This is a genomic window from Nocardiopsis sp. NPDC006139, from assembly GCF_040614155.1.
Taxonomy (GTDB): domain Bacteria; phylum Actinomycetota; class Actinomycetes; order Streptosporangiales; family Streptosporangiaceae; genus Nocardiopsis; species Nocardiopsis changdeensis.
The window spans coordinates 1-57,671 of record NZ_JBEXTT010000016.1 but is presented as its reverse complement, the minus strand read 5'-3'; the positions used below and the strand labels follow the sequence as shown (position 1 = coordinate 57,671).

The window sequence follows — 57,671 nt, the reverse complement described above, 5'->3', positions numbered from 1 at the left end:
CGCCGTCCAGACGCGGCCCCGCGGGCACCCATCCGGCCGTCACCAGGGCGCTGGGCAGCCCCGTCAGCACACCGGCGCCCAGCCCCCAGACGGCGGCGGACCGCAGCAGCGGCCGGTGCGCCCCGGGCTCCTCCAGGAGGCGCCGGTGCCCCGCCCAGACGCCCAGGACGATCGTGGGCATCGCCACCAGCAGCATCGTGATCGGCGTGTAGAGGGTCCACTCGTTGAACCGTTCGACGGACGCCGCGACGAAGGACGGCTCCACCAGGGACGGCGCGGCCACCGAGGAGTCCCCGCCGTCGACCGGGAGCGACAGCGCCCACACCGTGTGGACGGCCGCCGACGCGGCGGCGAGCACCCCGGCGGTCCACCACAGCGTCACGTCGCGCGCCCGCACCAGGCCGACGAACAGCAGCAGCGCCAGCCCGTACGCGCCCAGGATGTCCACCGGCAGCAGCAGGACGCCGTGCGCGGCCCCCAGCGCCAGCAGCACCCACCCGCGCCGCCGCAGCAGGATGCGCGCCTGCACCCAGCCCCCGCCGGAGGCCCGCACCCGGCGCGCGATCATCACCGCGCCGTAGCCGAACAGCAGGGCGAACAGCGGGATCGCGCGCCCCGACACCAGGGTGAGCTGGACGAACGTCACCACCTGGTCGGCCAGGGTGCGCACCGTCTCCGGGCCGGTGAGGAAGAAGCCGGCGTTCACCAGTGCGATGAACAGCAGCATGAACCCGCGGGCGAGGTCCGGGGCCAGTGAGCGCCGTGCCGGTCCGGGGCCGTCCGCCCGTGCGGACCCCGTCCGGTCCCGGGGGGTGTGCGAAGCCATCGGTGTCTCCTGTTCCGTGGTATCGGCCGTTTCCGCCGAGGCGCCGAGGCCTTCGAAACTACGGAGGGCGGGGTGCCGCGGTCGCTGGGGCGGTCCCGTCGATGGGGGGTGGGGCGGGCCCTACCGGACCGGGCTCCGCGGCCGGACGCCGCTCGGAGAGCGGGGGACGCGCCCCCGCCGTGTCCCGGCCCCGGCGGTTGACGCGCCCCGGGGCATGGCATACCGTGTCGCGCGTGCCACGTGTCCCCGACCACGAGCAGTGGGCCGGTCGGGTCGACGGGCGAGCACACGATCCGAGGGAGAGCCGACCATGAGCACCCAGCACGCCTGATCCGCGTTCCGGTGCGGCGTACAGCCGCGCCCTCCGGCGGCCTCCCCGTTCCCGCATCCCGACCCCGTCCGCGTTCCTCCGTGTCCGCGGACGCCGGCGTCGGCATGCCCCTCTTCCCTGAAACCGTGTCCGCGGCGCCCGCGCGCACGGACCTCTCGGGGCGGCCGCCCACCCGCATTCCCCCGTACCGAGAGGAGACCTTTTGCAGAACACACAGGACACCGACACCTCGCAGGCCGCCCGCGGCGGCGGCCCGGCCGCGACCGGCGGCCCCGGACCGCTGGCCCGGCCCGAGCCGTACGTGAGCGACTTCAACCGGCCCGTGGTCGCGGAGTTCCGTGCCAACGGCGGCCGCGTCGGCGGCATGTTCGAGGGCGGCGACCTGCTGCTGCTCACCACCGTCGGCGCGCGCAGCGGCCGCGAGACCACCAGCCCGCTCGGCTACGTCCGGGCGGACGGGCGGCTGTTCGTCATCGCCTCCGCCGGGGGCTCGGACCGGCACCCCGCCTGGTACCACAACCTGCTCGCCCACCCGATGGTCCGGGTCGAGCTGGGCACCGAGGAGTTCTCCGCGGTCGCCGTCCCCGCCGAGGGCGAGGACCGCGACCGCCTGTTCGCCGAGGCCGTTCGGGTGGCCCCCGGGTACGGCGACTACCAGGCCGGGACCGACCGGGTCCTGCCCGTGGTGGTGCTGGAACCGGCGGTCGCCGGGGACGGCCCGGGGGCGGAGGAGGCCGCGGCGAACCTCGCGGAGAAGCTGGTGCAGGTCCACCGCTGGCTGCGCGGGCACCTGCGCCGGATCCGCGAGGAGACCGACGCCTACCTCGCCGACCGCGACGGGCGCGCGGCCCGGGAGGGGGAGGTCCCCGCCCCCGGGCTCAGCCTCCAGCTGCGCCAGCACTGCCTGGCGTTCTGCGAGTCGCTGCGGTTCCACCACGACGGGGAGGAGCAGATGCTGTTCCCCTCCCTGGCGGAGCGGTACCCGCACCTGGCCGGCACCCTGGAGCGGCTGTCGGAGCAGCACCGCGAGGTCGACCGCATCCGCGAGGGCATCCAGGCGCTGCTGGCGGAGGTCGCCACCGCCGACCCGGCCGCGTTCCGCGCGGACCTGGAGAGGATGAGCCGGGAGCTGGAGGCCCACCTCGACGAGGAGGAGGCAGGGCTGCTGCCCCTGCTCGCGGAGGTCCCCCTGCCGGGCTGACGCCGGCGCGGTCGGCCGGAGACCGGCCCGGGACCGCGCCGACCTGCTCGGACACCGCCGACCCCGAAGGCCGCGACCGGCTCACGGGGTCGGCGGGCGCCGGGTAGGTAGTGGCCGCCGGGGCACTACGTAGCACCCCCCGACGTGTACGAAGTTACGTAGTGAACACGTATGGTCAGGGTCGCCCTCCGTGACGGATTCTTGATCCCGGGTGGCCACCCTTCCACATCCCCCGTCCCCCACCATCCCCCCGAAGGGTTCTCCGCATCATGCGCAAGAGCAAGATAGGCGCGGCCCTCGCGGCCGTCGCCCTGCTGCCTGTCATGTTCGCAGCACCGGCCCTCGCGGAGGAGGTCCCCGACTTCCTCGACACCTCCGACACCACCGAGCGGACCTACATCGTCGTCCTGGACGACTCCGCCACCCCGCAGGACGTCGCCGAACGCCACGGCGACGACCCGATCGGCGTCTACGAGCACGCGCTCACCGGCTACGCGGCCGAGATGACCGCGGCCGAGGCCGCCGAGCTCCTCCGGGACTCGGACGTGGCCTACGTCCAGGAGGACCAGCCGGTCCACACCTTCGAGCAGGACGTGCCCGACGGCATCGCCCGCACCTTCGCCCCCGACAACCCCGGCCTCGCGATCAACGGGCAGGACGACTACGTCCCGGACGTGGCCGTCGCCGTCCTGGACACCGGTGTCGACGGAGCCCACCCCGACCTCAACGTGGTGAACTCCGTCAACTGCACCAGCGGCACCTGCGTCTCCAACACCGCCTCCGACGGCAACGGGCACGGCACCCACGTCGCGGGCAGCATCGCGGCCATCGACAACGGCGAGGGCGTCGTCGGCATGGCGCCGGGCGCGGACATCTGGAACGTCCAGGTCCTCAACTCCAGCGGCAGCGGGAGCCTGGCCGGCATCACCGCCGGCGTGGACTACGTGGCGGCCAACGCGGGGGACATCGCCGTCGCCAACATGAGCCTGGGCTGCGAGGGCTGCACCGACCAGGCGCTCGGCCAGGCGATCACCTCGGCCGTGGACTCCGGGGTGGCGTTCGCGGTGGCCGCGGGCAACAGCTCGCGCGATGCGGCGAACTTCTTCCCCGCCAACCACCCCGACGTGCTCACCGTGTCCTCGATGGCGGACTCCGACGGCGCCCCCGGCGGCAACGGCGGAGCGCTCGGGTGCACCGGGGACGACGACGACACCCTGTCCTACTTCTCCAACTACGGCCAGGTCGTCGAGATCGCGGCCCCCGGGTCCTGCATTATCTCGACCGTCCCGGGCGGCGGGTACGGCAGCTCCAGCGGCACTTCCATGGCCTCCCCGCACGCCGCGGGCGGCCTGGCGCTGCTGGCCGTCGGCAACGCCAAGCCCACCGACCGCAACGGGGTCATGGCGATCTACGACACCCTGATCTCGGCCGGCAACCAGGACTGGGACGACACCTCCGGCGACGGCCACCACGAGCCGCTGCTGGACGTGGGCGACCCCGCCACCTTCCCGGCCGACGGCGGCACCACCCCGCCCGACGGGCCGGTCGCGTCGATCACCCACGCCTGCGACGACACCACCCTGACCTGCTCCTTCGACGGCTCCGGCTCCACCTCCAGCGGTGAGGTCACCGCCTGGGAGTGGGAGTTCGGCGACGGCGCGGGCGACAGCGGCACCACCGTGGAGCACACCTACGGCGCCGAGGGCGACTACACCGTGACCCTCACGGTCACCGACGACTCCGGGGCGACCGACAGCGCCACCGCGACCGTGTCGGTGGGGTCCCCCGGCGGAGGCGACGGGCCCACGGCCGACTTCGACGGCGGGTGCTACTCGTTCTGGTACCTCTGCGAGTTCGACGCCGGCTCCTCCACCGCGGGCGACGCCCCGATCGTGTCCTACGCGTGGGACTTCGGCGACGGGACCACCGGCAGCGGTGACTACACCTGGCACTTCTACCCCGGTCCCGGGACCTACACCGTCACGCTGACCGTCACGGACGCCGACGGGGCGACCTCGACGGCGACCAGGACGGTCCGCCTGTAACACCCGCCCCACGACCCATCCCCTGCGCGGCCCCTCCCCGATCCCCCGGGGAGGGGCCGCGCGCACGGGACGGGTCCGCGGGCGCGCGGGGGCGGGCGCACGGCCACCAGTGGCCAACGGGTTTGCCGGTGGGCGCGCCAGGCGCGACGATGTCCGGTACCGGAACAGGACAACGGAGGCACACCCCTCATGACGCCGCACCCCTCGCAGAGCCTCTGCGCGCGCACCGAACCCCTCACCTCCGAAGACCCGAGCGAGGTCGGCGGGTACCGGATCGAGGGAAGGGTGTCCGACGGCGGAGGCGGCGTGCTGTACGCGGCGCGCCGCGACGGCGGGGAGCCCGTGCTGCTCGGCCTGGCGCGCGGGCGGGAGGCAGGGGAGCCGCTCCCCGAGCCGGAGGCCGGGGGCGTGTGCGCGGTCGGGGCGATCGAGACCGGTGAGCACGACGGGCGGCCGTGGTCGGTGCTGCCCGACCAGCCGGGGCCGGACCTGCGCGGACACGTGGCTGCGCACGGGGCGCTGCCCGAATGGGGCGCGGTGGTGCTGGCGGCCGCGGTGGCCGAGGCGCTGGCGGTGCTGCACGGGGAGGGCACCGCGCACGGGCAGGTGGGGCCGGACGCGGTGGTGCTGACCGGCGCGGGGCCGCGCCTGCTCGACACGGGGCTGGGGCGCAGGGCCGACGCGCCGGAGGCGCCCGGGCTGCGGGGCGTCCCGGGCTGGGTGGCCCCGGAGGTGTACGAGGACGGGCGGTCGACGGCCGCCGCGGACGTGTTCGGGTGGGCGGCCCTGGTGGTGCTGGCGGCGACGGGACGGGAGCCGTTCGGCGAGTCGCCCGCCTCCCGGCTGGGCCGCCGGGCGGCGCTGGTGGAGATGGAGCGGCGCGCCCGGCAGGACGGCGTGGACCTGGAGGGGGTGCCGGCGGGCCTGCGGGAGGTGGTCGCGCGGGCGCTGTCGCCGGAACCGGGCGAACGGCCCTCGGCGGAGGACGTGCTGGCGGTGGCGCTGCTGCACCTGGACGGACGCGACGGGGGCCCGGCGGCGGAGCGGCTGCGCGCCGCGCTCCCGGGCGGTGCGGTCGGCGCGGCCGCCGCAGGCGTCCCGGGTGGCTCTGCCGCCTCCGAGGACACGGGCGACCCGGCCGCCTCTGAGGCCGCGGCGGCCGCGGCCGTCACGAGCGGCCCGGAGCCCTCCGCCGCCTCGGAGACCGAGGCCGTTCCCGGCGGCGCGTCCGCCCCGGGTGCCACAGCCGAGGCAGGGGCACCGACCCCGGCGGTCCCCGGCGCCCCGGAGGCCGCGGCCGCCTCTGACGCCTCGTCGGACTCCGCCGCGAACGCCCCGGAGACCTCGGCCGCCGCGGACGACCCCGATGTCACGGTCGTCACGGGCGATTCGATGGCGTCGGCCGCTGCCGACGCCGTGGCGGCGGCGGGCGCCTCCGCCGGCGGTGGAGCGTCCTCTCCGTCGGACACGGACGACCCGGTCGCCACCGCGGCCTCCGACGACGCGCCTGCCGCGGAAGCCGCTGCCGACGCCGGGCCGGTGAAGCCGGCGGGGACGCTGGGGTTCGGGATCTACACGGAGCCGGTCACCCTGGAGGGCTCGGCCGTCGCGCCTCTGGAGTCCGCCGGGGCCGGGGCGGGTTCCGGGATCTATGCGGAGTCGGCGACCCCGGAGGGCTCGGCCGTGGCGCCTCCCGAGTCCGCCGGGGCCGGGGCGGGATTCGGGATCTACACGGAGCCGGTGACGCCGGAAGGTTCGGCCGGGGCGCCCTCGGCCCCCGCCGCGCCCTCGGCCCCGGCGGTGCCGTCCGCCGCGCCGGGGACGGGTTTCGGCATCTACGCGGAGCCGGCGACCCCGGAGGGCTCGGCCGGGGCCCCCGGCGGGCCCGGGACCTCTAACGCCCCGGCCGACACGGCCCCGGCGTGGGGCGCGCCGCAGGGGGCGGCCGGGACGACCGCCACGATGGTGCGCGAGCCGGCCCCGGGCGGTCGCGCGGGGCTGCTGGTCAACGCGGCCGTGGTGGGCGCGGTGCTGCTGGGGGTGCTGGTGGTGATGCTGTTCCGGACCGGCGTGCTCTGATCCCGGTCCGGCGCGCGTACGCCGGGCGGCCGCCGCCTCCGGCGGCCCCCGGCACGGCGCGCCTCCTCCGCCGAGCGTCCGAGAGAGGTAGAGCCGTCGCCGTCCGCGGCGGCGTCCCGCCCCGCTCCGCGCTCCCGAGGAGGCCCCATGAGCGAGGAACCCCCCGCCGAACGGCGGCGTCCACCGGTCGCCGGGGCGCTCCGGACCGCGGCGGGGGTCCTCGGGTTCTGCGGCCGCGTCGTCCTGGCCGCGGCGGCCGCCACCCTGGCGCTGGCGTGCGTCCACTGGCTCGACGGGGGCCCCATGCCCGGCGCCCGGCTGGCCGCCCCCCTCGTCCCCGTCCTCCTGGTCGTCCTCGCCTGCCTGGGCCTGTCCGCCGCGAAGGTCCTCCTGGCCGCCGGCGCCACCCTGCTGATCTGCGTCGGCCTGATGATCACCCTCACCGTCGCCGAGCTGTACCCGCTGCTGCCCGTCATCGGCCGGATCGACACCGCCTCGCTGGCGCAGTGGGCGCTCGGCGACCGCCTGATCCTCTACGGGCTCCCCGTCCTGCTCACCGCGCTGCTGTTCGTCGCCGTCGAGACGAACCTCTCCGGGCTGATCCCCGTGGCCGGAGCCCCCGTCGCCCTGGTGGCGACCGGCGCCGCCGTGTTCGGCTCCGGGGCGGAGCCGGTGCCCGCCCTGTGGGACGAGATCGTCCGGGGCGGCGGGATGTACACCGGGTACGCCCTCTGGTCGGCGGCCCTGGTGGCGGTCACCCGGATCGCGATCCTCGTGGAGCGCCGCCGGGGCTAGCCCCCGAGGATGGTGCCGAGGTCGACCTCGGTGCCCAGGAACATCGAGCCGACGATGAGCAGCAGCAGCCCCGGCAGCAGGGTGACCGCGGTGATCATGGTGACGCGCGGGTTCAGCCGCTGCGCCTTGCGGCGCATGTACTGGGCGTCGGCGCGGCGCATGTCCTGGCTGATGTTCACGAGGGTGTCGCTGAGCGGGGCGCCCAGCTCCTCCGCCTGCTGGATGGCGGTCACGAACTTGCTCAGCGAGTCGTTGCGGTTGCGACGGCGCAGCATCTCGAACGCCTCCCGGCGGGAGATGCCCAGCTCCATCTGGCGCAGCGCCAGGGTGAACTCGTCGGCCAGCACCCCCGGCATCGACTCCGCCACCCGGCCCACCGCGGCGCGGAACGACAGCCCCGCGCTGACGGTCACCGCGAGCACGTCCAGGAAGTCCGGCAGCTGGGACTGCACCCGGTCGGCGCGCTCCTGCGCCTGCACGTACAGGTTGAGGTCGGTGAGCCCCGCGAACGCCAGCACGATGACCCCCAGCAGGGGGTTCCCCACGAGGAACATCAGTGTCCCCAGCGACCCGTACAGGGCGATCTCGCCGATCTTGCGCCGCAGGTACCGGTCCGGGGTCAGCCCGTCGGGCCTCCCCGCCGCCTCGATGCGCCGGGCGATGGAGCGCCGCCGCGTCTCGCCCAGCGACTCCAGCACCATCCCCGAGAACGGCCGCCCCAGCGCCTCGGTGATCCGGTGCAGGACGAACGTGCGCTCCTCCCGGGTGCGCGGCGGCGGCCCCGCCGGCTCGTCCACCCGGACCCGGGTCTGCGACATCATCAGGAACACCCCGTACGCGGCGGTCAGGACGACCAGTGCGGCGGCCGCCGACAGCGCGGCGGGGACGACCCAGGCCAGGTTCATCGGACGGACTCCTACAGGTCGAACTTGGTGATACGGGTGACCAGCGCGAAACCGGTGACGAACAGCGCCGCCACCACCAGCAGCACCCCGATGCCCGCCGGGGAGGTGGTCATGGTGCGCAGGATGCCCGGCTCGATGGCGTTGATCAGGAACAGCGCCCCCACCGACATGAACCCCAGCGCCCACACGGTGCTGGTGGTCTCGCTGAGGATGGTCTGCACCTCGCGCCGGGTCTCCTTGCGGTTCTCCAGGGTGGTGGAGATGTTCCGCAGCGCCGTCACCAGGGAACCGCCGGAGCGGGAGGCCACCAGCAGCGTCGACAGCAGCACCCCCAGCTCCCGGGACGGCATGCGTTCGCGCAGCTCGGCGACGGCCTCCTCGAAGGACGCCCCGAGCTTCATGGACTCGGTCATCCGCCGCAGCTCCTCGCCGGCCGGGCCGTCCAGCTCGTCGGCGGCGATCGCCACCGCCGTCGGCAGCGCCAGCCCCGCGGAGGTGGCGTTGCTCAGCACCCGCGCCAGGTCGGGGAGCTGGCCGGTGAACTCCTCGCGGCGCTTGGCCTCGGCCCGGTTCAGGTAGGAGAAGAACAGGAACGCCACCCCCGCGGCGGCCAGCAGGCCGAAGAACGGCGCCAACACCTGCCACACCACGAGCACCGCCAGCAGGGAGCCGCCGACCAGGGCGACCACGAACGTGGACACCCGCATGTCGGTCCCGGAGCGGGCGATCCGGCGGGCCAGCCGGGAACCCCACTGGGTCCGGTGCAGGGCGCGTTCCAGCCGGGCCATGGGGGTGGACGCCGCGTACTCGGCCTGGTCCAGGGCGCTGCGGGCGGCGATGAGCCGCCGCTGTTCGGCGCTGGCGATGAACTGCCACAGCGCCGCCAGCACGAGGCCCAGCACCAGCGCCAGACCGGCGAGGATCGCCGCCATCTGCCAGTTCACCGCGGCTCCTTTCGCGGGGCGGGGGCCACCCGGGGCGCGGGTGCCCTCACCACTCGTTCCGTTCCTCGGCGGGCACCACGCCGAACACGGCGGGCACGGTCTCGCCCATGTGGTAGATCCGCTCGGCGATGTGCCGGGGCAGCGGGGAGTGCCGGAACCGCCCCTCCACCGACCGGTTGGCCCCCAGCGGCATCGCCTCGAACCGCAGGACCGTCTCCAGCCGGAACTCCTCGCGGCGCTTGGACGACACCACGCTGATCTCGTTGACCCGCCGCGACCCGTCCGGCCAGCGGCCCAGGTGCACGATGGCGTCCACGGCGTTGTTGATCTGGTCGCGGATCGCCTCGTAGGGGATGCGGCCGTCGCCGATCGTCGCCAGCGTCTGGATACGGTGGATGGCGTCGTCGGCCGAGTTGGCGTGCACGGTCACCAGGGACCCGTCGTGGCCGGTGTTCATCGCCTGGAGCATGTCGATGGTCTCCTCGCCGCGGACCTCGCCGACGATGATCCGGTCCGGTCGCATCCGCAGCGCGTTGCGCACCAGGTCGCGGATGGCGACGGCGCCCCGGCCCTCGATGTTGGGCGGCCGCGACTCCAGCCGCACCACGTGCTCCTGCATGAGCTGGAGCTCGGCGGAGTCCTCGATGGTGACGATGCGCTCGGTGGGCGGCACGAACGCCGACAGGGCGTTGAGGAACGTGGTCTTGCCGGTGCCGGTACCGCCGGACACCACCAGGTTGAACCGGGAGCGCACCATCGCCGACAGCAGCACGCCGGTGGCCTGGTCCAGGCTGCCCATCCGCACGAGCTCGTCGATCGGGTACGGCTTGGGGAACCGCCGGATGGTGAGCACCGGCCCCGACAGCGACAGCGGCGGGATGATGACGTTGACCCGCTCGCCGGTGGGCAGGCGGGCGTCCACCATGGGCGACGACTCGTCCACCCGCCGGTTGACCAGGGAGACGATGCGGTCGATGGTCTGGTAGAGCTGCTCCTCGCCGTTGAACGCGGCGTCGACGCGCTGCATCCGCCCGCCGCGTTCGATGAACACGTTGTCCGGCCCGTTGACCATGATCTCGGTGATGCTCTCGTCGGCGAGCAGGGGTTCGAGGACACCCAGCCCCAACGCCTCGTCGACCACCCTGCGGATGAGGACCGAGCGCTCCCGGTCCGACAGCACCGGTCCCTCGCGGGTGAGGATGTGCCCGACGACCTTCTCCAGCCGCACCCGGCGCTGGGCCAGGGTGAGCCGGGTCAGGTCCTCCAGGTTGATCTCCTCCAGCAGGCGCCGCCGCCAGTGCGTGACGCTGCCGCGGTCGGTGCGCGCCTCCGCGGCGCGGTCCTCCTCCAGCCGGTCCTTCAGGCCCATCGCCGACTCCTTCCCCCGGTTCCCCCGGATCCCCCCGCCGCCGCGGCGCGCTTCCGCGCCCCCGCGGTCCGGTACGCCCCCGCGCGCGGGTCCTGCGTCTCACACATTCGGCATGTCCACCCGTCGTGTCACGGTGATCCCGAACCCGGCGGACGAGAACACCACCGGCAGCGGGTGGGACACCTCCACGTAGAAGCCCTCGTGGTCGTTGGCGCCCCCGGTGACGGTCGCGTCGTCGAGCCAGGACGGCAGGGACTCGCGCGCCGTGGCCTCGGCGCTCTCCAGGCCCTGGAGCCCGGCGACCCGGGCCCCGGCCCGGGCGGCCGACTCCAGCCGCTCGGCGGCCACGAACGCCAGGAACGCCTCGATGGCGATGACCGCGGTGAGCAGCAGCACCGGGAACGCCATGGCGAACTCCAGCATCGGCCCGCCCCGGTCGTCGCGGCGCTCCCGGCCGCGGTGCCGGGCACCCCGGCGGAGCCGGTCGCGGAGGCCGGGGCGGTCGGGGCGGCGGGCGCGGCGGGTGCTCAACTCGACCCCGCCCCCCGCGGGTCGGCCGGGTCGCCCACGCTCCCGCGCGGGGCGACCTCGGTGACGATCCGCGACTCGGCGCTGATGTCCCAGGGGCCGGACGCCCCCGGCAGGAAGATCGGCATGGCCAGGGTGACGCGCGCGTGGCGGACACCGTCGCGTTCGACGATCTCCACGGTCATCACGTCCTCTCCGTCCCAGGGGGCGCGGACCCGCTTGCGGGCCTCCTCGTCGATGCGGGCCATGTCGTCGGGGGTGACCGCCGCCTGCCGGGCCGCCTCGGCGGCCCCGTGCGAGGCGTACATGGAGGTGATGCCGAGCAGCAGCACCTGCCACACCAGGGCCAGCGCCAGCATGAGGAAGGGCACCACCGCGGCGAACTCCACGATCACCCCGCCCCGGTCCGGCGACCGGCCCCCGCGGTCAGCCACCGAGAACACCGTGCCCGCCCGGGTCGCGCGACGGGCCGCCCGGGACGCCGGACCGGCGCGGGTCGGCCGAGGCGTGCACGAACCCCGACACGTCCCGGGTGGACTGGCCGCCCTCCATCACCGTGCGCGCGGAGACCAGGCCGCCCGGCGGGGTGGGCGCCCCGCCCTTGCCGTTGCCCGGCTGGGCGGGCGGGCTCAGCAGGTCGAGTTCGGCGGCCAGCCGGGAGAACGCCTTGCGCAGACCCTCGTCCGTGACCCGGGTGGGGTCGCCGTTGTTCTCGCCCGGCTCCAGGCCCCGGTAGGAGGCCGGGACGGGCGTGCGCAGCACCCGGGTGCCCAGCAGGTGGCGCAGGAAGTCCGGCTGGATCTCGTTCTTGCGGCTGTGCCGGTTGACCAGCGCGTACACGTCCTGCTGGGAGCGGACCTGGAGGCGTTCCCACATGCCCATCAGCCGCTGGGCGCCGCGCAGGGAGGGCACGTCGGGGGTGACGGCGACGACGGCGCGGTCGGCGAGCTCCACGGCCATGGCGGTGGCCTCGTTCATGATCGTGCCGCAGTCCACCACCACCAGCTCGTAGCGGGAGCGCAGCGCGGTCAGCACCCGGCGGGCGACCCGGGCGGTGACGTCCTCGCCGCGTTCGCCGTGCTCGGGGGCGAGCAGGACGTGCGGGCCGCGCGGGTCCACGTACAGGGTCTCCGCCAGCATGCCCGGGGTGATCTCGTCGCCGGCCCCCACCAGGTCGCCGATGGAGCGGCGGTGGCGCAGGTTGAGGAACGCGGGCAGGTCGCCGGTCTGCAGGTCCAGGTCGACCAGGCACACGACCCGGCCGGCGGCGGCCGCCGTGAAGGCCAGGTGCACGGCGCAGGTGGTGGTGCCCACCCCTCCCTTGGCGCCGCTGACCGCCAGCACCCGCCCGCGCACACCCGAGGCGGGCAGGTCGAGGGAGGCGGACTCCAGGTGGCGGCGCAGGGTGCGCGACCAGTCGGCGGCCCGGGCGATCCGGTTCTCCAGCTCGGCGATGCCGGAGTCGGCGGCCAGCACGCCGCGGGCGCCCGCCTCCATGGCCCCGGTGAAGGTGTCGGCGTCCATGGCGGAGGACACCAGCAGGATCGCCAGCTGCGGGTGCCGGTGGGACAGGTCGCGGATGGCGTCGAACACCGGGGCCGGGCCCAGGTCCTGGTGGATGAGCACGACGTCGAGGTCGGGGAACTCGCCGGCGGCGTCGATCAGCGCCGCGCTGGTGGAGCGGACGGCGACCAGGTCGGCGGAGGTGAGCTCGTCGAAGCGCGCGGCCAGCACCATCTCCGTCTCGGAGGTGGGCATGCCCGCCAGGACGCGGAAGTTCATCGGTCGCCTCCGGGGGTGCGGCGGGTGTCCCCGCCGGTCTCGTTGCCCTCGTCGGGGGAACCCTGGCCGACGAGGTCGTCCATGTCCTGGCTGCAGAACTCGGACTCGCCGGGGGAGCCGCCCCCGGCCGCGCTGACCAGGGCCAGCCGCATCTTGGTGGAGAAGTCCTCGGCGTAGGCTAGGCGCAGGGCGGCCTGCGGGTCCAGCCGGAACGTGACCGGCACGACCCCGGCGACGCCGCCGGCCTCGGTCTCCTGGGTGCGCAGCTCGCCGATGTCGAGGACCTCGACCTCGGTGAGGATCCGGACGGCGCAGGCCTCGCCGTGGTCGCGGGGCTGGAAGGTGGCGTAGATGTCGACGAACGAGCCGCGCTGCACCTTGCCCGCCACCCCGGTCTCGGCGTCGACCATGATCGCGATCTCGCGCTCGCCGGTGGTGAGGGTGGGCTGCGGCTGCACCATGCCCCGTTGCAGGTAGACGCCCGCCTCCAGGTGGGAGGCGGCGACGAGCTCCTGGTCGGCGGGCGTCTCGATCTCGGAGAGGTCGGAGAGGAACACCTCGGGGTCGAAGTACATGGCCGGCACCTGCACGGTCTCCACGGAGTCCGGGCCCAGGGGCTGGTAGGCGTCCACGTCCTCGGTCAGGCGCAGCACCGTCTCGAAGTCGCCGAGCTGCGACTCCCTGGAGTCGAGGTAGGCGAACACGGAGAAGAACACGGCGACGGCTCCGAGGGCGGCCACGACCATGAGGAGGACGCCGCGTCGCTGACGGGGGTTCATGGGAGGTCTGTTTCCGTTTCCAGGCTCGTTGCGGGCGACCCGTCCGGGGCCGGGGTCCTAGCGGGAGTAGGTCCGGGGGATTTCGGGGCGCGGCGCGCGTCCCGCGAGCGGAGGGTTCTCGGGTCGGTCGGGGGCGGGTGGTCGGGGGTCGGGGCCGCCGGCGGTCCGCGGGTCCGCAGCGGGGGCTCCGCCGCGGTCCCCGGGGTCGGGGTCGGCGGGTGGTCGGGGCGCGGTGGGGCGCGGGGCGCCGTGGGGGAGGCCGTCGACGGTGGAGTGCCAGGCGTCCTCGTCCACGGTGACCGGCGGCAGGGCCTCGGCCTCCAGGGACAGGTGCTGGTCGCCGTACGGGGGCCGGTCGTGCTCGTCGCGCCGCCCGGTCGCGGCGATGCCCTCGCGGGCGCCCCGCGGGGATCCGGCGGCCCGGGCCGCCCACGCCGCCGCGGTGTCGCCGGGCACGGGCTCGCCCCGCACCCACACCCCGTCGTCGGCGGGCCGGTGCTCCCGGACGGGCCGGCGGCCGTCCGCCGGCGGGGTCTGCGACCCCGGGGCGCGGACGGGGTCGGGGCCCGTGGCGGCGGTGCGGTGGCCGTCGCCGGTCCGCGCGGCCCACGCGGCGGCGGTGTCGGCGGGCGGACGTCCGGAGGGGGCCGCCGGGGCCGGGGTGCCCGGTGCCGCCGGCGGGCCCTGCGCGGCCGGTGCGCCCGTGGGCCGGTCGCCGAAGGCGGGGGCCGGCGGGCGCGGGCGCGCGGCGGCCGGGGGGAGGCCGCCGTCCGGAAGGGGCGCGGCCGCGCCGCGGGTGTCCGGTGCCGGGTCGGCGGTGCGGTGGCCGCCGGTGCCGGGAGCGGCCCAGGGGGAGACCGCGTCCGGGGACGGGGCCTGCCGACCGCCGTTCGGGCGGGGTTCGGGGCGGGTCCAGGTGCCGGTGTCGGTCACCGGGGGGTGCGCGTCGGCCGGCCCGGACATCCGGGTCCGCAGGGGGCTGCGGGCCGAGCCGGAGGCGCAGAACGGGCAGGGGGCCGCCGTCATGGGCTCGCCGCACCAGGAGCAGGCCGAGGCCCGCACCGCCCCGGCCGCGTAGGCGAGCGCCTGCGGGTGCGCGCTCAGGGCCACGAACTCCACGTACTTGGAGGTGCCCCAGTACACGGGCCCCAGCGGCTGCGCGGGCAGGGAGCGGGTCGCGACCGGCTGGATCGCCTGCGGGAGGTTGTCGTCGAACACCGCCGTGATGGCCGGGTCGGGCGTCGAGCACAGCAGCTGCACCGGCTGCACCGGCCGGAACGGCAGCCGCCGGGCCACCTCCGCGGGCCGCAGCCGCTCCACCCGCAGGATGGGCGCGCAGTACGCCAGGAACGACACGGTCGGCGCGTACGAGCCCATGTGCTGGCGGACCGAGGTGGGGATGGTCTCCAGCCCCGACACGGTCTTGAGCCAGGCGCCCGCGAGCAGGTGGCGGGGCAGTTCGGCGGACAGCGCGGCCACCATGCCCGGCGGCAGGTACGGCGCCAGGTAGGCCAGCTGGTCGGCGACCAGGGACAGGGCCAGGGGCGCCAGGTCCAGCGGGACGCCGGCGATGTGGTCGGTGCGCAGGGCCCCGCGGGCGAAGTTCACGGCGCGCCGGGCGTCGTCCTCCCGCCAGGACGGGTACAGCGCGACGACCTTGCGGTCCTCGGCGATCTGCTGCCGGGCGAAGGCGACGAACGCGGCGCTGCGTTCGCCGATGCCGTCGCCGTGCATCGTGAAGCGCTGCGCCCGGACCTCGCCCACGTGGCCCGTGCTGGGGATGTCCGCCAACAGGGCGACGGCCGTCGCCGACCGAGGTAGGGCTGTGGACACTGGGCAAGCTCCATCGGTTCTGCGCCTGGGGTGGGATGTGCCGGATGGCGTTCCGTGTGGAATGCCCCACTCGGTCGCATCGTAACGAATGTGTGCCAGGGCGCGGGAGCCCTCGCGTTTTTCCGCGATCGACGGGGGAAGGGCGCTGATCTCGGTCTCGGGGGAGGGCGGGGTCGGACCCCGGGGCACGTGGGGGCGGGCCGCGGGGCGGCCGTCGTTCTCCGGCGGCCCTGGTACGCGGGGGATCCGGGGGTCCCGGCGACCGCGTGCGGCCACGAGGGGCGCCGGGTCACCGTGCTGGTCGTCGACTCTTGGGCTTTTTGTCTGCTGTGTCCCCTTTTTGGGCTGGTGTCCGTTGTTCTGGTACTGCGTTCGCGTGTGTGCGGCGTTCTGGCGACCCCCCTAGAATGCCCTCCTTTTTCTTTCGTCACCAGGGACCAGGGCCCGGTTGTGGACAACCGCACTCCCGTTTTTCCCGCACCCTGGGGCGGACGTGGAGGGTGGTGGCGCAGGGGTGGGTGTTGCCCCAGGTGCACGGTCGGGTGTCGTATTCGTCTCTTCGCGGTTGACGGCCGTCCCACCGGGAACGATCAGAGCGGGTTTCGCGTCATATCGTGAGAAGCCACGCGCCCCCCAGAGGAGACGAACGATGCGCAAGGAAAACCGCGCCGCCGCGGGCGCCGCCGCCTGGCAGGTCATCCAGAACACGGACGGCAACATCTCCGTGTGGCAGCGGGCCGGAGCCGTTCCGCGCATGATGTGGGCCAAGGTCCGGGGCCGCTACCCCGAGATGAGCGCGGCCAAGATGCTCGGCATGATCGCCCTGACGCTCTACATCGTCTCGCCGATCGACTTCGTTCCCGAGCTGTTCGTGCCGCTGCTCGGCCTCACCGACGACGTCGGCGCCGCCGTGTGGCTGACCACCATGCTGCTGGGCGAGAGCGAGCGCTTCCTCCGCAAGGAGCGGGACGAGCGGGCGCAGCAGGCCTTCTCCCAGGCCAACGCGGGCTGGCAGGGGGCCCGGGGGCAGGCGGGCCCGGGGGCGGGTGCCCAGGGTTCGGGCGTGCCCCCGCAGGGCGCCGAGGCCGGCCGCACGGCCCCGCGGCGGGAGCCCGGCAAGGCCCCGCGCTAGACACCCGAGACGACACCGAAGGCGGGCCGCGGCCCGCCTTCGGCGCGTCCGGCCCCGGTCAGCCCGGGGGGATGATGGTGTCGATCATCCGGTCCACCAGCGCCCCGGGGTCCTCGTCGCCGAGCACGTCGGGCAGGGTCAGGGACTCCAGGAACAGGCCGGTCATCGCCAGGTAGAGCGTGATCACGGTGGAACGGTCCCCGGGGAAGCCGCCCTCCAGGTGGAGGCGCACGTTGTCCTCCAGGGTGTCGCGGATGGTGCGGGTGAGCTCCGCGCGGATGCCCGGGTGGCGGTTGGCCTCCAGGCGCAGTTCCAGCAGGGCCAGGTAGCCGTTGCGGTCGCCCCGGATCCGGCGCAGCAGGTCGTGCATGCCGACGCGGGTCTGTTCGCGGCTGGGCGCGGTGTCGGCGAACGACGCCATGAACTCCTCGGTGGGGGTCAGCCGCACGTGGACGTGGGCGCCCGCCTGCAGCAGCAGCTGGGCGCGGTCGCTGAAGTAGTTGGACGCGGTGCCGGTGGGGACGCCCGCGCGGGCGTCCACGGCGCGGAAGGTCAGCCCGCGCGCGCCCTCCTCGGCGAGCACGTCGATGGCGGCGTCCAGCAGGGCGCGGCGGCGCTCGGGGTTCCTGCGGACCATCGTCCGCCTCCTCTCTCTGCGTTCCCCTGGGGTGGGGAAGCGTGTTGCACGGACAACTTCATGTGTAGTACTTTAAATGCAGTGGTCAACAGCCTACCCCAGGGAGACACCATGCATGTGAACCTCATCGGCACCGCCTACCTGTGCGACGAGCCCCGCGCGGCCGCCGACTGGTTCGTCGAGCACTTCGGCTTCGAGCTCGGCATCGACATCGGCTGGTACATCAACACCCAGCACCCGCAGCACAAGAACTTCTCGCTGGACTTCGTCGCCCGCGACCACGACTCCTCTCCGGAGGGGCTGCGCGGCCGGGCCGTCTCCGGAGCCCTCGTGGCCTTCCTCGTCCCCGACGTGGAGGCGGAGGAGAAGCGCCTGCGCGAGGCCGGGCTGGAGGTCACGCTGCCGCTGAGCCGCGAGCCCTGGGGGCAGTACCGCTTCCAGGTCGCCGGGCCGCAGGGGCTGTTCGTGGAGATCCTCCAGATGGTCGAGCCCGACCCGCAGTGGCTGAAGGACAACGGGTTCCTCCCGGAGTGATCCGGGGTGCTCCGCCGTGAACCCCGTCCGCACCCCGGTCCAGGCCGGGGTGCTCGTGCCCTCGAACGTGTTGCACCGCGGAGTCCTCCCCGGCGGAGGAGGTCGCCGGGGAGGTCTCCTTCTACTCCCCGGTCGCCGTCGACGCGCGGACCTGCCTCGGCCAGGAGGAGATCACCCTGGTGAGCACCTGGGACACGCTCTACGCCCCGCCCGGGCTCGACGGGGAACTCGCACGCCTGCCGGTGGAGACCATGTACGCGGGGCCGGCCGAGGCCGCCCACGGGGAGTGGGTCCGGGTGGAGAACGCGCTGGTCGGGATCGACCCCGACACGCTGCACCCCGGGGTGCGGGGCTACTACGAGGAGCAGGGCCTGCTCTGACACGCGCCGGGGCGGCGGCGCGGGACGCGCCGCCGCCCCGACGGTCCCGCGTCCTACGGCCGGAGGTGCTCCGCCAGCGGGCCCAGCACCGCGATCCACTCGCGGACCAGGGTCTCCGCGACCACGCCCTCCAGGACGAAGGGGTCCTTCTCCAGCAGGGCGCGCACCTCCTCGGCGGAGCCGGCGCGGAACAGCAGCAGCGCGCCCGGGTCGTCCTGGGCGCCGAACGGGCCCGAGACCAGGTTGACGCCCTGCTCGGAGAGCCCGTTCAGGTACTCGCGGTGCGCGGGGCGGTGCTCGTCGCGGGCGGCGGTGCTGTTCTCGGCGTAGATGTAGGTGACGGCGTAGACGGCCATGGGGCGTCCCTCCTGGTGGCTGGGTTGTACCGCCCCATGATCCCGGACCGGCCGCGCCCGCGCGCGGCCGGGGCGCCGGGTCACCCCGTTGCGCGCCGCGGACCGCCCGGGGACCGGGGACGGCCTGAGTCAGCGGGCGCGGTGGGCGGCGTACTCCCAGGTGCGCACGACCATGTCGGCGCCCGCGCGGACGAGCGCGGCGGCCAGGACCAGGGTGAGGGCGACGGCCAGCACGTACACGGCGGCGGCGATGGCCCGGCGCGCCGCCCGGTGGCCGCGCGGGACCGGCGGCGGGGTCACCGGGCGCCGCCCGCCGCGGCGGGCGCGGGGCCGCAGGCCAGCTCGGCGAACGCCCGGCCCTCGGGGAGCAGCAGCCAGGCCGCCAGCCCGTGCAGGCTGGGGTCGGCCCGCCCGTCGGGGCCGGCCACCGCCGAGGTCAGGAACACCCGCACCGACCCGAAGTCCGCCTCCGCCCGGGCCAGCAGGTTGCCCAGCCCCAGGCGGTGCTCGGCCCACTCGCGCACCGGGACCGCGCCCGGGTCCACGGAGGTGCCGCGCACCAGGTCGCCGCGGGTGACCACCACCGCGAGCCGGCCGCTCGGGCCGCGTTCGGGAGACCGCCGGCCGCGCTCGACCTCGTCGCGCACCGTGCCGTAGGCCAGCTCCGGGTCGCGGGTGTGCGAGCGCTCCCCGGCCAGCCGGTCGCGTTCGGCGGCGGTCAGGCAGCGCCACACCGCCGGGATCCCCAGCGGGTCCACCACCAGCACGAAGGTGGACGCCTCACCCAGATAGGCGAGCTCCTCGGTGGTGGCGGAGCGGTTGAACCGTTCCCCGGCGGCGTCGAACACCTGCAGGACCAGGGCCCGGCGCCCCGCCCCCAGCCGCGCCGTCGCCGCGCGCACCTTGCGGCCCGGCGGGGTGGGTCGGGTGCGGTGGTCGGGGGCCGACACGCGCGCGCCCTCGCGGGAGAGCCGCGCCGCCTCCTCGCCGAGCGGTTCGAGGTAGGAGTCCGGCCCGTGCCGGGCCGCCTGCTCCAGGGCCAGGTGCAGCCCCGCCGCCAGCCGGGTCTTGCCCGCCCCCGTGCCGCCGAACAGCGGCAGCAGGAACTCGCGCGCCTCCCCGGGCCGGTGCTCCAGCGGCCGGTCGCAGTGCGGGCACAGCGTCTCCAGGTCGGCCGCGCCCAGCAGGATGAGGGTGGGCAGGGTGCGGTCGCAGCGGCAGCGCCTGCGCAGCAGGCCGCGCGCGCCCGGGCGGACCCGGTCGTGCCGCCGCCCGCAGCGGCCGCACAGGTAGGCCGGGTAGGGCAGCCGCCGGTAGCACTCCGGGCACACCATCCGGATCCGGCGCACCGTCCGCAGCCCCGTGTCCACCAGCCGCAGCGCCCCGGCCAGGGACCAGGCGGCCGCCAGGTAGGCGCCCACCACCAGGGCGTGGGCGGTGACGTGGGGGAGCAGCAGCACGCCCCACAGCGCGGACGCCCGCCAGGTCCGCCGCACCGCCGCGCACAGGTCCCACCAGGCCGGGCCGCCGTGGTACCCGCGGTGGGCCGGCTCCTCGCGGCCGTCGGGCACGGGCTCGGCGGGGTGGTCGCCGCCGAGCATGACCCGGTGCACCTCCCGCAGGTACAGCCACGTCAGGACGACCAGGCCCGCCACCGCGGCCAGCACCCCCGCGCCGACCAGCAGGCTCACCACCGCCGCCAGGATCCACCAGCGCAGCAGCACCACGACCGCGCCCACCGAGACCAGCAGGAGAACGCCCAGGAGGGCGGCCTCGGGCCGGGCCGCACCGCCGTCGTGTCCGCGGACGCCGCTCACACCCGGTCACCTCCCCGGACCCCGAACAGGCCGCGCCGGGACCGGTGCCCGCGCACCCACAGGTCGAACCCGGCGGCCTCCTCGCGCGGCAGCCGCCGCCGCACCCGTCCGGTGTTCCGCCGCCCCCAGCCCGCCAGGGCCGGGAGCAGCACCTCCTGTTCCACGACCGCCGCCCGCCCGGGGCCCAGCCCCGACCGCAGCGCCGCCAGGTACACGCGGGCGGCGGCGCCGGTGTCCGGCGGGTCGTCGCACAGGCGGTGGGCGGCCGCCTCCCGGTAGGCGACGAACACCTCCTCCGGGCAGTCCCGCAGCACCCGCGCCGCGGTCGGCGGCCCCCACCGGTCCAGCAGCAGCGCGGCCACGGCCCGCAGCGACACGTCGGCGGGGGTGGGGTGCGACCGGGCCAGCAGGGCCCACGGGCCGGGGGCGTCGGCCGCGCCGGACTCCACCGTCCGCGACCAGGAGTCCAGGGCCGCCTCCAGGGCCGCCCGGTCGCCGAGCACCCGCTCCGCCTCCGCCGGGATCCCCCCGCGCAGCGCGTGGCCCGCCACCTCCTCGGCCAGGGCGTGCCAGGCGGGTTCGGCGCCCACCGGGGGAGCGGCCAGCAGCGGCGCGCACACCCACCCCGCCACGTCCGGGGCCGTCCGCACCCCTGTCCCCAGGACCCGCAGCGTGCGCAGCGCGGCCCGGGGGCCGTGCCCGCGCCCCCACACCTCGTCCAGCAGCGACGCGTCCACGTCGTGCGCCGGCACCCCGGGGGATCCCGCCGCCCGGCCCCCGACACGGATCACGGCCACCTCCTCCAGCAGCCGGGCCGGGTCCTCCCGCCCGTCCAGGCCCAACCGCCGCAGCTCCCGCAGCAGCGCCCCGCCGTCGCGGTCCCCGGTGAACAGCGCGCCCACCGGGCCGCACGCCAGCTCGCCCAGCCGGTCCCGGGGCAGGTCGGCCAGCCGGGCCGCAGCCCCGCGCCGCACCTCCGGGTGGGCGGAGAGCAGGGCCTCGACCGCCGGTCCGGGGGCGTCCCCCGGCGGGGCGGCCGCCAGCAGCGGTCCCACCACCCCGTGCCCGTACCGCTCCAGCGCCAGGGCCGACGGGACCAGACCGCAGGCACGGGACCAGCGCAGCAGCTCCACCGCCCGCTCCGGCGGCGTCCACTCCGGAACGCCGTCCCGGCCGGGCGCGGCGGATCCGGGGAACGGCGCCGAGAGCAGGTCGGCGATCCGCTCCCGCGCCGCCTCCCGAACCGGCTCGGAACGCGTCGGCAGCGCGGCCGGGGCCGCCGCCCCCGCCACGATCCCGTCCAGGCAGCGGTGGACCACCAGCCGGTCCAGCCGGCCGATCAGCGCGGGCGAACCCGTCCGGTGCGCCACCCTCTGCAGGTCGGCCAGCACGCGGGCGTCGGCCGCCCCGTCGTCGACCACCCGGTCGGCCAGCGCCGCGGCGTCCCGGGCGGGCAGCCACTCCACGGCCGCCGGGAGCCAGGCGCGCACCGCGCGCAGCTCCGCCGCCGTCACACCGGTGGAGGGGGCGCCGGACGGGGCGGCGAGCAGTTCGGTGGCGACCAGCACCGGGTGCCAGTCCGCCAGGGAGGCCTCCCGGCCGCCCGCGCGGCGCTCCGCCGCCCGCCACAGCCGCTCGGCCCCCGCGGTCCCCGCCGCCACCGCCCGGGCGGCCGCCTCCCCGCTCGCGGGCGGCGGGGCGGGCAGCGCGTCCAGAGCGCCCACCACCGGGTCCACCACCGTGAACCGGCCCCGCAGCGGTTCCGGGTCGACGCCCGGCGGCACCCCCACCACGTGGGCGAACGTCTCCTGGGGGCTGGCGCAGTAGGTCGAGAACGCCATGGCCCGGGCCCGGTCCGGCGGCAGCAGGTGCGCCAGCGCCGCCACCCAGTGCGCCACCGTCGCGCTGTCGGCGACCAGTACCACCGGCCGCCCCCCGGCGATCGCGGCGTCCACCGCCGCCAGCAGCCGCACCACCAGCTCCGGCGGGCGGCGGCGCACCCAGGAGTCGGTGCGCGCCCGGCCCAGCGGTCCGCCGGGCACCTCCAGCACCGGCAGGTCGCGGTCGGACACCGGGGCCGACACCCAGAAGTCGGCGTCCCACAGCTCGGCCGCCAGCGGTCCGCCGGCCCCCACCAGGCTGTGCGCGAAGTAGTTGCCCGGCCGCCCCGACGGGTCCGGGCCGCACGACACGATCCGGCTCACCACCGGGTACCCGCCCAGGTCGGGGGAGTAGCACAGGTTCACCGGGTGCTCCTCCACCCGGCCGCCGGGCGGCTCGTACACGGTGAACCGCTCCACCTCCTGCAGCACCCGCTGGTCCACCCCCGGCGTGGCCGCGTTGAACTGGTAGCCCGCGTACCCCGACAGCCCGTGCTCGCACGAGGTGTAGTAGAGCTGCGCGAAACCCATCAGGACCGCCCTTCGCGGGACGGGACCACCCCGAAGCCGCCGAGCATCCACAGGAACGGGTCGGCGACCCGGTAGGGGCGCACCCCGCCCCGCAGGCGCTGCTCGGCGTCGGGGGCGTGCCCGAGCGCCGACACCCCGAAGTACCGGGCGTCGGCGTAGTGGTTGGTGATGTGCGCGTCGATGCGGCCGCCGTCCCATCGGTGCAGCAGCCGCCGGATCTGGACGTGCACGTCGCGGCTGTCGGACTCGTCGAAGTAGGGGGCGTCGGGCTGGGGGCGGCGCAGTGGCGAGCCCGGGTCGAGCGCGTCGTGGAACACGTCGAGCTTGGTCAGGCACACCGCCATCGGAACGGGGATGAGCCGCGAGGGCGAGCCCGCCCGGTGCAGCAGCAGGTCGGTGACCCGGCTCAGCATGTCCAGCGGCGGGTGCTCGGAGCGTTCGGACGGCGGCAGGGGGGTGCCGGGGGCGGCCTCGGCGCGGGCGCCCCGCATCCGCAGCGGGTCCAGCAGCAGGATGACCCCGTCGGCGTTGTCGAGGTAGCGCAGGTTGGTCTCCACGCTCTCCTGCGTGGTGAGGTCCTCGCCCGCGGTGTCGAAGAACGACAGCAGCGTGTGCCGGGGGCGGCGCGACCACGGGCCGCGCGGGCGGGTGGTGAACCGGAACACCAGGGGCTCGCGGGCCGCCCCGGTGCGGCGGGTGGCGGCCAGCAGGCGGGCGTCGTCGTACAGCGGGGACTCGTAGTCGGTGTGGAAGCGGTGCCGGGTGTGGTCGTCGGACCCGCCGACCGAGGCCTGGAACCGGGCGCCGACCCGGTGCATCAGCTCGTGGATGAGCACGGTCATGAACACGGTCTTGCCGGACTCGCGGGCGCCGACCAGAGCGATGAGGCGGCCGGGGATGCGGCCGAAGTTCACCGGCAGCCGGGCGTGGCAGGTGACGCACACCCGGGTCGCGGTGGAGGCGCCGCAGTCGGGGCACACCGCGCGGGGGCGGCGGCCGTCGGCGGCGAACACCGGCGGCAGGCGCTCGCGGCGGCCCAGGTGGGCGCGGACCGCGGCGTCGTCGACGGGGGCGCACCGGGAGCCGTCGGGGCCGGGGCGGCCGGTGCAGCGGAACAGGATGAGGCGTTCGGTGAGCCGGGTGTAGCAGTAGGGGCACACGAGGCGGTCGGCGCGCGCCGGGCGCAGCAGGTCGAGAGCGGTCAAAGGCGGAGCTCCTTCACCGAGGGCTGGCACAGCCGGGTGCCGTGCGGGTCGTCCCCCACGGGGAGGCACACCAGCCAGGCGGGGCCGGAGGGCCGGGGCGGGCGGACCCGCAGGGACAGCCGCCGGCCCGCGGTGAGCCGCTGGGACGGGAACACGGCCAGCACCCGACCCTGGTCGGCGCGGTCCGGCGGGAACCCGCCCTCGGCGTAGACGACGGCGACGCGCGGGGAGGTGCAGTCGGTCCGGGCGGCCAGGGTGACCCGCCGGTCGCGGCGCAGCAGCCCGGCGGGGACGACGTGGTAGTCGAGCACGGGGCCGCCGGGGACGGTGAGGGCGGCGGGCGGGCCCGGGACGCCGCCGACGACGGCGCGCACGGCCACCCGCACCGGGCCGGGGCCCATGGGGGCCTCGAACCCGCCCCCGGCCTCGTACCGGGGGCGCTCGCACAGGCGCTCGCCGCCCTGCGGGGAGCCGAAGGAGCGCCAGGACACCCGGGCGGCGGCCGCCTCCTCGGGCCAGGTCCAGCCCAGCCGCACCAGGTCGCCGAACCGCCGTGCGTGCAGCCCCGTCACGGAGGGCACGGCCACCACCCGCACGGAACCGCCGACCACGGCCTGGTCGCCGCACGAGGTCACCGCCACCACGTGGTGCGTCCCCGCCCCCAGCGCCACGCCCACCCGCACCCGCTCCGGCCGCGCGGTGCCCGTTCCCTCGGGGGCGCCGGCCGTCCCGGACCCCTCGGCCGCCGTTCGGTCCCCGGTCGTCCCGGATACCTCGATCGCCTCGTGGGCATCGAGCGTCTCGCGGCTTCCAGCCGTCCCGGGGGCACCGGCGGCCCAGGAGGGCTCGGGCATCGCCGGTGGGGGCGTCACCCGTATCTCGTGGGCATCAGGGGTCTCGGGGGACACAGGCGTCACCGTTGCGGTCGCCGGCGGGCGGCCGGTGCGCCGTCCGCTGCGGACCACTCCGGCCCCGGCGGCACCACCGGTGTCGGCGCCGCCGGGACCGGGGGGCGCGGGCGGGTCGGTGAAGGGCACGGGGTCACCGTGCGCGGCGAGGTCGGCCGGGGGGACGCGGGCGCCCGGGGGCCAGGGCGGCGGAGCGGGCGCGGTGCGCAGGGACACGCGCCCGCGGGCCGGCGGGGTCCAGGAGGCGGTGAACCCGCCCTCGTCGTCCGGCACCACCAGCAGGTCCTCCACCGGCGGCGGGGGCGGGCCCGGCACCACCCGGCGCACCAGTCCCTCCGAGCCGCAGGCCGAGCCCCCCGAGGTCAGGTACACCGCCCGCACGCGGTAGTAGTACTCCACGTCCGGCCGCACGTCCGGATCCCGGAACCCCATCCCGTCGGTCGCCACGCGGACCCCGTCGCCGCCCCGCGGCGGGGCGCCCTCGCCGCGCACCACCTCCACCCGGACCGCCTCCGGCGGCACCCGCCACGACCCCGACACGTCCCGTTCGCCCGCGTGCACGGACAGGTCCGCGACCTCCGGGGCGAGCAGCACCGGGTCGGTCGCGACCGGCTCGGAGAGGCCCCGCCCCTCGCGCACCGCCGCCACCGTGTACCGCACCTCCGCGCCCACCGGCAGCCCCGGGTCGATGAGCTCCGTCCCGTTCACCTCCCCGACCGGCACCTCCCGGCCGCCGCGGCCCACCCGGCGCAGCACCCGGTAGCCGATCCGCCCCACCAGGCTCGGGCTGGGCCGCCACACCACCACGGCGCCGCGCCCCTCCACCCGGGCGCGCACCTCGCGCGGCGGCAGCGGCGGCACCTCGCCCAGGCGCGCCACCAGGGCCTCGTCGTCGGCGGCCAGCGCGCAGGCGTCGGCCAGCGCCCGTGCCGCCTCCTCGTCGCGGCCCTCGCGCAGCGCCGCCTCCGCCCGGGCCGACAGTTCGTCCACCCGGGCCGCGCGCTCCCGGACCTGGGCGGCCAGCCCGTGGTCGGCGGGCAGGTCCGCCGCCGCGGCCTGGGCCTGGCGCAGCTGGTCGTCGGCGAGCAGGTCGCGCACCTCGCGTTCGGCGCGGGCGATCCGGTCCGAGCCCGCCGGGCGGCGGCGCACCGCCGCCGCCAGCAGGGCCGCCTCCGACTCCAGCAGCCCCCGGCGGACCCAGGGGCGGGCCAGCGCCGCCTCGCCCACCTCGGCCGGCCGCGCCCGCAGGTCCTCGGCGACCTCCCACAGCACCACGGCGTCGCGCCCGGCGCGGGAGCCGCAGGAGCGCAGCACGCCCAGCACGCTCTCCGCCGCCGCCTTGCCCTCGGTCAGCGGCTCCACCTGCACCCGCGCCACCGCCTCGTCCAGCGCCGCGTCGTCCAGGACGCCGCCGTCCGCCAGCCGGAACCCGTCCACCACCGTGAACCCGCCCGCCAGCCGCCCCGCCCCGAACACCACCTCGGGGGAGAACACCGCGCCCCGCGTGCGCAGGTTGTCGCGCAGGCTGCGGAAGGTCCGCACCGGCGGCTGCACCGGCAGCTCCGGCAGGCGCTCCACCACCCGCACGCCCCGCTCCCGCAGCAGGCGCTCGGCCTCGGCCTCGGGCAGGCCCACCGACCCGGCCATCGCCCGCAGCGACCAGCGGTCCACCAGGGAGGTGGCGAGCCCGTCGACGATGTCGGACCACTCCGCCAGCGCCCGCCGCGCGGTCTCGTCCCGCACCCGGGAGAAGTGCGCGTGGGTGAGCGCGCCCTCCCGGTCCAGCCGCTCGTGCGCCGCCACCAGGTCCACCAGGACCCGGCGCAGGGTGCGGCGCCGCGCCTGGAGCCCCCGCCAGTAGGTGCACACCGCCGCGACGTGCGCGGTGAACGCCCCCGGGTCGGCGGCCAGCCGCCGCTCCAGCTCCGGGCCCACCCCGTAGCGCACGAACAGGTCGGCGGGCGGCCCGCCGGTGCGCGCCGCCGCCAGCACCTCGTCCTCGTACCGCCGCCGTTCCCGTACGTCCCAGGGCACCGCCGTCCGCTCCCTCGCCGCAGTCCGCTCCGCACCGTCCCCGCGCCCGCGTCCGGCGGGCCCCGGGGTCACCCCGAGGTGCGGATCGACGCGATGGCGTCCCGGGCCCGGCGCACCTCCTCCTCGCCCATCCCGCCGATCCGGATGTCGAACCGGATCTCGCTGCCGCCGGCCGGGTCCCAGCCGCGCACCGCGAGCATCCCGGTGGCGCCCAGGCTGAACTCGATCCGGAACGGCGTCCCCGCCGGACCCTTGGGCAGCCCGGTGAGCAGGGCGTCCCCGATCCGGAGGTTGTGCTCCAGCTCCTCGGAGGCCACCGAGCCGGCCTGCTCCCACACGTCGATCTCGACCTGCTCCTGGTCCGGCCACACCGTCGCGAACCCGTCCTCCACCGTCACCGGCAGCGGCGTGTTGGCCCGGATGAGGTGGCTGATGTACTGGCGGGCCCGGCCCGGGTCGGTCGCGAACACCGGGTCGGAGCCGTCGGTGGCCTTGACCCCGAAGGCGCGCGGCGACACGCCCGTGACGGTCTTGTTCGCCAGCCGCTCCACCTCCTCCCGGGTGATGCCCAGGGCGGCGCCCACCTCCTCGGCCCGGCGGGCGCGCTCGGCGGGGTCGCGGTCCGGCGCCTCCATGACGTTCTTGACCTGCCGGACCAGGGCGAACAGGGCGGCGCCCTTGGCCACCGCAAGGTCGGGCTCGTGCAGGTGCGGCTCGAACCCGAAGCGCTCGCGCAGCGACCGCGCCACCACCGGCATGCGGGTCATCCCGCCCACCAGCAGGACGTCGTCCAGCCGCTCCACCCCGCGCTCGCGGGCCGCCTCCAGGGTGCGCTCGGTGATGGTGAGGGTGCGCTCCAGCAGGTCGGAGGTGAGGGCCTCCAGGTCGCCGCGGGTGAACTCCACGCGCACCGTCGACCCGGCGAAGCGCAGGTTGTGCCGGGCGCGCTCGCGGGTGCTGAGCGAGCGCTTGATCTGCTCGGCCGCCGACGCCACGTCCTGCAGGAACTGCTCGTCCCCGGCCGGGTCGGGGTCCGGGTGGTGCTCGGTGAACAGCTCCAGCAGCAGGTCGGCGAGCTTGTGGTCCCAGTCCGCGCCGCCCAGCCGGTGGTCGCCGTCGGTGCACACCACGCGCACGTCCTCGTCCTCCACCCGGATGACCGTGGTGTCGAAGGTGCCGCCGCCCAGGTCGAAGACCAGCAGGTGGCGCACGCCCGAGCCGGAGTCCAGGCTCTGGTAGTGCAGGGCGGCGGCCACCGGCTCGGGCACCACGTCCAGCACGTTCAGGCCGGCGATGAGCCCGGCGCGGCGGGTGGCCTCCTTCTCGTGCACGCCGAAGTAGGCGGGCACGGTGATGACCACGTCCTCGACCTTGTCCCGGGTGTGCTCGCCGGCGGCCCGGGCCAGCTCGCGCAGGATCAGCGCCGAGACCGACTCCGGGTCGTGGGCCCGGCCGTGGAACTCGTAGCGGGCGTCGGTGCCCATCTGCCGTTTGACCAGGGAGACGACCATGTCGGGGAAGAGGAGGGCGGTGTTCTTGGCCTCCTCGCCGACCACGACGTTGTGGGCAGACTCGAAGTACACGACGGAGGGGGTGGTGTCGTTGCCCATGGCGTTCTTGGTGACGGTGGCCCGGCCGGTGCCGTCCACGAACGCCGTGCAGGAGTAGGTGGTGCCCAGGTCGATTCCGTAGGTGGTCATGAGCCTTTCCCAGGTGTGGCGGCCCCCTCGGGGGACGCCGGGCCGACGTGGCGGAAGAAGCGGGCGTGGACCCGGCGCCGGATCCGCCCGGTGACGGTGTCCCGGAAGCCGGGGGCGGTGATCTCGGCGACGGTGCCGTCGCGCTCCGGGTCGGGGTGGTCGACGGCGGCCAGCGGACGGTGCAGGTCGGCGCGGAAGGGGTCGCCGACGTTGGCGTGGACGGGTTCGACGCCCAGCCGCTCCAGGGAGAGCAGGGTGTCGTCGGCGAACCCGGCCAGCAGGTCGGCCAGCCGCTCCTCACCGCGTTCGCGCAGGCCGCGGGCCTCGCGGGCGAGCTGGTCGTGCAGGTGGACGAGGTCGGTGACGACGGGGTCGAAGAGGGTGCGGTCCTGGCCGGCGCGCAGCTCACGGTTCTCGGCGTGCAGGCGGTCGATGACCGCCTCCCGGTGCCGGGCGCGCTCGTCGAGGGCGGCCAGCCGGTCGTCGAGGGAGGCGAGGACCTGTTCCAGGGGGCGGGGGGAGTCGGGGGTTGCCGTGTCGTCGGACGCCGTCATCGGGCCGCCTTTCACCGCCGATTTCCACGAGTGGCGTTACCGGTCTCCTTTTGCCGAGGATACTCCGGCGGAGGTGGCGGAAAAAGGGAAACACGTCAACCCGTGGAGGGTGTGGCGTCCCAGGTCACATTCGTCTCCTTTTGTTCTCTGGAGAACTTTTCCGGAATGCGACCGAAATGCGGCCGGGGGTGACTTATCGGTTTCCCGATGGCCGTCCGTATACCCCCGGGGCCGCCGGTGACCCTGGTCGGCCCGGGCCCCGCGCGGCGCGCCGCGCGGGGCCCGGGGATCAGGCGAGGGCCTCGTCGAGGCGTTCGCCGAGGTGGTCGGTGAGCAGCGAGACGTAGGTGTTGGTGATGTGCCCCGAGTCGCGGTAGACCATCACGTTGCCGATCACGGCCGGGCACTCGCCGCCCGCGCAGAACAGGTCGCTCATGTCCACGAGGGCGGTCTCGCCGGGCAGGGAGTCGACGGCCCGCTCCTGGGGGTCGTCGCGCTTGAACGCCTCCGAGAGGGGGATGGTGCACTCCCCGGGGTCCTCGGGGTTGCGGGCCACGCATTCAACCACGTCGCGGCGCTGGCGCGGGGTGTCGCGCAGCGCCACGATCGGCCCCGACACCTCGCCGAGCTCGCCCCACAGCCGGGTCATGCCCTCGGCCAGCATCGGCACCCGGTCCTCCTCGCCGCCCTGCGCCGGGACCGCCGAGGTGGAGGAACTGGTCACCACCAGGTCGGGCCGCAGGTCGGCCAGCTCCTCGACCACGGCCCGGTTCCACTCCTGGCACGACTCGTACGGGCCGCCCTCGGGGCCCTTGGTCATGGTGTCGGTGAACGCGCACGACGACTTGGTGTACAGCACCAGCCGCCAGCCGCGCTCCTCGCCCAGGCCCATCAGCGCGGGCACCCACTGGGCGCTGTGCGAGTCCCCGACCACCGCCACCGTCCGGTCGGCGTCCTCGGGGCCGTACACGCACGGATCCTCGGGCGCCGTCGCCGTCTGGGACGCCTGGCAGTCGTCGTCGTACAGCACCGGGGCGTCGTCCTCGGCCCGCACCGGCGGCGGGTAGACCGGGTCGCCGGTGGGCGCCTGCCCCAGGGCCTGCGGCCCCACGTGCACGTTGGGGTCGAACTCCACCGACTCGACGCGGTCCACCCGCACGTACAGGGTCGCGCCGACCGCGGCCACCACCAGCACCCCCGAGACCGCGGCGGCCAGGGCGCCCCGGCCGCCGCGGACCAGGCGGTGGTCCCGCACCGGGTCCTCCACCCACACCTTGGTCGCCCAGGCCAGCAGCAGCGAGGCCGCGCCCACGGCCGCGGCCAGGGCCCAGCCGAGCTCGTCGCGGCCGGTCACCGCCAGGGTCAGCACGATCAGCGGCCAGTGCCACAGGTACAGCGAGTACGACACGTCGCCCACCCAGCGCGCCGGGGCGGTGCTCAGCGGCGCCGACGCCGACAGGGGGCCCTGCACGTGCTCGGCGGCGATCACCGCCGCCGCCCCCAGCACCGGCAGCAGCGCGGCCCACCCCGGGAACGGGGTCGCCTCGTCGTAGAACACGGCCGCCGCGACGATGGCGGCCAGCCCCGCCCAGCCCAGCGGCAGGCGCACCCGCTCCGACAGGCGGCCGTGGGCCAGGCCGACGGCCAGCAGGCCGCCCACCGCCAGCTCCCAGGCGCGGGTCGTGGGCAGGAAGTACGCCGACGGCTCCCCGCCCGTCGTGGCCACCGACCACAGCAGCGACGCCGCCAGCAGCGAACCCAGCAGCGCCACCAGCGTCCCGGTGCCCGCGCCCCGGCGGCGCAGCGCCGCCCACAGGATGAACAGCAGCGGCCACACCAGGTAGAACTGCTCCTCCACCGACAGCGACCAGAAGTGCTGCACCGGGGAGGGCGCCACCTCCGACGCCAGGTAGTCCACCGACTGCCGCGCCAGGTAGAGGTTCTCCACGTACGCGGCCGAGGCGACCAGCTGCCACATCGTGTCGGTCAGCCGGGTCACCGGCAGCAGGAAGTACGACGCGGCCCCCGTCGCCACCAGCACCACCGTCGCCGCCGGCAGCAGCCGCCGGACGCGGCGGGCGTAGAACCGGGCCACGGAGACCCGGCCCTGCCCGGACGCCTCGCGGTAGAGCAGCGATGTGATGAGGAAGCCGGAGATCACGAAGAACACGTCGACGCCGACGTAGCCGCCCGGCAGCAGCGACGGATCCAGGTGGTAGACGAGGACGAGCAGGACGGCGACGGCGCGCAGTCCCTGCACCTCCGGACGGAAACGGCGTTCCGTGGCGGTGGAAGCGGGAGCGGAGGACATCGCGGGACTCCCCGGGAGCGGGAACAGGGTCGGTGCGGGGGAACGGTCGTTGGGGGAAGGTGTGTCCGCATTCTGTTATGTCATGCGAGGGGCCGGATCACAGAAGGCCGACACGCGCCCTCTTGTTCCCCCGATGTCGGTCGCGGCGACATCCTCCCGTGGCCGGATGTTCGCCACACCCGCGCCGGAACCCCGGAGGGCGGCGCACGCGCTCCGGATCTCGGGCAGACTGGTCCGATACGGAGAACGTCCCCGGTCGGCGGCGCGCACGGCCCGGGGCCCGCGTTCCGTGACCCTACCCCCGGGCCCGCGTCCCTTCCCAGCGGCCGTGTGCGAGAGGAGGCCCACCGTAGCCCCCGTCATCCGCGTCCGTCCCGTCGTGCTCGCGATCGCCGCGGTGCTCGTCCCGGCGGCGCTCTACCCCCTGACCGGCCTGTGGGGCCTGCTGTGGATCCCCGTGTCCCTGGCGGTCGCGGTCGCCCTCGAACCGCGCGCCCTCCGTTCTCTCCGCGCCCTCCTCCCGGCCCGGGGCGCGCGGCCCGGCCGCCGCTCCGGCGAGGGGCCCGGGGCCGGACCCGAGGCCGACCCCGACGGGGACGGCGGCCGGACCCGGTCCGCCGCGGCGCCGCCCGCCAGCCCCCGGGACGGCCGGCGGATCCGCCCGGTCGCCCTGCCCAGCGCCGCCGACGACTACGACCTGCACTTCTCCGCGGTGGTCCACTGGCGCTGGTCCAACACCGTCGACCTGCGGCTGCGCAACCCCATGGGCCCGGCGGTGCTGGCGGTCGTCACCCGCGCCGCCGAGCTGGTGCGCGAGACCGACCCCGCCGACGAGGGCATGGCCGAGTGCGAGCTGGCCGCCCGGCTGGCGGTGGAGCACGCGGTCCTGGGCAGCGGGATCGTGGTGTGGGCCGACGAGGTGGAGCTGCGGCTGTCGGAGGGCGACGCCGGCCGGCTGCGCCGGATGGCCGACCTGCGCAAGGACCGTGTGGTGCGCGAGGCCGCCCGGGTCGCCGAGGACGACCTGGCGCCCCTGCCCGCGGTCCGTCCCACCCGCGCCGCCGACGCGCCCCTGCCCCCGCCCGCGGATCTGGAGGACGACGGCGACGAGGACCTGGACGCCCCGGGCGCCGGACCGGGCAGCGACGTGGACGGCGAGGGGTACGAGAGCTACTGGTGGCCGGCCGAGGAGGACGGCGACCACGGCGGTGCCGAGCGGGACGTCCAGGTGGCCATCCTGCGCGGGATGATCGACTCCCTCGCCCCGGGGCCCGAACGCGACGCCTTCGTCCGCGACCAGGTGGCGGTCCTGGAGCGGAGCGGGTTCGACGAGGTGGCCCGCCGTATCCGGGCCGGGCACCCGGAGTCCCTGGAGGCCGACGGCCCCTGAGGCCGCCCGCGTTCGCAGCCCGCCCCGCGACTCACGTCCCGCGGTCTCGTCCCCCCGACCGCGGCCCCCGGCTCCCGACCCCGGACGCGGAGGGGCCCCGGCGCGTAGGACGGTCCGCGCCGGGGCCCGGCTCTCCGCTCCGGTTCCTCAGTGGATGATCCGCTGGAAGAACACGTACGCGGCCGCGACGGTGCCCAGGCCCACGAGGGCGGCGTTCGCGACGTTGCCGTGGGCGAGCCAGGTCAGGGACCCGGCCACGGCCCCGGACAGGACGCCCAGCGTCGCGATGACGGCGACGCGGAGGCTGATCCGGTCCTCGGAGTCGGGCCGCTCGGGTGGCGGGACGGGCGGCGATTCGGTCATGGTCGCCCCTTTCGGACTGCTCGTGCTGGACAGGGGTGCGCTCCGTGTTCGGTTCGGGACTGATAACGGTCCTCGATCCCGACGGGAGCCGTGGGGCCGGTGGGGCTGGGGCAGTCTCTGGAGGCACGGCAATGCACGGGGGTGTCCTCGACGGTCGGCCGACGCGCTCGCGCGGAACGGTCCTCACCCTTGTCAGACGGTCCGTGACCGGGGAACCTGTGAGAACCCGGACCCTCACCGGTCCGGCGGGGCCGCTTCGCTGCGGGTCACCGCGACACCCTTCGCTGGGCAGGCAGAGGTTCGCGGGGTCCGCCGGGGCGGCCCTCCTGTGTCTGCGGGCCGCGGTCGGGCGGCCCACTGCCCACCTCCTTTCCGATTTTCGCTTCCGGTGATGTTTGCTGACAAATTGATACCCCGCAGACTGAGTGCAATCACTCCATGTGATGCCGATATGCCGGGAAGTGTTATTCGAGGTCGCGGATGGCGGGGTGGCATGGGTGAATGTCGTCCGGTAATGTCTCTGGAGAAGGCGACTTGCGCAGAATCAGACATCAGTCACTTTTGTTGTTCGGTTAACAATGTCGACGGGATGGGGACCCCGTTCCGGTGAGGGTGTCGGTCTTTTCTCGGGAGTGGGTTCCACCGGGTGGCGGAGGAGGCGGCGCGCGCCGCGGGCGCGGACCAGGGGCCGGTCGTGCAGCGGGCCCTGCTGGTCGGCGAGCTCGTGCGCCTGCGCCGGGAGAGCGGGCGCACGCAGCGGCAGGTGGCCGAGCGGCTGGACTGGTCGCAGGCCAAGGTCATCCGGATCGAGGGCGGTAAGCAGTCCATCAGCCGCACCGACCTGGAGGCGATGCTCCGGCTGTACGGGCTCGGCGAGGGGGAGCGGGTCCGTCGGCTCGTGGCGCTCAACCGGTGCGCCGGCCGGGAGGGCTGGTGGAGCCGGTACCGCGCCGCCGGGGTGCCCGCCGACCACCTGCGCATGGTCGGCTTCGAGGCGGGCGCCGCACTGATCCGGCAGGCGCACAACGCGTTCGTCCCCGACCTCCTGCGGACCCCCGCCTACGCCCGGGCCGTCGCCCCGCTGCTGTACCCGGGAGGCGACGACGCCGGCCCCGGGGCGGACCCCGCGGCCGGCGGCGGGAACGGCGCGGACGGCGCCGCCGCGCTCGCCGACCTGTGCCGCGAACGCCGGGAGCGGCTGGACGAGGGAGGCCGGGCGCCCCGCCGGGTCCACGTGCTGGACGAAGCGGTGATCCGCCGCCGGGTCGGCGCCGGCACCGACCCCGGCCTGATGCCCGCGCAGCTGCGCCGCCTGGCCGCGGAGGCCGCCCTGGACGGGGTCGACGTCCGGGTCGTCCCCTTCGGGAGGGGCGTGCACCCGGGGATGCGCGGGCCGATGACCCTGCTGTCGTTCGACGGGCCCCTCGACGACGTCCTCTACCTGGAGGGCGCGGGCGGGGCCGGCCTCGTGGAGGGGGGAGCGCCGGTGGCGGAGTACGCCTCGGCCTTCGACGACCTCGTCGCCGGGCACGCCCTGGGGCCGGCGGAGTCGCTGGCCCTCATCGAGGAGGCCGCGGCCGGGATGGGCGGCTGAGCGCGGCGCGCTCCCCGGGCGGTGCCGCGGGGCCCGTGTCCGCCCTTGCGGCGGTGCCCCCGTGCGCCCTCCCGGGCGGTCCGCGAACCTCCCCTCCGGACCGGGGCCCCGCCGGGGGTGGCATCCTGGGAGCCCGGACGTCGAGTTGAGGGGAACGGCATGAGCGTCGATCTGCCCGAGGGCCGCGGGAACCCGGTCCTGGGCTCGCTCGCCGCGCGTCCGAGCCTGCGCTCGCGGGTGGTCGACGTGCTGCGCGAGGCGATGGTGGCCGGAGAGCTGGAGCCGGGCCGGATCTACTCCGCGCCCGCGCTGGCCGAGCGGCTCGGGGTGTCGGCGACGCCGGTGCGCGAGGCGATGATGGAGCTCACCCAGGAGGGCCTGGTGGAGACCCTGCGCCACCGCGGGTACCGGGTGGTGGAACTGGGCGACGTCGACCTGGACGAGATCCTCCAGCTGCGCTCCCTCCTCGAAGTGCCGACGGTCGGCCGGGTCGCCGAGATCGCCGCCCCCGAGCAGGTCGCCGCGCTGCGGCCGGTCGCCGACCGGCTGGACGAGACCGCCCGGACCGGGGAGCTGCGGGAGTTCATCGCCGCCGACATGACCTTCCACCTGGAGCTGCTGTCCATCGCCGGGAACCGGCGGCTGGTGGAGGAGGTGCGGCGGCTGCGCGGCCTGTCCCGGCTGTCGGCGCTGCACCGGCTGTACGAGGAGGGCCGCCTGGAGGCCACGGCCCGGGAGCACCACCTGCTGCTGGACCTGGTCGAGGCCCGGGACCGCACGGGTGCCGAGGACCTGATGCGCCGCCACCTCGGGCACGTGCGCGGGATCTGGGCCGGGCGCGACGAGGGCTGAGGGCGGCACGGCGCGGTCCGGGCGGTCGGGGCCGGGCCGTCATACGACCGTCACAGGACTGTCATCATGTCGGGAATGCCCAGGTCTTGCGTTTGTGCAACGTACAATTGTACGTTGCACAGGTTGATCGGCCCACGCGACGTCGGGCCCCGACCCGAGGAGTGACCGAGTGTCCTCACAACAGAGCGTGGTGGGCGGATCCGCCACCAACCGCCGTGTGCTCATCGGCAGCCTCAGCGGCAGCGCGATCGAGTGGTTCGACTTCTTCCTGTACGCCACCGCCGCGGCCCTGATCTTCGACAAGCAGTTCTTCCCCAGCGACGACCCCGTCATCTCGCTGCTGCTGTCGTACCTGTCGCTGTCCCTGACCTTCTTCATCCGCCCCTTCGGCGGCGTGGTCTTCTCCCACATCGGCGACCGCATCGGCCGCAAGAAGACCCTGGTCATCACCCTCTCCCTGATGGGCGCCTCGACCGTCGCCATCGGCCTGCTGCCCACCTACGCGCAGGTCGGCGTGCTGGCCCCGGTGCTCCTCATCGCCTGCCGCGTCATCCAGGGGCTGGCCATCGGGGGCGAGTGGGGCGGCGCCCTGCTGCTCGCCTACGAGTACGCCCCGAAGAACCGCCGCGGCTTCTTCGGCTCCGTGCCCCAGACCGGCGTCACCATCGGCATGCTCCTGTCCACCATCGCGTTCGCGCTGGTCAGCATGCTGCCCGCCGACGCCTTCGAGTCCTGGGGCTGGCGCCTGCCGTTCATCGCCAGCCTCATCCTGGTGTTCGTCGGCCTGTGGATCCGCAAGGGCCTGGACGAGACCCCCGCCTTCCGCGAGGCCAAGGAGACCGGCAACGTCGCCAAGCTGCCCATCAAGGACACCCTGCGCGACCACTGGCGCTCCGTCCTGGTCGCCGTCGGCGCCAAGGTCGTCGAGACCGCCCCGTTCTACATCTTCGCGACGTTCGTCGTCAGCTACGCCACCGGCACCCTGCAGATGGAGCAGGCCACGGTCCTGAACGCGGTGAGCGTCGGCGCCTTCGTCAGCACCCTGTCCATCCTGCTCATGGGCTCGCTCTCGGACCGGTTCGGCCGCCCCGGCGTCTTCCTCGTCGGCTCGCTGCTGATCGCCCTGTTCGCCGCGCCGTTCTTCATGCTGCTCGACCTGCGCGTCGACTGGGCCGTGTACGCCGCCGTCGTCATCAGCCTCGGCGTCGTGTGGCCCCCGGTCACCGCCACGCTGGGCACCCTGATGTCGGAGATCTTCTCCACCCGGGTCCGCTACACCGGTGTCACCCTCGGCTACCAGATCGGCGCCGCCCTGGCCGGCGGCACCGCGCCGCTGCTGGCCACCTGGCTGCTCTCCCGGTTCGACGGCGCCTGGTGGCCCATCGCCTCCTACCTGGTGGTGCTGGCCGTCATCTCCATCGCCGCCGTGTCCGTGTCCGGCCGCGTGGTGCGCGGCGAGACCGCGGCGATCACCGCCCGCGAGGAGCGGGAGGCCCGCGAGGGAGAGGGGGCCGCGGCATGACCGCCGGCCTGCCCTTCGTCGACGCCGTCGAGGTCGCCCGCCGCATCGGCCCCGACCGCGCCCGGGAACTGGTGGAGCGGGCCCTGCTGGACGGGTTCGACCCCGCCGGGGACCCCGCCCGCTCCAACACCGGCGCGGGCTCCGGGCACCTGCTGCTGATGCCCTCCACGCTGGGGGAGTGGGTCGGGGTGAAGGTGGCCTCCGTGGCCCCCGGCAACCCGGACCTGGGACTGCCGCGCATCCAGGCCGTCTACGTGCTGATGGACGCCCGCACCCTGACCCCGCGGGCGCTCGTCGACGGCGTCGCCCTGACCTCGCTGCGCACCCCCGCCACCTCCGCGGTGGCGGCCGACCGGCTGGCCGCCCCCGGGGCGTCCCGGCTGGTGGTGTTCGGCAACGGGCCCCAGGCGGTCGAGCACGCCGTGGCCATGGCGGGCATCCGCGACCTGGCGGACGTGCGCCTGGTGGGCCGCGACCCCGGCCGGGTCGCGGCGGCCGCCGCCGAACTGGTCGGCCGGGGGGTCCCGGCGGTGCCGGGGACCGCGGCCGACGTGGCCGACGCCGACATCGTCGTGTGCGCGACCTCCGCGGCCGAGCCCCTGTTCGACGGCGCCCTGGTGCGCGACGGGGCGTGTGTCGTCGCCATCGGCTCCCACGAGCCGGACCGGCGCGAACTCGACGGCGCCCTGATGGGCCGCTCGCTGGTGGCGGTCGAGGACCACGGGACCGCGATGCGCGAGTGCGGCGACGTGGTGATGGCCGTCGCGGAGGGCGCGCTCTCCAAGGACGCGCTGGTCGGCCTGGCCCCGCTGGTGCGGGGCGAGGTGCGGCGCGCGACCGACCGCCCGAACGTGTTCAAGGGCGCCGGGATGTCCTGGCAGGACCTCGCGGTCGCGGTGGGGGTCGCCCCCGCGCTCTGACCCCCGGTGCGCCGCCCGCCGCCGCCCGGTGTACGGTCCCGGTGCCGTCCCCGGGCGGGGCGGTCCGGGGCCGCGGCGTCCCGGAGGGGCCACATTGGAGGCGGGGAGGTCCTGTGCGCGGTGGCGGAGGAGAACGGGGAGAACGGGGTGCGGCGGCCGGGGTGCCGGAGCTGCCGCCGGACTCCCCGCCGGTGCGTTCCGGAGCGGTCCTGCTGCGCCAGCGCTGGAGCGACGTCGTCTTCCTGCACTGGCCGGTGGATCCCGCGCGGGTCGCCCCGCTGCTGCCCGCCGGCACCCGGCCCGACCTGTTCCGCGGGACCGCACACGTGGGCCTGGTCGCCTTCCGGATGCCCGTCAACTCGGTGGCGGGGGCGGTGCCCGTCGGCGGGTTCGACGAGGTGAACGTGCGCGTGTACTCGGTGGACCGACACGGCCGCCGCGGAGTGGTGTTCCTGAGCATGGACGCCGACGCCGCCCACGCGGTCGCGGCGGCGCGGGTGCTCACCGGGCTCCCGTACATGTGGTCCGACATCTCCCTGGTGCGGGGGCGGGACGGCCTGCGCGCCGGGGCGGTGCGCAGGCGCGCCCCCGGCCGGGCCCGCGGCCGCTGGGCGGTCCGGGCGGGGGGACCGCTGGAACGGCCCGATCCGCTGGAGCACTTCCTCACCGCGCGGTGGGGGCTGCACACCCGCCACCTGGGACGCACCTGGTGGCTGCGCGCCGACCACCGTCCCTGGACGCTGCACCGGGCGGAGTTCCTGCACTACGAGGGCGACCTGCTGGGCGCGGTGGGCCTGGAGCCGCTCACCGAGCGGCCGGTCTCGGCACTGTGGTCGCCGGGCACGGACACGGGGTTCACGGTGTCGCTGGTGTGACCGGCGCGGCGGGAACCACCGGCGCAGAGGGCACGACCACTGCGGGCGGTGCCGCCGGCGCCGGCCGGGGAGCGGGGCCGCGGCGGGTCAGGCGGCCCGGTCGGGCGGTGCGCTCCCCAGCGCGGGACCGGAGCCGTGCTCCAGGGCGTCCAGCATGTCCCGGATCTCCCTGACCAGGCCCTCGGGCACCGCGTGGCCGAGCCGCGCCCCCTCCTCCGCGATCAGCTCGGCCCTCCTCAGGGTCCGCCACGCCGCCAGCGGGTCGCGGCCCACGAGGGACTGGGCCAGGACCTTCATGGCCCGCAGCCGCCCCGAGCGGTGCCGCAGCCCCCGGTAGCCCTCGACCGCCACCCGCGCCGACTCCTCGGCCTCGGCCGTCCGGCGGACCCGGAGCAGCGCCTGGGCCGCCATACGATGCGCCCGGGCGTGCCACCACCTGTCGCCCAGCTCCCGGAAGCCCTCGGCCGCCTCCAGCATCTCCTCCTTCCCCTCGTCCCGGTCCCTCTCCATCAGGACCTGCCCCCGGACCAGCCGGGTGCGCATGACGCCCCAGGTGTCGCCGAGCTCCCCGAACACCCGCTCGGCCCTCTCCAGCCGGAGGATCTGGTCGGACACCTGCCAGGAGTCCCGCAGCCGTTCGCCGCGGCGGAACCGGGAGAGCCACCGGACCGGGCCGGACCGGTCCCCGGGCCCGGCCCGGTCGAAGCCGAACCACCCCTCCAACACCGTCCGCAGGGACGCCCCGCCCTCCTGCGCGGACCCGTCCGCGGCGGGCGGCACCCCGCCGGAGAACAGCGCGGACACCCGCTTCTCCTGCTCCCGCGGCCGGCGCCCGTCCCTCGCGGCCATCCGGCGCCGCTCGCGTTCACGGCGGGGGTCGAGCCACAGCTCGCACACCCCGGCCTGGGAGTTGAGGGAGTGCGACGGCAGCTGCCCCAGGGCCCGCAGGTAGCGGGCGTGGTACCAGTCCCCGTTGGGGGAGTCGGCGATCCGGCGGCGTCCGCGCTCCAGCACGAACCAGGCGTGCAGCTCGAAGCCGCGCAGCCGCAGCACCTCTCCCTGCTGGAGCCGGACCCGGGTCCACTGCTCCGGGTCCTCCGGGCGCCCCCGCAGCTCCCGCTCCGCGAGGGCGAGCCGCCCGTGCGCCTCCTCCAGGTGCCCCTGGAAGCGGTACAGCTCCGCCAGGTTGCACAGCGACCGCACCAGCCACCAGGTGTCCCGGTGCTCGGTGAAGACCCGGATGGCCGCGTCGATCGCCGCCCGGCCGTCGTCCGGGTCGCCGCGCCGGTACAGGTTCACGCCGACGGCGCGGTGGGCCCGGCCCCGCCAGCGCGGGTCCACCCCCGGACCGTCCAGGGAGTCCAGGATCATCGAGGCCGTCAGGGCGAGCTCGTACCCGGTGTGGTGGTCGCCGTGCCCGCCGGTCACCTCGGCGCGGTCGATCAGGGCGATCGCGCAGGCCAGGGGGTCGCCCGTCTCCAGAGCCAGGGCGACCGCCCCGGCGGTGGAGTCCCGCATCGAATCCCAGTGGATCCGGCCGGTGCGGCAGAGCAGGGAGAAGGCGCGGTGCAGCCGCCATCCGTACGCCGCGATCCCGCGGCGGTCGGCGACGTCCGAGGAGAACCGCCCCTGTCCGGTCCACCAGAAGCAGAGCTCGAAGCCGCGCTGTTCGCTCTCCAGCCAGGCCACCGGTTCGGGGGAGGCCGGGGGCGGGGGCGGATCCGGGATCCAGGACAGGGGCGGGTGCGCCGGCGCGGGCGCGGGCGCCTCCCGGCCGGGCGGCGGGCCGAACGACCACTCGTGCGGGCAGGCCCGCCGCGCGGCCTCCTCGGCCCTCTCCGTGTAGGCGTGCAGCAGCCGCAGCACCGCCTCCTCCAGTTCGCGGCGCCGGGCGCGGGACCAGGCCGCCCGGTCCGCGTCCGCCACCCCGAACAGCCGGGGCCCCTGCCGCACGAGGAAGTCGCGCATGTACTCGTGCAGCCGGAAGTGCTCGTGTCCGGCCGCCGAGTACAGGTACGTCACCAGGTACCGGCGCCGCAGCTCGTCCAGCACGCCGACCGCCCTGCCCGGCCCCACGTCCAGCAGCGCCGCGGCCACCCACGGCGTGAACGTCGCGGCCCCGGTGCCGGCCAGCAGCCACAGCAGCCGCCGCTGCTCCTCGGTGCACTCGCGCAGGCCGAACGCCAGCGACCGGACGATCGACTCCGGCCCCGCCACGGTCAGGGTCTGCTCCGGGTCGTTCATCCGGCGGAGCAGGGCGGCGGCGCCGGGCCCCGTGGCCTCGGTGGCCTGCGCCCCCACCAGGCACAGGGCGAACGGGAACCCGTGGCACCTGGCCGCCAGCTCCGGCAGCGCCGCGCGGTCCTCGTCCGACAGCGGCCGGGACCGCGCGGACACCAGCCGTTCGAGCAGCAGCAGCCCCTCCTCGTCGGAGAGCTTCCCCATCGGGTGCTCCCGGATGTCCACGGGAGGGGACGACGGGAAGGCACGGCGGCTCGTGATGAGCACCGCGCACCCCGGTCCGGTGGGCAGAAGCGGTTCCACCTGCGCGAAGTCCTTGGCGTTGTCGAGGACCAGGAGCACACGGCGATGCCCGCAGGCGTCCTTCCACAGTCCCGACAGCCTCTCCGAGGAGGCCCCGTCGGGCACCCGCTCCCCGACCTTGCGGAGCATCTCGGCGAGGATCTCCGCCGGTCGGCGGACCACCGGACCGCTGCCGGGGCCGCCGCCCGGATCCGGGTGCTCGGTCGCGGGGCCGTAGAGCTCGAACTCCAGGGTCCCGTCGGGGAAGCGGCCGCTCACCCGGGAGACGACCTGGGACACGAACTGGCTCTTGCCGGTGCCGCCCTCCCCGGTGATCGCGATGATCAGCGGCCCGCCCCGGCGCCGGCGCAGGCGGCCGCGGCGCCGGGGGAAGCGGGAGAACGCGTCCAGGACCTTCTTCATGAGGTCGGCGTGCCCGGTGAAGTGGTCGACGGGCGCGGGCAGGCGGGGCCGCACCGGTGGCTCCCGGGGCGGTTCGAGCGCGGCGGGCCGCCGGTCGAGGAGGGCCTGGGCGGAGGCCGCCACGCCGCTGCCGGCCATGGCGAGCGCCACCACCCACCACCCGCCGTCCGGGAGCAGGTCGGGGAACCCCTGCAGCGCGGTGCCCAGGCCCAGGGCCAGCAGGGCGCCGACGCCCAGGCCGGTCCCGATCGGCCGCCAGCGGCGAGGGCCGGGCGCGCCGACCGTGCCCGCGGGGTCCTCGCCGTCCACGTCCGCCCTCCCGAAGACACCGGATTCCTCTGTGGGCCGGGGATCGCGGGGTCCGGGCGGCCGCCGGGGAACCGATCCTGCTGCGCTCGGCGGGCCGGTGTCCAGAGCGGGAAAGGGCGCGCGGGCGGTGTTCACCGACCCGTCCCCGCGCGGTAACCGTGCGGTCGCGCCGGGCGGCCGGGAGCGGGCACGGGGGCGGGACGGCCACGGGGCGCAGGGGCGCAGGGGCGCAGGGGCGCACCGGAGGTTCCCGGGGGCGGACGCGGGCCGGGGCCGGGTGGGCGTGGGCCGGAGCGCCGTTCCTCCGCCTCCTCACCGAGGTGCGCGCTGCGGAGGGGCGGATGCGGCCCGGGGCACCGTCCCCGCGTATCCGCACCGGGGTGCGTGCCGGGGACGGGCGGGCGTGGTCCGGGCCCGGCGGGTCAGGCGGCGGCCGCCGGGTCCTCCTCGATCGCGGGCGGGACGCCCCCCGGCCGGGACGGGTGCCCCACCGGGTGCGGGTCCTGGGCCGGGCGGTAGGCGGCCGGCACCGGGGCGTAGTCCTCCAGCGGGACGCCGGGTTCGGGCACCGCGGGCCGGCGCGGCGCGTCCTCCAGCGGCGGGCGGGGGCGCGGCGGCGCGGGCGGCACCTCCATGAGCCGCAGGCGCCGGAGTTCGAGCTCCACCCGGGCGATCCGCTCGGCCAGGACCCGGGCCGGGGGAAGGCCGCGGGTCGCCTCCAGCGCGCGGTCGCGCTCCCGGACGCGGAACGCCACCGCCCCGGACGCCTCGGCGAGGCGCTCCACGGCGGTCTCGCACTCGCGCAGGGCGGTGACCAGCGTCGAACGCAGTTCCCGGGCCCGGGCCGTCGTCCGGTCGATCCGGGCGGCCCGGCGCGCCGCGAACGGACCGGAGGGCGCGCGCACCGAGCGCAGCCCCCTCTCCACCCGTTCCAGCGCCCGGCGGGCCCGCCGGGCCTCCGCCTCCCGCAGGGCCACCTCCGCCGAGGCCCGTTCCTGCCGGGACCGGACCCGGTCGACGGCGACCTGTTTCCTGGCCAGGCGGTCGCGGGCGGCGGCCTGGCCCCGGGCGGTGGCCAGCAGCGAGTCCAGTTCCTCGATGCGGGAGCGCACCCCCTCGTGCAGGCGCTCGGCGAGCGTCTCGGGCGGGACCAGCGCCCCGAAGCGCCGGTGCAGGGCGGCCGCCTCGATCCGCTCGGCCGACTGCTCGGCGGGCCCCCCGGGGGAGGGGACGGCGGCGTCGCGCAGCAGCAGGTCACCGGGCTGCGGGCCCAGGTCCGCGGTGGTCGTGACGTGCACCCTCCCGCCCAGCGCGGGGACGGCCTCGGCCGGGTGCCAGGGCCCCGTGGAGCCCGGGGACCGGACGAGGAAACCGGCGGAGTCGGGGGAGACCCGCCAGTGGTGGCAGGTGAACACGTACTCGTGGGGGCCCTCGCCGCCGCGGATGCGCCGTCCGTCCTGGAGCCGCAACTCCTCCCCGTTCGTCGCGCGGGCGGCGAGAGCCCTCCGGATCTCGCGGTCGAGGAAGGCGAGGGACTCGGCGGACACGGCGGATGTGGGGAGGGCGCTCGCGGAAGTCACATGACCCTTTCAGAGGGAGAGAGTCTCGTTCATACGGGGGACCCGACGGTAAGGAGTATGCCCGAGGGCTACGACATTCTGTAAGGGTACGGGTACGCAAAGTTCGAATCCGCCGGTCAGGGGCCCTGTCCGGAACCGGTCGCCCGTTCCCGGTAATCCGGAGCCCCGTGCGCGGCGGGTGTATCGCCGCAGGTCAGGGTCGTGTGTGGGTGGTGGGGCCGGGGGGTGCCCGGGTGGCGGGGGAGCCTTGGGCGCACTCGGAAGATTCTCGATTTCCTCGTTCGCCGATCCCCGAAGCGGGCCACCCGGTTCCGTCATGTGCGGGAACCTCCCGGATATGAGGTTCCTTCATGTTCGTTCCGTCCCGGACGCCCTCGACGCGGGGTTCCGCGCTTGGTAGAGTCCCTTTTGTTAAGGGGCTTCACTAATGGCGTGCGCCAGGAGGGCGGAACTCGTGAGCGGTAGCGGTCCCCTCGCCCGCAACGGCGGGCGCCCCGCCACCATCGACGTCGCCGACATCGCCGCGGCCGGCCGCGAGCTGGGCATGCGGGACCTGAGCCTGAGCGCCGTCGCCGCCCGGCTGGGCGTGACGCCCGCGGCGCTGTACCGGCACGTCGACGGCCGCTGGGGCCTGGAGCAGCTGGTCGGCGAGAGCCTGCTCGCCGACCTCGAGCTGGACGACGACCCGCAGGAGGGCGTCGAGGCGCACCTGGTCGGGTTCTCCGCGCAGCTGCGCCGCTTCACCCTCGAACACCCCGGGCTGGCCGACTACCTCCAGAGCGTCTTCCCGCGCGGGGACTCCGGGGCCGCCCTGATGATGTCCGAGGTGGCGGCGCTGGAACGGCGCGGCTACGACACCTCTGCCGCGCTGGTCCTGACCAACGCCGCCGCGGCCCTGACCATCGGTCTGGCCGCGGCCGAGGACCACCGTTCCGCCGAGGACCACCCCGAGGGCCGGAGGCGCCGGGAGGAGGCCGCGGAGCGGATCGTCGCCGAACACCCCGCCCTGGGCGCCGCCTACACGCGGATGCCCTACGTCACCGGCGAGGTCTTCACCCACCTCCTGCTCACCGCGGCCATCGGCGGCCTGGTCGCCGTCGCCCCCGTGGGCCGCCCGGTCGACGAGATCATCGCCGAGCTGGGCCGCCGCGGCGGCCTGGTGCCCTCCCCCGGCCGGGACACCGGTCCGGGGGCCGTGGCGGCGGAGACGCGGTGACGGCGCCACCCGGGGACAGAGCCCCCCGTCCCGCCCGGGAGTGGACGGCCGGGCGGGGCGGGGACCTGCGGGCCGCGCCACGGGTGGGGAGCGCCCGCGCGGACGGCGACGGCGCCCGCCCCGCCCACGCCGACCGCGGCCGTCAGCCGGTCGGCATCCCGGGCCGGAGGTAGTCCGCGACCGCGGTGCCGCCCCGCACCGCGGCGAAGACGCGGGAGGTGTCGTCCGGGTTCCGCGCGTCGAACAGGACCCGCACGGGGGCGCCGGCCACGGGCGCCGCGTTCCGGGGGAACAGCTCCGACCGCTCCACCCACCGGCGCCGCCCCCGGTCGTCGGTGAAGGCGAAGGTCCAGCGCACCAGGACGCGTTCGGCGTTCGAGGAGGCCGGGCCGCGGACCGCGGTGACCTCGCCCGCCACGGGCTCCCGTTCCGTCAGCATCCGGACCAGGGTCCTGCGGCGGCCGCGCTCGCGCATCCGCGCCCGGACGCCGGCCGCGGCCGACGACAGGAGCAGCAGCGTCACGGTCCCCGGGAGCCACCACCGCATGGTGTACCAGACCCAGGCTCCGACACCCCACTCCTCGTGCCGTCCGAACACCGGGTCGTAGGCGGTGCCCACCACATCGGCCGGCGCCCACGCCGCCGTGGTCGCCCACCACAGGGCCGCGGCCGCGCCCAGCAGCCACAGCGGTGCGGGGCCGACGCCGACGAAACCGGCCGTCGAGCCCGAGTAGCGGTGGTTCCAGCGCGTGTACAGGGCGAACGCGATGAGGGAGCCGACGACGGCGAAGGGGGTGGTCCACACGGCCATGGTCGACTCGGTGTCGGAGAAGACGCTGTTGACCATCATCACGCGGAACCGGTCGCAGAACGCCGCGGCGGCGTACCCGGCCACCGCTCCGGAGGCGGTGAGGAACGCGCCGGCGGCCACCGTGCCCGCCAGGGAGCCCGCGCTCCCGGCCTGGCGGTGCCGGCGGTCCTCGCGCGCGGCCGAGGGGTCGATGGTGCTCACCGGTGCCTCCGCAGTGGGCGGACGCGGTGCGCCGCGCCCGCGAGAAAGTGGGACCGAAACATCCTATGTATGCCTTTGGTCTGGCCTGAACTGGGGTTTCGTTTCCCGCCGAGGGCTGGGGGGTAGAGGGCGCCCATGGCCCACGGGGCCGAACGGAACACACGGGATGCCGTTCGGGCGAGGGCGGCCGCGGGAACGCGCCGGGCCGTCCGGGAGGTGCGGGAGCGATGAACCGGAGTACGCAGGGGAGCGGGAAGAGCGGCGGTCGGAGCACCGGGAAGGGGACGGCCTCCGCACGCGACACGGCGGAGGACGCCGACCGCACGGAGGACGCCGTGACCGCCCGCGACCCCGAGGACACCGACGTGCTCCTCGACGTCCCGGTGGTGAAGGTCGACGAGATCGACCTCGAGGTGGAGAACCTCGTGGCCTCGGTGTCCCTCCACGCGGAGGTGCTGGACCTGCTCAAACTCAAGGTCGGCGCGGACGTCGGGCTCGGCCGCGTCCACCTCACCATCAAGGGCGTCGAGGCCCAGGCCCTGCTCAAGGTCCGGCTCGACAACGTCCGCGACATCATCACGCGCGTGCTGGAGACCATCGACGCCAACCCGCAGATCCTGGAACAGGTGACACGCGGCGTGGGGTCCTCGCTCGAACAGGTGGCGGGCGGCGCGGGCGAGGCCGTGGGAGCCGTGGGCAGGGGCGCCGGGAGCGCGGTCGAGGACGTCGGGCAGGGCGCCGGCAACGCGGTGGAGGACGTCGGCCGAGGGGCCGGCGGCGCCGTCCGGGACGTGGGCGGCGGGGCCGGGAAGGCCGTGGAAGGCGTGGGCGACGACGCGGGGGACACCCTGAAGGAGGCGGGCCGGGCCGCCGGGAACGCGGTCGGCGGCGACGGCAAGGACAGCAAGGACGACAAGGACGACAAGGACGGCGGGGAGGGCGGCCGCAAGGGCGGCAGGGGCGGCTCCCGCGGGAAGTCCTCCGGCTCCGGGGGCCGGAAGTGAACGGCACGGGCGGAGACGCCGTACCCGACCCCGACGTGGAGATCACCGCCGGCGTCCGCGCCGACGAGCTGACCTTCCACGAGGTGCCCGAGGTCGTGTCGCGCACCCGCACCGAACCGGACGGCGAGGGCACCGCGGGCAGCGACCGCTCGGGCGTCCCGTACGGCGTCCGCACCGGCACGGTCTACCGCGACGTCCGCGTGGACTACCGCCTCGCCGCCCGCCTCACCGACCCCGCCGGAACGCCGGACGGGTAGCCCCGCCCCGCCGCGGTGCGGCAGGTGGTGTCTAGGGGGTGGCTTCGGCGGCGCGTTTGAGGTCTTCGGCCTGCTGGTCCAGGTGGTTCCGGGTGGCCTTGCGGAAGAACACGCCGACGATCGACACCATCAGCCCGCGCATCTCCAGGTCCAGGGTCAGGCGCGAGCGGTCCGCGCCGAGGGCGTCGACGCGGTGGCGGGCGACGGTCGTGACGCCGCCGGCCCGCTGCGTCAGCTCGAAGGAGACGGGGGCGTTCCAGGAGGTGACGTCCCACAGGCCCTCGGGCAGCCGGTGCTCCCGGAGGCGCACGGTGCCGCCCCTGGCCAGCGGGGGCGGTGACACGATCTCGGCCACCTCCACCAGCCGCACGACGCGCGGCCACGCCTCGATGTCGCTCAGTACGTCCCAGACGCGCTGCCGGGGCGCCTGGATCTCGACGGACTTCTCGAACCGCATGTCGGAGCCTCCTCGCCGGGGACCCGCATCCTCCGGACCCGGTGTACACCGACCCTACGCGGCACCCGCCCCGAGCAGTGTGAACGCGGGCCCTCCCCGTACACCGCGTCGTCCTCGGCCACCGGCACGGTGGGATCGCCCTGCACACGGTTCAGACCGGGACCCGTCCGTTCCGGGGGTGCCGGTGCACCCCCGGGAACGCGAAAGCCCCTGGCCTTTGCGCTTTCGCGCCGGTCAGGGGCTTTCGCTCGTGGGGTGAGTGACGGGACTTGAACCCGCGACTTCTTGGACCACAACCAAGTGCTCTGCCAGCTGAGCTACACCCACCATGTGCGCCGGGCCTCGCGGCCCTGCGTACGTATGAGATCTTAGCGGATTCCCGGGAGTGCTTCGATCAGTTTTCCGGAGCGTCCTCGCGCGGCTCCACGCGGCCGGTGCCGCCGGCGACCACGTCGGCGGCGATGGCGCGGGCCGTGGCGGAGTTCGGGCCCGGCTCGGGGACGAACGCGGCGGCGCGATAGTAACGCAGCTCACGGATGCTCTCGGTGATGTCGGCGAGGGCGCGGTGGCCGCCGTTCTTGTCCGGGCTCGCGTAGTAGACGCGCGGGTACCAGCGGCGCAGCAGCTCCTTGATGGAGGAGACGTCGACCATGCGGTAGTGGAGGTGCTCGTCGATCCGCTTCATGTCGCGGGCGAGGAAGGTGCGGTCGGTGGCGATGGAGTTGCCGCACAGCGGGGCCTTGCCCGGCTCGGGGACGTAGCGGCGGATGTGCTCCAGGACGGCGTCCTCGGCCTCCTGGAGGGTCACGCCCTTGTCGAGCTCGGCGAGCAGCCCGGAGGTGGTGTGCATGTCGCGCACGAAGTCGCCCATGGCGTCCAGCGCGGCCTGCGGGGGTTTGATCACGACGTCGATGCCCTCGTCGAGGATGTTGAGCTCCCCGTCGGTGATCAGACAGGCCACCTCGATCAGCGCGTCGTTCTCGAAGTCGAGGCCCGTCATCTCGCAGTCGATCCACACCAAACTGTCGTTCATACGGCCAGCTTAGGGCTTCGGGGGCGGGGGCCCGGACACGCCGCGGGGCGGCCTCCGGCGGAGGCCGCCCCGCGGCGGGACGCGGTCAGTCCCAGATGAAGGGGTCGGAGACGCCCGGGGGCTCACCGACGCCGATGAGGTACAGCCAGTCCCAGATGCCCCAGAACTGGACGACGACCAGGCCCAGGACCACCAGCAGGATCAGCAGGAAGGTGAAGCAACCGCATCCGCAGCCGCCCTTCTTCTTCTTGGGCGGCTGGGGCTGGGGCGGCGGGGCCGGGTAGGGCTGGTGGCCCGGGGCGCCCGGGTGCGGGCCCCAGGGGGGCTGGGGGCCGCCGTGGGGCGCGGGCGGACCGCCCGGGACCCCGGCGCGCGGACCCGCGGGCGGGTAGCCGGGGGGCGGGCCGGGCCGGTTCATCGGGGGCGGGCCCTGCGGCGGGCGCCCCGGGGGGCGGTTCATCTGCTGGGGCGGCGGGAACGGCGGCGGGTAGCCGCCCGGCGGCGGCTGCGGCGGGCGGTGGTACGCCTGCTGGGGTCCCGACTGGCGCGGGTGGCCCGGCTGGGGGCCCGAGGGCGGGTAGCCCGGGCGGCCGCCGGTCGGCGGGTACCCCGGCTGGGGGCCCGAAGGCGGTGCGGCGTGCGGCGGGGGAGCCTGGCGGGAGGCGTCCGGGCGGCCCGGGGTCCACGGGGTGCCCTCGGCCGGAGCCGGCGGAGAGGCCGGGGGAGCGGGGTGCCCGGGGGTTCCCGGAACGGGCGTCCCGGGGGCCGGGGTGCCCGGGAGCGGGGCGCCCGGGGTCCCCGCGGCGGGGGCGGCCGGCGCGGCCCCCGGAGGGCGGTTGCGCTCCTCCTCCGCGCGGCGCTCGGCCTCCTCGGCCTGGCGCTTGGCCTCCTCCTCGGCGCGCTTGCGGTCCTCCTCCGCGCGCTTGGCGGCCTCCTCGGCCTGACGCTTGGCCTCTTCCTCACGGCGCTTGGCGGCCTCCTCCTCGGCCACGCGGCGTTGCTCGCGGCGCTCCTCGGAGAGGTCGCTCCAGCCCTCCTTGAGGCTGCCCAGCAGCTTGTTGAAGCGGCCGCCCTTCTTGCCGCCCTCGTCCTCGTCGCCCTCGGGGGCTCCGCCGGAGAACATCGGGTCGTTGGGGTCGAACACGGCGGTGCCGCCGGGCTCGCCGCCGCCACCGGGGGTGAACACCCTGGTGCCGGAGGTCCCGCCGGCGTCGGACGGGTCGAAGACGCGGGTGCCCGGGGCTTCGCCGATCTCCCCGGGCTCGAAGACCCGGGTCCCGCCCGGGGAGCCGGTGCCGGGGGCCGCGCCGGAACCGGTGAGGTCGGCGGTGGGCAGGTCGTCGCTCAGGTCGGCGGTGGGGGGCTCCTCACCGCGGCCGGGCAGGTCGCCGGGGGACACGCGGATGGTGGCGCCGTCGTTGACGCCCCCCTGGGGGCGGGGGGAGGCGGTGCCGGAGGTGACGCGCATGGTCGCGCCGTCGCTGAGGTCCGCGGTGGGCTCCTCGTCGGCGGTGGAGGGCCGGCCGGGGTTGATGCGGACGGTGCCGGGCTCGTCGTCCACGGGGGCGCTCGGCGGGGGGCCGACGGGGGTGGAGGGGCCCAGGCGCACGGTTCCGGGCTCGTCGTCGACCGGGGGGTGCGCCGCGTCCCGTCCCCAGGAGGGGTCGATGCGCATGGTGCCGAGATCGTCGTCGACGGCCCCGGGGGAGGGGCCCAGACGCACGGTTCCGGGCTCGTCGTCGGACGGGGGGCCGCCGGGCCCGCCGAGGTAGGCGGTGGCGGCCTCTTCGTCGTCGTCGGCCCCGCCACCTTGGAGTTCATCCAGGGAGCGGGTGTGCCGCGTCCACTCGTCGCCGTTCCACCATCTGAGCGTTCGCGCGTCGCCCTGCGGGTCCGCGTACCAACCCGGCTCGATAGATCCACCCATGGGGGTCAGACTAAGGGGTTTCGGAACTCTGCTCGACCAGTGGATCCCGATTCCCGGGTCCGCCGGGGCATCCCGCCGCAGGCCATCGCCCCGGGTGTTCAGTCGGTGACCGGGTGTTCCGGCTCCGGTCGCGGGGAGGGGACCCGGTCGTCCCCGGCGAGGAGCCGGGCGGTGTCCAGGCGGCCCGGCCCCGGGTCGGCCGAGCCCGGTACCTGGTCGTGGCCGAAGTGGCCGCCCCGGGCCCAGGCCCGTTCCCGCTCCGGTGGCGGGGCGGCCCCGGCGCCGGGCGTCCCCGCGGGCCAGGTCCGCGGAACACCCCAGGAGCCGAGCCAGGCCAGCAGCGCGGCCCGGCCGCGCATCGGGCCGCGGGTGAAGGGCGCGGACCGGTGGGCGACCACGGCGACGACCAGGCACACCCGCCCCTCGTCGCCGTGGTCCACGTGCAGCCCGTAGTGGTGGGTGGAGCCGGGGGAGGGGGAGGCCCGCCGGGTCGCGGGCAGGATCTGGACGGTGTCGCCCGTCAGCGGGTTCCACACCAGGTGCACGGTCCGCCCCGCGGACACCAGCAGCCCGGCCTCCGCCCGTGCCGACCGCACGGCCGGATCCGTCCCGGTCACGGTCCACACGGCGCGCGGGGCGCCGGTCCCGGGCGGGGAGTGCGCCCGGCCGCCGTCGATCCGCTCGGCCTCGGGCATCCACGCCTCGGGCATCGCACTCCCCCAGGGGTCCGTCGTTCCCGGCCCTCTCTGTGTACGCCGGACGGTCGGAGAAGTCCATGGAGTCCCCGGACCCGTGGAAGCCCGGAGGGGGCGGCGGCCGCATCGGCCGCCGCCCCCTCCGGCGCGGTCCCGGGTCCCCGGACCCGAGTCCCCGTCAGTCCTCGGGCTCGGAGATGCGCAGCGAGAACGCCCTGATGAAGATGTCGCCGATCTCCGTCGGGTCCTCGGTCATGTACGAGGCGCCGCCGGTCGCCGCGGCGATCTCCTGGAGCGGCTCCAGGTTCTGCACGTCGGGGCCGAACGCGATGGTGATGATCGGGATCGGCCGGGACGGGCTGGCGATCGCCTCGATCTGCGTCAGCAGTCCGTCCAGGTCCAGGCCGCCGGGGTTGTCGTTGTCCCCGTCCGTCAGCATCAGGATGACGTTGTTGCGGTCGGGCCGGTAGGTCCGCGACATCTCCTGGTACGCGGCCAGGTAGGTGTCGTACAGGGCCGTGTCGCCCTGGGGCAGCGGCTGGAGGGAGCCCAGCGCCTGGGACAGGACGGCGCGGTGCTCGCTGCCGTCGTCCGCCGTGGCCTGGAGCTCGCGGATCGGCGCGAGCTCCTGGTAGTGCAGGTTGTTGTTGACGTTGGTGGAGAACTGCCACAGGCCCAGCTCGGAGCTGGGGGTGAACATCTCCAGGCCCTGGGTGGCGGCGGCGCCGGTCACCTGCATGCGGGTCATCCCGGTGCCGGGCACCTCGGCCAGCATCGACCCGGAGATGTCGACGATCGCGAGCACGCGCGAGTCCATCTTCATCTGGTTCCAGGTGCGGGTCAGGTCGGTGATCGAACCCTCGGAGGGCGTCGCCAGCTCCTCGGGGGCGGCCTCCACGAAACCGTGGTCGCCGCTGAGCACGGAGGTGTCCACCTCGCCCTCGGGCCCGCGGAAGCCCTCGGCGAGGATGTGCCCGCGCGCCGAGTCCGAGCGGATCGCGGTGCGGAACTCCTCGGCCGCGCGGGTCAGGACGCTGTCCTCGGTGCGGACGAGGTAGGGGTAGTCGAGGTAGTAGGTGCCGCCCTCGAGGTAGTCGACCCGGACGGCGTTCTCCTCGTAGGCGGAGTTGTAGCGCCAGGCGGCCTGTTCCGACATCACCATGAGGGGCGGGGCCTCCTCGCCGCCGCCGCTGAGCGCCAGGAAGGCGGCCTCCTCGTCGGCGGAGGCGCCGCGGTGCAGCGACTGGAGGGCGGCCGTCATGGCCGCGTTGAAGGTCTCGGCGTCGGGGCTGGCCTCCTCCAGTGCGCCGTTGAGCAGGTAGAGGGTGCCCAGGCCGGTGGAGCTGCGGGCCGGGTCGACGACCCGGACGGTGCGCTCGGCCTGCTCGCCGGGCGCGGCGGTGGGCACGACGTCCATCCACGTGGTGGGCGCTTCGGTCTCCTCGGCGTACGCGGCGAGCTCGGTCACCACCAGCGGGCTGCGGGCCACGGAGGTCCCGGTGTCGGTGAGGACGGCGTCGCCGGACTGGCTCTGGACGATGCGCGGCCACACCGAGGAGTCCGGGATCCACACGTCGGAGTCGGTGTCGCCCATGGTGGCGCCGGAGCCGGTGATGCCGAAGGCGACGTTGGCCGAGTCGACCTGGCGGACCTCGACGTGCACGCACCGGCCGTCGACGGCGGTGTCGGTGAGGTTGAAGTCGCGGGCGACCGCGTCGACGGCGGGCGCCAGCTCGGGGCTGACGGCCACGTCCAGCCGGATGTCGGAGCCGCCGCACCCGCCGGAGTTGCCGAACATGTACACGCCCACCCCCGCCAGGCCGACGACGATCACGAGGGCCGCGGCCAGGGCGGCGAAGGCCCCGCCGCGTCCGCGGCGGCGCCTGGACCGACCGGGGGCTTCTTCTGCGTATCTTCCGCGGTGACGTCCCACAGCTTTCCTCACGGGGTGGTGTGTTCGGACGAGGAGTCGTCCTGGGGGATGGTGCCGTTACTGGAGTGGCCCGCCGGCGCAGGTACGGGTGCCGGAGCGGGGCGGACCGGTGGGCCGGGACCGGGAGGGCGTCGGTCCGACCGCAAGGGTGTTACTGGTGGGAAAGGTACTCAACCTTCCGGAGCAGGTGGAGACGGTACGTACAGGTCCATTGCGGTCACATGGTGCCGTGACCCGCACCGCGCCCCCGTGCAGCCCCCGTCACCTTGGGGGATCCGCCCCCGGCGACGACGGCCCCTCCCGGAGGGGCGGTCCGGCCGAAAGCCGATTCCGATACGGAATCGAGACCGTTCCCGGTCGGCCCGCGTCCCGGGGGCGCCCCCGGGGCACGGCCGGTCCGTACCCGGGGGCGCACGTCAGTTGTCGCAATCGGGCACGCAGAGCCGCCGCGAGATCGAACTGAGGAAGATGTCGCCGATCTCCTCGGGGTCGTCGGTGACGAACAGCGAGCCGCTGGTCGCCGCCGCGACCGCGCGCAGCTCCTCCCGATCGGCCTGGTCGCCGAAGGCGATGATGAACAGGCTCACCGGCCGCTGCGGGTCGAAGCGGTCCTGCAGGGCCGCCACGAGCTCGCCGTGCGACAGGTCGCTCGACCCCTCGTCCCGGCCGGCGGTCAGCAGGATGACGCTGTTGATCTTGTCCTCGTCGTAGACGGACTGGACCTCGTCGTAGGCGGCCAGGATGTTGTCGTAGAGCCGGGAGCCGCCGCCCCGCACGTCGATGGTCCGCGCGATCTCCATCAGCTCCTGGCGCCGGGTGACCTCGCGGCCGTCCTCGGCGTCGCCCAGGCCCTGCATGTCGGCGGACTCCTCGCGGCCGGACTCCCCGTACTCCTCCGACATCAGCCACAGGCCCATGTCGGTGGCGTCGGGGAACAGGCCCAGGCCCATCAGCGCGGCCTGCCGGGCGGCCTCCATCCGGGTCGCACCGCCCGCGCCGTCGAGGTCCCCGGCCATGTCGGCCGAGACGTCGGCCAGCACCAGGGTGCGGGTGGGCATGGACAGCCGGTTCCAGTCGGTGACCGAGGCCAGCAGGGCGTCGCCGGTGAGGTCGCCATGGACCCGGGGAGCGGCGGCGGTGATCCCGGGCAGGTCGGCCAGGGCGCCGGACGCCTCCCCGCCAGGGTCGCGGAAGCCCAGCTCCCGCAGGCGGTCGCGGTAGGCGTCGCCGCGCAGCACCTCGTACAGGTCGGCGGCGGCCGAACGCAGTGAGGGGGTGTCGGTGGTGGTGACGTAGGGGTAGTCCAGGGAAACGGTCCCCTCCCGGGGATAGTGCGCCCGCAACCGCGGCGCGTCTCCGGCGCGGTTCGCGTTGTAGGCCGCCACGGCCTGCTCGGGGACCACGATCACCGGGGCCGGGCGCGTCCCGTCCCGGGCGCCCCCGGTGAAGAAGGCGGACAGGTCGATCTCGCCGAACGCGCTGTCGGTCTGCACGTCGCGCACGAAGTCGGTCATCGCGGTGTCGGCCTCGTCCCCGGTGCCCAGGTGGCGCCGGACCGCGTGCATCACCGCCATGCCGTCGACGCCGCGGTTGGGGTCCACCATGACCAGCGGCCGGTAGGGGTCGCGTTCGCCGGGCAGCACGACGGTCCAGTCGGTCTCGTCGGGGTCGGGCATGCCCTCGGTGCCCTCGGGGGCGGCCAGGACCACGGGGGAGGAGGCCAGCGAGGGCGGGTCGGTCTCGATGCCGCGGGTGCCCCCGGCGGACATGCGGGCCAGCTCCACCCAGGCGGAGGACTCGGGCACCCACACGTGCGGGGCGATGGTGGAGTCCGCGCCGGGGCCGCCGGCCAGGGCGGTCATGATCCGGTGCGGGGCGATCTCGTCCACCTGGGCGTACACGCAGTCCCCGTTGTACGACGGGCGCTCGGCGTTGAACTCGGTCGCCGCCTCCCGCAGCATCGGGGCCAGGCTCTGCGTGGCCGACACCCGCAGGTAGCGGGTGTCACCGCAGCCGAGCGCGCCGATCCCGAGGGGGACGGCGACCGCGGCCGCCACGACGAGGGCGACGACGACGGCGCTGATCCCCAGCGGCGAACGCACCAGCCGGCGGGTCGTCGCGAAGGTCGGTGAGCTGAGTCGGTGACGTCCACTGGGCACGGGCACTCCGGGGCGTTGCCGCGGCCGTTCCCCGCGGGGCGCGGCGGGGTGTGCGGGGGAGCCGGCGCGGACAGGGGACAGGGACACGGGGTGCGGCGCCGGGCACCCCGGACGGCGGGAGAGTGAACCATCGCGCGCCCGGCGGCGTCACACGGGGTGGAAAGGGTTCATAACACCCTACGGCCTCTATGACCTGAGCCACTCTCCGTCATCGTCATCAGGACCTTACTCGTTGGTAACGCGGGAACGGAAGAGGCGGTGGGACCGGACGGAAGGACACCCGGGCCGGCTCCGCCCCCGCGGCCGACGGGGCCTCCCCCGACCCGAGTGGGGTGATCTCTTTGTTACCGTGCTCACCGGGGAGCACACCCGTGTTCCCGTTAGGCTTAGGCCCCGCTGTGGGAGTCCGCCCCGGCACATGCCCCCCATGGCCGCCGGCGCACACCGCGGAACCTCCCGTGACCGACGACCCCCGAGGGTTTTCGCATGTCCCTTGATCGTGATCACCGGCGCCGAGGAACACTCGGCACCGCTCTGCTCGCCGGCGCCTGCTGTGCCGGCGCGGTCGCCTACGGGGTGATCGTCGGCCCGTCGATGCTGCCGCCGCAGCAGGACGTGCAGGCCGCCACCGCGCTCAGCCCCGACCTGGCCGGGCTCGACCCCGAGCCGGACGGCGAGGAGGCGAGCGCGCCGCGCGGGCCGATCGGCACGCTGGAGATCCACGTCAGCGACCGCGACCGCGCCTGGGTGCAGACCCTGGAGTGCACCGGCGACGCCGAGGAGGACGCGCAGGCCTGCGCCGACCTGGCCGCCGTCGCGGCCGAGTTCCACGGCGAGCCCGCGGGCAGCGCCGAGCACCCCAGCTCCGGCGAGGAGGAGGCCGAGCCGACCGAGGAGGCGGCCGACTCCGAGGCGATCGACGGGGTGCCCGTCGAGCCCACCACCGCCGCGCTGCCCGGCAGCGAGTCGCTGTTCACCGAGGTCAGCGAGGGCACCGTGTGCACCGACAAGCTGTACGGCCCGCAGGAGGCCACCATCGTGGGCGTCTGGGAGGGCCACGAGGTCGAGACCACGCTCACCCGCAAGGGCTCCTGCGAGGAGGCCCGCTGGCAGCGGCTGCGCCCCCTCACCGACCAGATCATGTGACGCCGCGCCGCACCGCGCCGTGCGGTGGGGCACCGCTCCCGGCGGCGCCGCGCGCACCGCGCCGCGGCGTTCCCGGCGACCGGGGATAATCGTCGTCCATGCACGTCATCGAGATCGACGACCCCGCCGACCCCCGGCTCGCCGACTACACCCGGCTGCGGGACGTCAACCTGCGCCGCCATCTGGAGGCCGAGCACGGCCTGTTCATGGCCGAGGGGGAGAAGGTCATCCGCCGGGCCGCGGCCGCCGGCTACGGCCCGCGCAGCTTCCTGCTCACCCGGCGCCGCGCCCACGCCCTGGCCGACCTGGTCGCCGACGCCCCGCTGTACCTGGTGTCGGAGGAGACCGCCGAGCGCCTGGTCGGGTTCGACCTGCACCGCGGCGCCCTGGCCGCCTTCCACCGCAGGCCGCTGCCCTCCCTGAAGGAGGTCCTGGCCGGCGCGCGCGGCATCGTCGTGCTGGAGGACCTGGTGGACCACACCAACGTCGGCGCGATCTTCCGCAGCGCGGCGGGACTGGGGGTGGACGCCGTCGTGCTGGCCCCCCGCTGCGCCGACCCGCTGTACCGGCGGGCGGTCAAGGTGTCGATGGGCGCCGTCTTCACCCTGCCCTACACCCGGCTCGACGACTGGTACGGCGGCCTCGACGAGCTGCGCGCCGCCGGGTTCCACCTGATGGCCCTCACCCCCGGCGAGGGCTCCCGGCCGCTGCGCGAGGCGCTGGCCGGGGTCGGGCCCGAGCACGGCGTGGGCCTGCTGCTGGGCACCGAGGGCGACGGCCTGTCCGCCCGCTGGCTGGAGCGCGCCGACGCCCGCGTCCACATCCCCATGTCCGGCCGCGACGTCGACTCCCTCAACGTCACCGCCGCGGCCGCGATCGCCTGCTACGAGCTGGCCCAGCGCGGCGGCGGCATCGAGCACCGCGGTGGGGCCCGGGCCTGACCGGCCCGGATAGGGTGGCGGCGGACACACGCGGAAGGGGAGGGCCACTCATGGCAGGCCGGGCACTGGTGCAGTGGGAGGAGAACCGCCGCAACGCGCCGGAGGCGCTCACGGTGGACGTCTACGCCGGGGGGCCGGCGCCGG

General features: G+C 75.6%; 47 protein-coding genes, 1 tRNA gene and 1 pseudogene (1 of these 49 running past the window's edge). 19 read left to right on the top strand and 30 right to left on the bottom strand.

The genetic code is table 11. The features are described from left to right. Positions 1-826, bottom strand: partial view of a DUF418 domain-containing protein gene (locus tag ABZ249_RS21045; RefSeq protein WP_355265489.1) — the 5' portion only. It extends 431 nt beyond the left edge of the window; only the first 826 of its 1,257 coding nucleotides appear in the window; the start codon lies at positions 824-826; the stop codon falls past the left edge of the window. Between the two features lie 611 nt (positions 827-1,437). Between ABZ249_RS21045 and ABZ249_RS21040 the strand changes: the two genes are divergently transcribed. The 4 genes from ABZ249_RS21040 (at position 1,438) to ABZ249_RS21025 (ending at position 7,277) form a co-directional block, all read left to right on the top strand. Further along, positions 1,438-2,358 carry a nitroreductase/quinone reductase family protein gene (locus ABZ249_RS21040; RefSeq protein ID WP_355265677.1) on the top strand — a complete coding sequence of 307 codons (921 nt, stop codon included), beginning with the start codon at positions 1,438-1,440 and terminating at the stop codon, positions 2,356-2,358. A 269-nt stretch (positions 2,359-2,627) separates the two neighbouring features. Then, the gene (locus ABZ249_RS21035) at positions 2,628-4,403 is read left to right on the top strand and encodes a S8 family serine peptidase (protein ID WP_355265486.1); all 1,776 of its coding nucleotides are present in this window, start codon (positions 2,628-2,630) and stop codon (positions 4,401-4,403) included. 189 nt (positions 4,404-4,592) lie between these two features. Then, on the top strand, positions 4,593-6,482 hold the full coding sequence (locus tag ABZ249_RS21030; protein ID WP_355265484.1) for a protein kinase: 1,890 nt from the start codon (positions 4,593-4,595) through the stop codon (positions 6,480-6,482). Between the two features lie 147 nt (positions 6,483-6,629). Further along, positions 6,630-7,277: a hypothetical protein gene (locus tag ABZ249_RS21025; RefSeq protein WP_355265481.1), complete on the top strand. Its 648-nt coding sequence runs from the start codon at positions 6,630-6,632 to the stop codon at positions 7,275-7,277. Here the strand turns inward: ABZ249_RS21025 and ABZ249_RS21020 are convergent. The 8 genes from ABZ249_RS21020 to ABZ249_RS20985 all read right to left on the bottom strand — a co-directional run bounded on the left by ABZ249_RS21020 (position 7,274) and on the right by ABZ249_RS20985 (position 15,417). Then, positions 7,274-8,182, bottom strand: a complete 909-nt coding sequence (locus ABZ249_RS21020; protein WP_355265478.1) for a type II secretion system F family protein — start codon at positions 8,180-8,182, stop codon at positions 7,274-7,276. The genes ABZ249_RS21025 and ABZ249_RS21020 overlap by 4 nt on opposite strands. Positions 8,183-8,193: 11 nt before the next feature. Then, positions 8,194-9,126: a type II secretion system F family protein gene (locus ABZ249_RS21015; protein ID WP_220562797.1), complete on the bottom strand. Its 933-nt coding sequence runs from the start codon at positions 9,124-9,126 to the stop codon at positions 8,194-8,196. A 46-nt stretch (positions 9,127-9,172) separates the two neighbouring features. Next, on the bottom strand, positions 9,173-10,495 hold the full coding sequence (locus ABZ249_RS21010; RefSeq protein ID WP_355265475.1) for a CpaF family protein: 1,323 nt from the start codon (positions 10,493-10,495) through the stop codon (positions 9,173-9,175). A 99-nt stretch (positions 10,496-10,594) separates the two neighbouring features. Further along, positions 10,595-10,918 (bottom strand): TadE/TadG family type IV pilus assembly protein, encoded by a 324-nt coding sequence (locus ABZ249_RS21005; protein WP_355265674.1) that lies wholly within the window; start codon positions 10,916-10,918, stop codon positions 10,595-10,597. Positions 10,919-11,022: 104 nt separating this feature from the next. Then, positions 11,023-11,412: a pilus assembly protein gene (locus ABZ249_RS21000; RefSeq protein ID WP_220565297.1), complete on the bottom strand. Its 390-nt coding sequence runs from the start codon at positions 11,410-11,412 to the stop codon at positions 11,023-11,025. Positions 11,413-11,449: 37 nt separating this feature from the next. Further along, positions 11,450-12,805: an AAA family ATPase gene (locus tag ABZ249_RS20995; RefSeq protein WP_355265473.1), complete on the bottom strand. Its 1,356-nt coding sequence runs from the start codon at positions 12,803-12,805 to the stop codon at positions 11,450-11,452. Continuing rightward, complete coding sequence (gene cpaB, locus ABZ249_RS20990; protein ID WP_220562794.1) at positions 12,802-13,584, bottom strand: Flp pilus assembly protein CpaB; 783 nt, start codon at positions 13,582-13,584, stop codon at positions 12,802-12,804. The genes ABZ249_RS20995 and cpaB overlap by 4 nt, the downstream gene beginning before the upstream one ends. A gap of 57 nt (positions 13,585-13,641) precedes the next feature. Further along, complete coding sequence (locus tag ABZ249_RS20985) at positions 13,642-15,417, bottom strand: hypothetical protein (protein WP_355265470.1); 1,776 nt, start codon at positions 15,415-15,417, stop codon at positions 13,642-13,644. Positions 15,418-16,066: 649 nt separating this feature from the next. On the opposite strand from ABZ249_RS20985, the gene ABZ249_RS20980 reads away from it, so the two are divergent. Further along, entirely contained in the window at positions 16,067-16,549 is a 483-nt protein-coding gene (locus ABZ249_RS20980; protein WP_355265467.1) for a YkvA family protein, read from the top strand. Between the two features lie 58 nt (positions 16,550-16,607). On the opposite strand, the gene ABZ249_RS20975 is transcribed toward ABZ249_RS20980, so the two are convergent. After that, the gene (locus ABZ249_RS20975) at positions 16,608-17,186 is read right to left on the bottom strand and encodes a TetR family transcriptional regulator (protein WP_355265464.1); all 579 of its coding nucleotides are present in this window, start codon (positions 17,184-17,186) and stop codon (positions 16,608-16,610) included. Between the two features lie 111 nt (positions 17,187-17,297). Here ABZ249_RS20975 and ABZ249_RS20970 point away from each other — a divergent pair, with 111 nt between their 5' ends. Next, a complete protein-coding gene (locus ABZ249_RS20970; RefSeq protein WP_355265461.1) occupies positions 17,298-17,720 on the top strand; it encodes a VOC family protein in 423 nt (140 codons plus the stop codon). Between the two features lie 179 nt (positions 17,721-17,899). Next, positions 17,900-18,100 (top strand): hypothetical protein, encoded by a 201-nt coding sequence (locus ABZ249_RS20965; protein WP_355265458.1) that lies wholly within the window; start codon positions 17,900-17,902, stop codon positions 18,098-18,100. Positions 18,101-18,153: 53 nt separating this feature from the next. Here ABZ249_RS20965 and ABZ249_RS20960 read toward each other — a convergent pair whose 3' ends face one another. The 9 genes from ABZ249_RS20960 to ABZ249_RS20920 form a co-directional block, all read right to left on the bottom strand. Next, positions 18,154-18,456, bottom strand: coding sequence for a YciI family protein (locus ABZ249_RS20960; protein WP_355265455.1), 303 nt, complete (start codon positions 18,454-18,456; stop codon positions 18,154-18,156). Between the two features lie 129 nt (positions 18,457-18,585). Next, positions 18,586-18,756: a hypothetical protein gene (locus ABZ249_RS20955; RefSeq protein ID WP_355265452.1), complete on the bottom strand. Its 171-nt coding sequence runs from the start codon at positions 18,754-18,756 to the stop codon at positions 18,586-18,588. Continuing rightward, on the bottom strand, positions 18,753-20,273 hold the full coding sequence (locus ABZ249_RS20950) for a hypothetical protein (RefSeq protein ID WP_355265449.1): 1,521 nt from the start codon (positions 20,271-20,273) through the stop codon (positions 18,753-18,755). The genes ABZ249_RS20955 and ABZ249_RS20950 overlap by 4 nt, the downstream gene beginning before the upstream one ends. Then, on the bottom strand, positions 20,270-22,684 hold the full coding sequence (locus ABZ249_RS20945; protein WP_355265446.1) for a GTPase-associated protein 1-related protein: 2,415 nt from the start codon (positions 22,682-22,684) through the stop codon (positions 20,270-20,272). The genes ABZ249_RS20950 and ABZ249_RS20945 overlap by 4 nt, the downstream gene beginning before the upstream one ends. Continuing rightward, positions 22,684-23,889, bottom strand: a complete 1,206-nt coding sequence (locus tag ABZ249_RS20940; protein ID WP_355265443.1) for a hypothetical protein — start codon at positions 23,887-23,889, stop codon at positions 22,684-22,686. Before ABZ249_RS20940 ends, ABZ249_RS20945 begins: the two co-directional genes overlap by 1 nt. Beyond that, the gene (locus ABZ249_RS20935) at positions 23,886-26,831 is read right to left on the bottom strand and encodes a fibronectin type III domain-containing protein (RefSeq protein WP_355265440.1); all 2,946 of its coding nucleotides are present in this window, start codon (positions 26,829-26,831) and stop codon (positions 23,886-23,888) included. Before ABZ249_RS20935 ends, ABZ249_RS20940 begins: the two co-directional genes overlap by 4 nt. 68 nt (positions 26,832-26,899) lie before the next feature. Then, positions 26,900-28,531: an Hsp70 family protein gene (locus ABZ249_RS20930; RefSeq protein WP_220562781.1), complete on the bottom strand. Its 1,632-nt coding sequence runs from the start codon at positions 28,529-28,531 to the stop codon at positions 26,900-26,902. Then, positions 28,528-29,085: a nucleotide exchange factor GrpE gene (gene grpE, locus ABZ249_RS20925; RefSeq protein ID WP_355265437.1), complete on the bottom strand. Its 558-nt coding sequence runs from the start codon at positions 29,083-29,085 to the stop codon at positions 28,528-28,530. The genes ABZ249_RS20930 and grpE overlap by 4 nt, the downstream gene beginning before the upstream one ends. A 289-nt stretch (positions 29,086-29,374) precedes the next feature. Next, positions 29,375-31,396, bottom strand: coding sequence for an acyltransferase family protein (locus tag ABZ249_RS20920; RefSeq protein WP_355265434.1), 2,022 nt, complete (start codon positions 31,394-31,396; stop codon positions 29,375-29,377). 379 nt (positions 31,397-31,775) lie between these two features. Here ABZ249_RS20920 and ABZ249_RS20915 point away from each other — a divergent pair, with 379 nt between their 5' ends. Next, positions 31,776-32,786 carry a hypothetical protein gene (locus ABZ249_RS20915; RefSeq protein ID WP_355265432.1) on the top strand — a complete coding sequence of 337 codons (1,011 nt, stop codon included), beginning with the start codon at positions 31,776-31,778 and terminating at the stop codon, positions 32,784-32,786. Between the two features lie 147 nt (positions 32,787-32,933). Here ABZ249_RS20915 and ABZ249_RS20910 read toward each other — a convergent pair whose 3' ends face one another. Continuing rightward, a complete protein-coding gene (locus ABZ249_RS20910; RefSeq protein WP_220562777.1) occupies positions 32,934-33,149 on the bottom strand; it encodes a hypothetical protein in 216 nt (71 codons plus the stop codon). 646 nt (positions 33,150-33,795) lie between these two features. On the opposite strand from ABZ249_RS20910, the gene ABZ249_RS20905 reads away from it, so the two are divergent. From ABZ249_RS20905 to ABZ249_RS20885, 5 genes are all read left to right on the top strand, one after another. Continuing rightward, a complete protein-coding gene (locus ABZ249_RS20905; protein ID WP_355265429.1) occupies positions 33,796-34,743 on the top strand; it encodes a helix-turn-helix transcriptional regulator in 948 nt (315 codons plus the stop codon). Positions 34,744-34,902: 159 nt separating this feature from the next. Continuing rightward, entirely contained in the window at positions 34,903-35,595 is a 693-nt protein-coding gene (locus ABZ249_RS20900; protein ID WP_355265426.1) for a GntR family transcriptional regulator, read from the top strand. Between the two features lie 169 nt (positions 35,596-35,764). Next, the gene (locus tag ABZ249_RS20895) at positions 35,765-37,117 is read left to right on the top strand and encodes an MFS transporter (RefSeq protein WP_355265423.1); all 1,353 of its coding nucleotides are present in this window, start codon (positions 35,765-35,767) and stop codon (positions 37,115-37,117) included. Beyond that, a complete protein-coding gene (locus ABZ249_RS20890; RefSeq protein ID WP_355265420.1) occupies positions 37,114-38,037 on the top strand; it encodes an ornithine cyclodeaminase family protein in 924 nt (307 codons plus the stop codon). Before ABZ249_RS20895 ends, ABZ249_RS20890 begins: the two co-directional genes overlap by 4 nt. Positions 38,038-38,198: 161 nt before the next feature. Continuing rightward, positions 38,199-38,912 (top strand): DUF2071 domain-containing protein, encoded by a 714-nt coding sequence (locus tag ABZ249_RS20885; protein ID WP_355265417.1) that lies wholly within the window; start codon positions 38,199-38,201, stop codon positions 38,910-38,912. A gap of 87 nt (positions 38,913-38,999) precedes the next feature. Here ABZ249_RS20885 and ABZ249_RS20880 read toward each other — a convergent pair whose 3' ends face one another. Together ABZ249_RS20880 and ABZ249_RS20875 are read right to left on the bottom strand one after the other, a co-directional pair. Then, positions 39,000-42,167: an NB-ARC domain-containing protein gene (locus ABZ249_RS20880; protein WP_355265414.1), complete on the bottom strand. Its 3,168-nt coding sequence runs from the start codon at positions 42,165-42,167 to the stop codon at positions 39,000-39,002. A 422-nt stretch (positions 42,168-42,589) separates the two neighbouring features. Then, the gene (locus ABZ249_RS20875; RefSeq protein ID WP_355265411.1) at positions 42,590-43,714 is read right to left on the bottom strand and encodes a hypothetical protein; all 1,125 of its coding nucleotides are present in this window, start codon (positions 43,712-43,714) and stop codon (positions 42,590-42,592) included. A gap of 487 nt (positions 43,715-44,201) precedes the next feature. On the opposite strand from ABZ249_RS20875, the gene ABZ249_RS20870 reads away from it, so the two are divergent. Beyond that, a complete protein-coding gene (locus tag ABZ249_RS20870; RefSeq protein WP_355265408.1) occupies positions 44,202-44,963 on the top strand; it encodes a TetR/AcrR family transcriptional regulator C-terminal domain-containing protein in 762 nt (253 codons plus the stop codon). Positions 44,964-45,105: 142 nt separating this feature from the next. On the opposite strand, the gene ABZ249_RS20865 is transcribed toward ABZ249_RS20870, so the two are convergent. Further along, positions 45,106-45,975, bottom strand: coding sequence for a hypothetical protein (locus tag ABZ249_RS20865; protein WP_355265405.1), 870 nt, complete (start codon positions 45,973-45,975; stop codon positions 45,106-45,108). A 227-nt stretch (positions 45,976-46,202) separates the two neighbouring features. On the opposite strand from ABZ249_RS20865, the gene ABZ249_RS20860 reads away from it, so the two are divergent. Together ABZ249_RS20860 and ABZ249_RS20855 are read left to right on the top strand one after the other, a co-directional pair. Then, the gene (locus tag ABZ249_RS20860) at positions 46,203-46,979 is read left to right on the top strand and encodes a thioesterase (protein WP_355265402.1); all 777 of its coding nucleotides are present in this window, start codon (positions 46,203-46,205) and stop codon (positions 46,977-46,979) included. Continuing rightward, a complete protein-coding gene (locus ABZ249_RS20855) occupies positions 46,976-47,236 on the top strand; it encodes a hypothetical protein (RefSeq protein ID WP_355265399.1) in 261 nt (86 codons plus the stop codon). Before ABZ249_RS20860 ends, ABZ249_RS20855 begins: the two co-directional genes overlap by 4 nt. 31 nt (positions 47,237-47,267) lie before the next feature. Here the strand turns inward: ABZ249_RS20855 and ABZ249_RS20850 are convergent, their stop codons facing one another. The 7 genes from ABZ249_RS20850 to ABZ249_RS20820 form a co-directional block, all read right to left on the bottom strand. Further along, the gene (locus ABZ249_RS20850) at positions 47,268-47,693 is read right to left on the bottom strand and encodes an SRPBCC family protein (protein ID WP_355265396.1); all 426 of its coding nucleotides are present in this window, start codon (positions 47,691-47,693) and stop codon (positions 47,268-47,270) included. A gap of 251 nt (positions 47,694-47,944) precedes the next feature. Further along, positions 47,945-48,020, bottom strand: a tRNA-His gene (locus ABZ249_RS20845). A 67-nt stretch (positions 48,021-48,087) separates the two neighbouring features. After that, a complete protein-coding gene (gene orn / locus ABZ249_RS20840) occupies positions 48,088-48,726 on the bottom strand; it encodes an oligoribonuclease (protein WP_220562754.1) in 639 nt (212 codons plus the stop codon). Positions 48,727-48,811: 85 nt separating this feature from the next. After that, complete coding sequence (locus tag ABZ249_RS20835) at positions 48,812-50,653, bottom strand: DUF2510 domain-containing protein (protein ID WP_355265392.1); 1,842 nt, start codon at positions 50,651-50,653, stop codon at positions 48,812-48,814. Between the two features lie 98 nt (positions 50,654-50,751). Further along, entirely contained in the window at positions 50,752-51,363 is a 612-nt protein-coding gene (locus ABZ249_RS20830; protein WP_355265389.1) for a hypothetical protein, read from the bottom strand. A gap of 163 nt (positions 51,364-51,526) precedes the next feature. After that, a complete protein-coding gene (locus ABZ249_RS20825) occupies positions 51,527-53,281 on the bottom strand; it encodes a substrate-binding and VWA domain-containing protein (RefSeq protein ID WP_355265386.1) in 1,755 nt (584 codons plus the stop codon). Positions 53,282-53,697: 416 nt separating this feature from the next. After that, on the bottom strand, positions 53,698-55,440 hold the full coding sequence (locus ABZ249_RS20820) for a substrate-binding domain-containing protein (RefSeq protein WP_355265383.1): 1,743 nt from the start codon (positions 55,438-55,440) through the stop codon (positions 53,698-53,700). A gap of 486 nt (positions 55,441-55,926) precedes the next feature. Between ABZ249_RS20820 and ABZ249_RS20815 the strand changes: the two genes are divergently transcribed. The 3 genes and pseudogenes from ABZ249_RS20815 to ABZ249_RS20805 all read left to right on the top strand — a co-directional run. Continuing rightward, on the top strand, positions 55,927-56,586 hold the full coding sequence (locus ABZ249_RS20815; RefSeq protein WP_355265380.1) for a hypothetical protein: 660 nt from the start codon (positions 55,927-55,929) through the stop codon (positions 56,584-56,586). A gap of 98 nt (positions 56,587-56,684) precedes the next feature. After that, positions 56,685-57,527, top strand: coding sequence for an RNA methyltransferase (locus ABZ249_RS20810; RefSeq protein ID WP_355265377.1), 843 nt, complete (start codon positions 56,685-56,687; stop codon positions 57,525-57,527). A gap of 50 nt (positions 57,528-57,577) precedes the next feature. Then, positions 57,578-57,671, top strand: a pseudogene (locus ABZ249_RS20805) (dihydrofolate reductase); the annotation flags it as partial.

Bases quoted from the DNA above. Each gene is read 5' to 3' on its own strand.
- ABZ249_RS21035 (WP_355265486.1), top strand. From the start codon at position 2,628: ATGCGCAAGAGCAAGATAGGCGCGGCCCTCGCGGCCGTCGCCCTGCTG.
- ABZ249_RS21030 (WP_355265484.1), top strand. From the start codon at position 4,593: ATGACGCCGCACCCCTCGCAGAGCCTCTGCGCGCGCACCGAACCCCTC.
- ABZ249_RS21025 (WP_355265481.1), top strand. From the start codon at position 6,630: ATGAGCGAGGAACCCCCCGCCGAACGGCGGCGTCCACCGGTCGCCGGG.
- ABZ249_RS21020 (WP_355265478.1), bottom strand. From the start codon at position 8,182: ATGAACCTGGCCTGGGTCGTCCCCGCCGCGCTGTCGGCGGCCGCCGCA.
- ABZ249_RS21010 (WP_355265475.1), bottom strand. From the start codon at position 10,495: ATGGGCCTGAAGGACCGGCTGGAGGAGGACCGCGCCGCGGAGGCGCGC.
- ABZ249_RS21005 (WP_355265674.1), bottom strand. From the start codon at position 10,918: ATGCTGGAGTTCGCCATGGCGTTCCCGGTGCTGCTGCTCACCGCGGTC.
- ABZ249_RS20995 (WP_355265473.1), bottom strand. From the start codon at position 12,805: ATGAACTTCCGCGTCCTGGCGGGCATGCCCACCTCCGAGACGGAGATG.
- cpaB (WP_220562794.1), bottom strand. From the start codon at position 13,584: ATGAACCCCCGTCAGCGACGCGGCGTCCTCCTCATGGTCGTGGCCGCC.
- ABZ249_RS20980 (WP_355265467.1), top strand. From the start codon at position 16,067: ATGCGCAAGGAAAACCGCGCCGCCGCGGGCGCCGCCGCCTGGCAGGTC.
- ABZ249_RS20975 (WP_355265464.1), bottom strand. From the start codon at position 17,186: ATGGTCCGCAGGAACCCCGAGCGCCGCCGCGCCCTGCTGGACGCCGCC.
- ABZ249_RS20970 (WP_355265461.1), top strand. From the start codon at position 17,298: ATGCATGTGAACCTCATCGGCACCGCCTACCTGTGCGACGAGCCCCGC.
- ABZ249_RS20960 (WP_355265455.1), bottom strand. From the start codon at position 18,456: ATGGCCGTCTACGCCGTCACCTACATCTACGCCGAGAACAGCACCGCC.
- ABZ249_RS20945 (WP_355265446.1), bottom strand. From the start codon at position 22,684: ATGGGTTTCGCGCAGCTCTACTACACCTCGTGCGAGCACGGGCTGTCG.
- ABZ249_RS20930 (WP_220562781.1), bottom strand. From the start codon at position 28,531: ATGACCACCTACGGAATCGACCTGGGCACCACCTACTCCTGCACGGCG.
- grpE (WP_355265437.1), bottom strand. From the start codon at position 29,085: ATGACGGCGTCCGACGACACGGCAACCCCCGACTCCCCCCGCCCCCTG.
- ABZ249_RS20920 (WP_355265434.1), bottom strand. From the start codon at position 31,396: ATGTCCTCCGCTCCCGCTTCCACCGCCACGGAACGCCGTTTCCGTCCG.
- ABZ249_RS20910 (WP_220562777.1), bottom strand. From the start codon at position 33,149: ATGACCGAATCGCCGCCCGTCCCGCCACCCGAGCGGCCCGACTCCGAG.
- ABZ249_RS20900 (WP_355265426.1), top strand. From the start codon at position 34,903: ATGAGCGTCGATCTGCCCGAGGGCCGCGGGAACCCGGTCCTGGGCTCG.
- ABZ249_RS20890 (WP_355265420.1), top strand. From the start codon at position 37,114: ATGACCGCCGGCCTGCCCTTCGTCGACGCCGTCGAGGTCGCCCGCCGC.
- ABZ249_RS20860 (WP_355265402.1), top strand. From the start codon at position 46,203: ATGAACCGGAGTACGCAGGGGAGCGGGAAGAGCGGCGGTCGGAGCACC.
- ABZ249_RS20850 (WP_355265396.1), bottom strand. From the start codon at position 47,693: ATGCGGTTCGAGAAGTCCGTCGAGATCCAGGCGCCCCGGCAGCGCGTC.
- orn (WP_220562754.1), bottom strand. From the start codon at position 48,726: ATGAACGACAGTTTGGTGTGGATCGACTGCGAGATGACGGGCCTCGAC.
- ABZ249_RS20835 (WP_355265392.1), bottom strand. From the start codon at position 50,653: ATGGGTGGATCTATCGAGCCGGGTTGGTACGCGGACCCGCAGGGCGAC.
- ABZ249_RS20830 (WP_355265389.1), bottom strand. From the start codon at position 51,363: ATGCCCGAGGCGTGGATGCCCGAGGCCGAGCGGATCGACGGCGGCCGG.
- ABZ249_RS20815 (WP_355265380.1), top strand. From the start codon at position 55,927: ATGTCCCTTGATCGTGATCACCGGCGCCGAGGAACACTCGGCACCGCT.
- ABZ249_RS20810 (WP_355265377.1), top strand. From the start codon at position 56,685: ATGCACGTCATCGAGATCGACGACCCCGCCGACCCCCGGCTCGCCGAC.